Here is a 57,671-nt window from a genome sequence, read left to right on the forward strand (position 1 = left end):
GAAGATAATCTTCTACTGCTTCTACCTTTAATTCTTTGGAATACCTCGTCCAAGAAGTTGTTTCGGTAAGTCCCTCTACACCGTACGCTTCATATTTAATCTTCCAAATTTGAATAGTTTGCTTATTTACTAAGAATTTTTCACATAATTCTTTGATAGAATAATAGCCTTCATTTAATAATTGAAGAACGTTTAATTTCACTTCAATCGTATGCTTACTTCGAGCCATAAAAAAACTCCCCTTAGATAAACAGATTTTATTTTTTAATCTGTCTACCTAATGGGGAGCATATCAAAGTAGAAGTTGTCTTTTTTGCTTGATATAACGTGACCGAAAGCAAAGCGACAGCAACAATTACGTCAAGGTGAAATTGATCGGGATTGTTATGGTCACTTTTCCCCCACCAGCTGCTAAATCATTGTCAATTAGCAGTGTGCCACCATGACTCTGAGCAATTGATTGGGCAATATAAAGCCCCATCCCATGGTGATTTCCTGCATTTCTACTTGGATCTCCGCGATAAAACTGTTTGGTAGCCTCATGTAAATCCTTCGTAGAAAATCCACAGCCGCTATCGGTAACGGTAAATTGAATAACATCAGCAGCACCTTGCACAGTTAATGTTACCTTGCCATTTTCAGGTGTGTGCTCTACCGCATTGGCAATAACATTTAATATCGCTCGATAGAACTGCTCTCCATCGATAAATATAAGTGCGGGAAGCAACTCCTTTTGGACATCCACTTGAAGCTTTTTTTCCACCGAAAGAGCTCTCATTTGATGCTCTACGTCTGTCATAAATACATCCGTTTTAACATTCGTTTTTTCACGAGCGATATTTTTTTCCATTTTCGATAAATCAATCAGCTCATTCGTGAATTTTTCTATTTCGATTGTATTTTTCAAAATATAGGTATTATATTCTTTTTGAGTAGCATCTTGAACAGTATCCTGTAAAAGCTCTGCATTCCCTCGAATAATTGTAAGAGGAGTTTTCAGATCGTGAGCAAGGGCAGAAATTTGTTCTCTACGTGCTTGTTCTGATTCCCATTGTTGTTTTAAGGAGCTGTTTAAAGCCTCTCTCATATGTTCAAGAGAAATGGATATTTCATCTATTTCACGGATTCCAGAAGGGTTTATCGTAAAATCCAAATTTTGATTTTGTATTTTTTCAATCGCTTCCTGCAAGCCAAACATTTTTTTCTTAAGCTTTCTTCCAAAATGGATAGCAAGTACAGTTACTAGCGTTATTATTCCTATAATAAATAATAGAACATCTAACAGTTGTGGATTGGGTAAATATTTCCTCATAATAGTCGAACGATACTGTGGCAATATATAATACCGTAATATACAAATCTCATTTTCTCGCTCTATAAACGAGTAAAATTGGGCGATACCTTGAGTTTGCTCTTTTTTCATTGCATCCCAAGCTTTAGAGGCTTCCTTCTCTGAAAGATTTCCTTTAAGAAGTTTACCTTCTTTAGAAAAGACTGCGTAATCAACAAGGTCTGGGATCATATCAGCTGTAACTGTACTACTAGACGCAATCCGATCTCTTGATAATGAAATTTGAGTTTCTGCATAATTTGCTGGTAATACGATGTTGGTAGAAAGGGCAAATATCGTTAAACCGATCAGCAGTACTACTAACAGAATGGTGCCTAAACTTAGGAAAAGGAGGTATCGAAGAAAAAAAGTATGTAGTCGTGTTCCTTTAGTAGGCTTTATTGTCTCCATTTATATCCGATCCCCCAAACAGTGTCAATGGCGTCAACATTAAAGGCATGTAACTTTGAACGAATATTTTTAATATGCTCCGTAATAGCAGTACTGTCACTCTTCCCATCAAACCCAAAAATAGTTTCATAAATATTTTCTTTCGAAAACACCTGTCCACGGTTTCGAGCGAGAAATTCGCATATTTCATATTCGCTTTTTGTCAGCATTACCTTCTCCTCATTTACAAACAGCTCTTTGCCAGAAAGATTGAAGTGAATGTTATCTACAAAAAGGATACTACGTCTTTCTCTTTTTTCGCGTCTCAAATGCGCATTCACTCTTGCACGTAGCTCTCCAATGCCAAACGGCTTGATAATATAATCATCAGCACCAAGACCTAGACCATACATTAGATCCACCTCTAATGATTTAGCCGTTAAAAAAAGGATGGGACAATCTACAGCATGACGTATTTGGCCACATAGAGTAAATCCATCTATTTCAGGCATCATCACATCCAGTAAAATTAAATCGAAGGCACCAAGATCCATTTTACTTACTTCTGTTGCATCAGAGACTGCCGTTACTAAATGTTCATCTTTTAGTAATGCATTTTTTATCAATACTAAAATACCATTTTCATCATCTACCGCTAATATTTTCGCCATATTTCTACCCTCATCATTTCTTCATACCCTAATTATCAGACTTTCTTCCTTCCCATTTCCAAAACCATAAACAAGATAAAACTAACGCTAGCAATGTTCCGCAAACGGAAGCAATAATACCTTCCTGTAGTCCTATTTCCACTGTTGATAGGTCAAGCCCTGACGCCTTCATTGTCCATAACGAAACAAAGTGACCACCCCAACCATAAGGTGTAAATGACCAAATACCATCACCTAATCCAGTGAGTAGCAAGGCTACTATTAGTGATCCCACAATACCTAATCCTATTGAAGCGCCTTTCCCAAAATGAAGACTAACAAAAAAATGTAAAATATATAAAAATGCAAAGCTTACAAATAGAATACATCCAGCAATAAAATAAAATTGATAACCAAAAGTATCTTCATGCAAAAGTTCAATAAAACCAACACTAAAAATACCGATAGACAGTAATATTGCTCCAAAACTAAATAACAATAACAGTAGCAACTTGCTTAAATAGGCCACTATTTTTGTTTTAGTAGTTGTTAGCATCTCCTGAAAATGCCCTGCAGTTGCTTCTTGCTCCGCTGCCATTGCACAGACTAATCCAATAATAATTGGAAACCCGCATGCTACTGCTTGAAGATAAGCCGTCACCCTATCATTAAAACCCCATGGTGAATAAGTATAGTATGCTAATAATATCCCTGAAATAATAATAGGTACAATTAGATGTGCGAGCAAAAATGGTGTTCTTTTTACTTTAAGAAACTCCGCTCTCAGTAATCTTAACATTACCATACACTATTTCGCCTCCCTTTTCTGAAACCAACGTGCAGTGAGGAAACTGATAAATGCAAACCATGCTAAAGCAATTAGAATGCCCGGAACTATAACCGCCATGCTTAATAACGGGCTACCCTCAGGCACTGGCAGACCATTTGGTAAAATTTCTAGTGTTGGACAAATTAGTCTTGCTGTAATGGCATAAGGAACACTATACCAAAATTCCTCATTCGCAAATGCGATCATACCAGCAATATTGCCGACTAAATTTATGAAAATAGCCATATACGTTCCTAATTTTGCCGCAAGGAATAGACAAAGTGGAATTTGCCATAAAAACGTGACGAAAATTAATAAACTACCCGTCAGACTATTTATGAAAGAATAGCTATTGCCAAAAAGTATTCCACCAGCAGTAATACCTATAAAGAAAATAAGTGTAATTAATAACAGCCAGGCACTACATGCAAGTATTTTTCCAAACCAAATCTTCTTCAGATCAATCGGCATTGCGAGTATACTATGGTATTTCAATTTAGCATCTTTTTCGATCACCGATACACAACAAATCGTCAGTGCACCCGGCAGGAGCATTGTATACCACCAATTATAAGCGCCACTTTGAAAAAAACTTCCCCCCATTAATAATGCCGGTAGTAAGATCGCCACAATGGGCGCTAGCCAAACTAATTTAGGAATAAAAGTCTTTTTCCACTTTAATCTTTCAGCCTTCATAATTGATATCATGTTACATGCCTGCCTTTCTATTGGCAGACACAACTTGCATAAATAATGATTCTAATTCCTGACCTTTAGGGGCAACTCCCTGATAACCTAATTTCCCTCCCGCGATGATGCCAATTTCATCAACGACCTGCTCTACCTCTGACAGGATATGGCTAGATAAAATAACCGTAATGCCTTGCTCTGGAAAAGAGCGAATCAGCTTCCGAAGCTCTTGAATGCCAATTGGATCGAGACCATTTGTGGGCTCATCAAGAATTAAAAGCTTTGGATAGTTTAATAACGCAATAGCTATTCCTAGACGTTGTTTCATCCCTAATGAAAACTGTCCTGCTCGTTTCTTTCCTGTATTAGTCAAGTCAACAATTCTTAATACTTCGTCAATACGTGACTGTGGCAATCCGAGGGAAATCGTTCGAACCTTGAGATTTTCTCTTGCCGTTAAATTTTCATAAAGCGGTGGTGTTTCAATTAATACACCCATGTCTTTTAAATCATTACGATTCCATTCACGTCCATTAAAATGTATCTTTCCTGCATTCGGGCGCAACATCCCCGTAATCATTTTTAACGTTGTTGATTTCCCTGCACCATTTGGACCAAGTAAACCGTAAACAGTATTACGAGGTATCGTTAACGACAAGTCCTCTACAATTTTTTGCCCCTTAAAGCTTTTACTAAGATTTTCTGTTTGTAAAATAATATCTTCCATAATCATCTTCCTTTCGATGATTATAGTGTAGAAAACGATTATAAGGATTTTATAAGGATAGCAGAAATTTTTTGTAGATTGTCACTATGAAAATTTAGTTGGTAAAGGTTTGTGAATGTTGTGGTGCTTTAAATAAATTAAAATCCAACGATTTGGCAGACCTTTTATCAATTCCAAAAGGAACGCTATGGCTACTCTCCATAATCGAAACAGAATTAACTTATTACAGTGAAGTGATTTTCATTTGGCTGTTGCCGCTTCGCTTTCGCACAAAAACATCTTCCTGAAGGTTCACTTTATACTAAAGTGGCATTCCAAATACATGCTAAATGAAGTGGTTGATTGGAGTGGAGACTGGGCGACTCCTCGGGGATCAGCGATAGAGGAACGAAGGCTAAAACCATCACATCCTGTGATAACGCCTTCGTGACCAACATCGTGTTGGCCCGAGACCCTGGAGCGAGCAACGCGAGTGAAGCGGCTCATCGGACGCCCCCAGGAAAGCGCCCAGCCGGAACGGAAATCAACCTCTCGTTTTGCCGAAGAGCAATACTTTATTTAATTACATAGCCTTTCAAAAACACGAAAAGCATTTGGAAGTATTCCAAATGCTTTTTTCATGCAATATAAAATTTGATTTACATAAATTCTTTCACTAATTTATTAAAATCATTTTCGCTCATATTAATATCAATATCCGTTAATGGTAGCTCTGAGTAGCCTTGTACTTTTTCTTGATATGAAGCTGTTTCAGTATCTTGATAAATAATACCTGTTACTAAACCTTCATGCTCCATCACTGTACGCATTGCCATAGCACGGTCAGCATTGTCATAGCCCTCGATGTCAGCAAGCTTCGTTAAGTTTTCTTTAAACCAATCATACGTATTCACTTTGTTATACGTAACACAAGGTGAGAATACATTGATGAATGAGAAGCCTTTATGATTAATGCCCGCTTCAATTAAAGCTGTTAATTCTTTAATATCTGTTGAGAAGCCTTGTCCCACAAATGTAGCTCCACTAGTTAAAGCGACTTCTAACGGCTTTAGTGAAGGTTCAATCGCACCACCTGGCGTAGATTTTGTAATAAATCCTGCAGCAGAGCGTGGAGATGTTTGCCCTTTTGTTAACCCATAAATTTGGTTATCCATAACAACGTACGTGATGTCAATATTGCGACGGATGGAATGGATTGTATGACCCATACCAATCGCAAAGCCATCCCCGTCACCGCCAGAAGCAATAACGTTTAAATCACGGTTAGCCATTTTCAAACCTTGTGCAATTGGTAATGCACGGCCATGAATACCGTGGAAACCGTAAGAATTAATGTAGCCTGAAATACGACCAGAACAGCCGATCCCAGAGATGACAGCTAATTCGTTTGGTTCAATACCAACATTAGCCGCAGCGCGCTGAATTGCTGCTTGTACAGAGAAGTCACCACAGCCTGGGCACCAGTTTGGTTTCACTGTATTACGAAAATCCTTAAATGTTGCCATTAGCGAGTCAACTCCTTCACACGATTTTCTAATTCACCTGGCAAGAATGGTGTACCATTATATTTTGTGATCGTCTCGATTTTATCGTGACCACCGATATTCATCTTCATAATATTTGCTAATTGACCTGTGTAGTTATTTTCTACAACGATTACTTTTTTCGCTTTTGCTACAAGTGGTGCCACTTCAGCAGATGGGAATGGGTGAATTAAACGAATATGTGCATGATTCACCTTCATACCTTGAGCATTTAATCGTTCTTGTACTTCTTCAATAGCTCCACGTGTTGAGTTAAAGCCGACTAATAAAATATCCGCTTCTTCGTGTGGCGTATTTGAAAATACTGGATTATCAAATTTCAAAGCCGCTAGCTTACGGAAACGTTTATCCATTTGTACTTGACGGTTACCAGATGCTTCAGATGGCTTACCTGTTTCATCGTGCTCAACCCCTGTTACATGGTGAATACCGTTTAATGCACCCGGTAGCACACGCGGTGAAATACCGTCTTCAGTATTCTCATAACGTTTGAAGTATGCTTTATCAGCCGCTCCTTCAATGTCGTCAGTAACAATTTTACCGCGGCGAATTTCAATTTTATTGTAATCGAATGGCTCCACAGATTGTTTCCCTAGAGATAATTGCAAGTCAGTCATTAAAATAACTGGTAATTGTAATTCCTCCGCAATGTTAAACGCTTGTATTGTGTCAAAGAATGCTTCATCCATTGTAGAAGGTGCAATCACTACTTTAGGAATTTCACCATGCGTACCATATAACATCGCCATTAAATCTGATTGCTCTTGTTTTGTTGGTAACCCTGTTGACGGACCACCACGTTGTGTGTCAACAACTACTAGTGGCTGCTCTGTCATACCTGAAAGACCAATTGCTTCCATCATTAATGAAAGACCAGGACCAGCTGAAGCTGTAAAGGCACGAACCCCACCAAAGTTTGCCCCAATTGCCATTGTCGCTGCAGCAATTTCGTCTTCTGTTTGAATAACCGTACCACCGAAATTCGGTAATTTTTTAATAAGGTATTCCATAATCTCAGAAGCCGGTGTAATTGGGTAAGCTGCCATTAAGCGTGTCCCAGCTGCAAGTGCACCAAGTGCTATTGCATCGTTCCCAATCATGAACATACGGCGTTTACCATCGGCTGGTGCTAAAGCCCATTCACCTACACGATCGCCTAAAAGCTCATTCATTAATTCACGGCCGCGTGTAATGGCTTCCATGTTTTTCTGAACAACTTCTTCACCTTTTCTGCCAAAAATATCATCTACAACATTTTGGAACACTTCGTCCTCTAAATTTAGCAATGAAGCTGTTGCCCCGATTGCCACCATATTTTTCATCAATGAAGTGCCAAGCTCTGCAGCCACTTCTGTAAAAGGTACCGCAAATAATGGTGCTTTTGAATCTTCTGGCTTCACTGGATCAAATTTTGAATCCGCTAAAATAATGCCGTTTTCTGTTAACTCTTTATAATTGACATCGATTGTTTCTTGATCGAACGCTACTAAAATATCTAAATCATCCGCAATTGAACGTACTTCTGTTGGACGAACTGTAATTTTATTATTGGTATGGCCACCTTTAATTCGAGAAGAGAAATGACGATAACCGTATAGGAAGTAACCTAAACGATTCATTGCCGTTGAGAAGATTTCCCCTGTACTTTCAATCCCTTCACCCTGTTGCCCACCGACTTTCCATGAAAGCTGATGTAACATGTCAACAACTCCTTAGATCCAATGTATATACTATTATTTTTCCTTCATAAGTTTAACACGAAGAAACGGTCTGCACTATTGTTATTACGCGATTTCAGCGAAATTCAGACCTTTGACTGAAAACGTCGTTCATAAAGTTGTAATTATCAAATCAATTAAGTTTAAAAAATTAACTTGCTGATTTCAAGTGACATTTAACATGTTAGTATGTAGAGCATGAGGGATTCTCTTCCTGATATCCTTATTGTCTATATAAACGCAAAAATGCCTTGCAGCTTATTATGTGCAAGGCATTTTACTTCATAACTTTTTTATCGAGTACGCTTTTCTACAAGAAGCTTTAAGGCTGTACGTTCCTCACCAGCAATTAAAATATCGGCAAACGCCGGTGCGCAAATTAAATCTGTGCCACTTGGCGCTACAAATCCGCGTGCGATGGCCACTGCTTTCACGGCTTGGTTAAGTGCACCCGCCCCAACTGCCTGCATTTCTGCTTGCCCTTTTTCTCTGATTACCGCGACTAATGCACCTGCAACTGAATTTGGATTAGAGCGTGATGATACTTTTAATGAATCCACAATTATTCCTCCCCGTTTCGCGAATAGTGTTTACGCTCAATAACTCATGTCCCCCTTTTGGACCCTAAGTTATTGTCGATAGGTCATTTTATGCTCGGCAAGAAGGAAATAGACTATTTTCATTCCTTATATATTAAAATAATCTAAAAAGACTGAAAATTACTGTTAGAAAATTACTTTGTCAATGAAATAAAGGTGCCATTTAAAATAACTTGGGCTCCTTTGCAAAACGAGGGGATGATTTCCGTTACAGGCTACTCGTTTTGTTGCTGGCGCTTCGCTTTCGCACAGAAAACATCCGCTCCGTGCAGAGTCTCGGGCCAACACGATGTTGGTCACGAAGGCGTTATCACAGGATGTGATGGTTTTCGTTCCTCTATCGCTATCCCACGGGAGTCGAGTAGCCTTCCACTGCAATCAACAATAGTGTAGAACTTTTATAAAATTTAAGTATTTCAAAAGTGAACCTAAATGGTTACTCTCTTCAGAATAGAAACTTATAACAGTTAAGGTGATTGTATATATGTCGTTGATGCCGCTTCGCTTTCGCTCAAAAGCACATCTTGTTAAAGTTTTGTTTTATCACTATAAATTAGAGTAACATGCCAGAAATACAAGCTAAGTGAAGAGGTTGATTGGAGTGGAGACTGGGCGACTCCTCGGGGATTAGCGATAGAGGAACGAAGGCTAAAACCATCACATCCTGTGATAACGCCTTCGTGACCAACATCGTGTTGGCCCGAGACCCCGGAGCGAGCAAAGCGAGTGAAGCGGCTCATCGGACGCCCCCAGGAAAGCGCCCAGTCGGAACGGAAATCAATCCCTCGTTTTGCCGAAGAGTCATATTTTATTATGATGCTTTAATTTCATCGAATTAACAAATTTTCAAAACAAAAAACTATTGTGCATTTTTTCATACACAATAGTTTCTCTTCTTATGCTTGGAACGGGTAATCTTCGTTTATATACACTCGCTCACAATGTCGAGCTTTTCCTGTTTTATCATCAATGTCTACAAAGAAACCACTTAACACATCGCGTCCTTTTTTAGGCACTTCAAAACGAGATGGCATATTTGTTTGGAATTTATAAATGACACTTTCCTTTGTCATCCCTAAAATTTCATCGTATGGACCTGTCATTCCAACGTCCGTAATATAGGCTGTTCCATTTGGATAAATACGTGCATCAGCTGTTTGCACATGTGTATGTGTACCAACGACTGCCGAGGCCTTTCCATCTAAGTGCCATCCAAGGGCAATTTTTTCACTTGTCGCTTCTGCATGAAAATCCACGAATACAAGCGGTGACGTTTTATGTGCTTCTTCGATTAATTGCTCTGCCATCGCAAATGGATCCTCATGAGGAGGTAAAAACACGCGACCGTGTAAATTAATAACGGATAGCGTTACACCGTTTTTTGAAATTTGCACCATACCTTTACCTGGGGCATCACTTGAAAAGTTTGCAGGGCGTATTAAATAATCTGCATCATCTATAAAATCAAAAATATCTTTATTATCCCAAGTATGATTACCCATCGTAATAACATCTACACCCATTTGCAATAGGTCATTATAAATATTACGTGTAATTCCACGTCCTGCTGCTGCGTTTTCACCATTGGCAATAACAACATCTGTGTTATATTTTTTCTTTAAGCGTGGTAAATATTTTTCCACTGCATCTCGGCCGATTGAACCTACAATATCACCTATAAATAAAACTTTCATTTTTCAAGACCACACTTTCTTTAATTAGCATCTTTTAGTTTACCACCTAATCCTAGTAAATCGCAAAATAAAACGCAAATCCATCCAGGATTTGCGTTTTGTACAGGCTTATTTCATTGTGATTGTAACGATACAAGGACATAATATCTTTATAATTTACGAATATGATCAAAGCTAAGATTTTAATGAAAAGCCGTTTTTTATTTGATTAATCGTCTTCAAACCGATTACAACATTTTCTCATATACTATTTTGGGGTGATTTTAGATGAATAGGTTGAAGTCATCTCCTACATATTTTGATATTCCCCATTAATAATTTGCTCCCACCATTCTTTGTTTTCCATGTACCATTGAATCGTTTGAGCAATTCCAGTTTCAAAAGTATATATCGGTTGCCAACCTAATTGTTCTAATTTTGTTGCATCAATTGCATATCGCTTATCATGTCCTAAACGGTCTGCTACAAACTCTATTAATGCTTCTGATTTCCCTACTGTACGAATTATAGTTTTAACTACTTCTAAATTCGTACGTTCATTATGCCCACCAACATTATATACTTCTCCATTTACACCTTCATGTAAAACTAAATCAATGGCAGCACAATGATCAAACACGTGTAACCAATCACGAATGTTTTGACCATCACCATATATAGGAACCTTTTCTTCATTTAATACACGCGTAATCGTTAAAGGAATTAATTTTTCCGGGAAGTGATAAGGCCCATAATTGTTAGAACATCGTGTAATATTAATTGGCACTCCATAAGTATGGTGATACGCTTGTACTAAAAAATCAGAGGAAGCTTTACTTGCACTATATGGACTTTTTGGTTGTAACGGTGTTTCTTCAGTAAAAAAAGTTGTTGGATCAAAATCCAATTCACCGTATACTTCATCTGTAGAGACATGAACAAATTTGGTAATTCCTACTTGTCGTGCAGCATTCAATAACACCTGTGTTCCTTGTACATTCGTAGAGACAAATATCGCAGGATTTGTGATGGAACGATCTACATGACTTTCAGCTGCAAAATGCACAACATAATCAAACTTCTCTTTCTCAAATAAAGAAATAATCACATCATAATCTACAATATCTGCTTTAACAAAATGATAATTCCCCATTTTTTCTATATCACGGTGTTTCGTTAAATCGCCTGCATATGTTAATACATCTACATTATAAATTGCATACTCAGGGTACTTTTTAACCATGTATTTAACAAAGTTTCCACCAATAAACCCTGCTCCACCAGTAACCAGGATTTTTTTCTTTGTCATCTGTCTCACCTCTATTAAACGTATTCGACTGAAATAAAAAAACTCTACATTGTCACATGAGAGTTGTTTAATGAATGAGAAACTTCAACCAAATATTTACCATACTCTGTCTTCAGTAGAGGTTGCGCAAGATCTAATAACTGTTTCTTTGATATATATCCTCTTCTGAATGCTATTTCTTCAATGCAAGCAATATATAGCCCTTGCCTTTTTTGTATAGCCTCTACAAAGTTTGACGCCTCAAGTAATGACTCATGAGTACCTGTATCTAACCACGCCAAGCCTCTACCTGTAAGCTCTACTTTTAGTTCACCTCTTTGCAGATATACATCTATAATGGATGTAATTTCCACTTCACCTCGTGCTGAAGGCTTTACGTTTTTTGCGATATCTACTACTTGATTATCAAAAAAATACAACCCTGGGACTGCGTAGGAGGATTTAGGGAATTCCGGTTTTTCTTCTATTGATATAGCATTCATCTGCTCATCTACCTCTACTACACCATAGGCCCTTGGATCATTCACATAACATCCAAAAATAATGCCTCCGGTCGATAAAGACGCAGCAGCTTGTAAACGATTGCTCCAATTAGAACCATAGAAGATATTATCACCTAATACTAATGCGACTGGTGAATCACCGATAAACTCCTCTCCAATTATAAAGGCTTCTGCAAGGCCATTAGGATTTTCCTGAACTGCATATTCAAAGTTCATTCCTAACTTACAGCCATCCCCTAAAAGCTCGTTAAACCCTACAATATCCCGAGAAGTAGAGATGATTAGAATTTCTTTGATTCCTGCGAGCATCAATACAGAAAGCGGATAATAAATCATCGGTTTATCGTAAATGGGTAGCATTTGTTTAGAAACAGATTTCGTCAGAGGATAAAGTCGAGTTCCTGAACCCCCAGCTAAAATAATTCCTTTCATCCGATATTCACCTCTTGTCAATGTTAAAAAACTCAAATGAAAATCCTGGATTACTTTTTTTCAAATCTCATCATAATCAGTTAACATCGTGCGAATCTCTTCTTTGCTGTTGAACATCATAACATCTATCATGGATAATCCTGGTATAAAATTAAAATGAAATTGTTTATATTGCCTCAATTTGTTTTTAATAAATTTCAATTCAATATTACTATCTTTATATTTTTGTTTATTGAAAAAAGATACTCCTCCTGGGGGATTAATGTATTCCGTAGCGTTTAAAGCTTTTGAAATATTTAATGCCCATTCGTCAGCACTATTTACATCTTCCACTTTAATTTTCATTTCAGAAAATACTACAATTTCACAATCTAACCTAAGATAATTACTTATTTCAAGCAAAATATTTTTATTAATATCCACTAATTTATTTGTATCTTCATTTAAAACACTATTCACTGTGTTAATTGTTTCATTATAAAAGGGAGCCTTTTTATAGACCAATAATTGACTAAACAACGTCGTTTTCCAATCTATTTCATTGTTAATTACAATTTGATTGATTAAAGTATCTAAAGGAGCCTTTTTCACTGGTAATTCTATATACGTGCTACCACCTTTAAAAGTAATAATTTTATTTCTCTTCATCCAGCTTTTCCTTTGAAATTGCACGGTATCAAGAATAACAAACATATCTGCAGCCTGTAACAAAGAAAAATAACCGATATAAGGGAAAAAATATGGTTGCATAATAGCTACTCTCATTATTTTACCTTCCTCATTTGTTACTTTGATTTAAATTTCTTGATCACCTTCTTAATAGACAAAAATATTTTTCAACAAATCTAAACTTAAAAATAATGATTCTACTTCCATACTTATTTCCATGTAAATATAACCGAGTCCACATAATACAAAAAAAAGATTACCCCTTTTATATACTTTCCCTAATTTTAACCAGTATTTAACATCTTGTTTTACATAATTCAATATTCGCCATTTAGAAACATTCCCTTGAATCTCAGAAAAATCAAACACATTGAACCAATTTTGTGTCCCTCTTAACAAGTGCCAAATTCTCTCTATTTCCCATTCCTTCCAATTTATAATTTCTTTATATTCATCAGGCTGAATTTGCCTAGCTCGAACAGTCGGACTTTTGAAAGGTTGCTTTATATTCGGCGCACAATTATTCTCGATGTCAATAATTGACTTTATAAGTAATTTAACCCCAATGCCCGAGCTCAAAAATACCAGTTCTTCCTCTGTAGATCCAATTGGCAATTCATAACTTTCTTGATAGATAATACTCCCTGTATCCTCGCCCTCGTCAATAAAATGAACTGTTGCACCGGGATTTAAATCATAGTTATAAAAGGTCCAAAAAATCGGATGAGATCCTCTGTATTTAGGCAGTAATGATAAGTGTAAATTAATACATCCTTTTTTAGGGATATTCAAGATATTTCCTTTTAACAATTCAGACATTCCGTAGATCACTATCAAATCGGGCTCAAGCTCCTTAACCCAATTTTCTAAACAATCATTACAGCCTTCGTTCATAAAATAATAAGGTAACCCTTTTTCTAAACAAAAATTTTTTAATTCCTCGTTTTGCTTATTCACGTTTCTTTGTTTTGATTCAACTACACCGATAATATTAATCGCAGAGTCATGTAACGTATTAATTACGTTACAAACGCCCATAGTAATATAAATGACTTTCAAATTTGTAATAGACATTTAAGTTCAACTCCATTATTAAGCTAGTTTACATATATAAATCAAAACTATTGAAATAATACTTCCATTTCTAACATATCCTTAATTTTATTTATATCATTAAACATCATGACATCAATAATTGAGAGACCCGGAATAAATTGTTTACCAAATTGTTTGTATGGGGATAGGCTAGGCTTAATAAAGTATATGCTTATACCATTATCTCGATATTTTTCCTGATTATAAAAATCTTTACCACCAATAGCATTAATATAGGTGGTAGCATTTAATGCTTTAGACACTTTAATGCCCCATTCATCTGCCGAATTGGCCGATTCAATAGCAGGAAATTTTTTCGACAATATTGTTATATCTGTTTTTATGCATAATAGGGAGCAAGTTTTGCGAAGGAGTATTGTATTAAATTCACTTAAATTATTATGATTACTATTAGATAAACAGTCATTTAAGAAATCTAAAACATAGTTAAAATAAGGTGCTTGTTTATAATATATTAATTGGTCAAAAAGCTTTTCTTGCCAATTAATATTATTATTTATGAGAATATCTTTAATTTTTGTTTCTCTAGGAGATTTACTTATAGGAACATTGATAAAAACACTTTCTTTATGCTCGTTCAAAATTCTATTTCTAGATATCCAGCTTCTTCTAACATGTTGTGCATTATCAAAAATAACGAATTCATCTACAGAATTGATCAATTGAAAATATCCTAAATACGGAAAAAAATAGGGCTGCATTAAAGCTACTCTCACTCAAATCCCCCTATGACTTAATAATAGTTACAATTTTGTCAATATCATCTAGATATAAATCAGAGTACAATGGTAAAGTTAGGACTCTTTCTGCTATAAATTTTGCAACCGGTGTTTCTCCGGTATTAAATCTATTTTTATAGCATTCAAAACTATTTGTTAAGGGGTAAAAATACTTTCTAGTTAAAATATTATTTTTTTTTAATTTTTCATGAACTTCATCACGGGAAAGTTTGAACCCATCAAATAATACAGGAAAGTATGCAAAATTGCTTTTCACACACTCTGGATGAAGCGACAGTTGGATTCCTTTAACTCCACTAAGTTGTTCGACATATCTATTATAGACTTTTTTTCTCTTTTTAATTTCTTGATCTACACTTCGAAGGTTGCAAAGGCCCATAGCTGCCTGAAATTCATTCATTTTTGCATTACCACCAATATACTCTATTGTTTCTGGTCCAGTAATACCAAAGTTTTTATGTGCTTTTATTACATCTTTGAAACTAGGGTCCTTAAAAGTTAATGCTCCACCCTCAATCGTATTAAAGACTTTTGTAGCATGGAAACTGAACATGGATACATCACCATAGTTTGCGATCCCTTCATCATTGACTGTAATACCAAAAGCATGTGCAGCATCATAAATTACTTTAAGATTATACTTTTTTGCTATACTATTAATTTTAGCAATATCACAAATATTACCATAAACATGAACAGGAATTATCGCCGACGTTTTTTCTGTTATCAAACGCTCGATGTTGTCAGCTTGGATCGTATAGTTATCCGGATCAATATCACAGAAGACAGGTGTTAATCCATTTCTAACAATCGCATGCGTTGTGGATGCAAAGGTAAAAGGTGTTGTAATCACTTCACCTTTTAAATTTAAAGCTGCGATGGCATACTCTAACGCAAGATGCCCGTTCGAGAACAGCGAAACATTAGGCGTTTTTAAATACTGTTCCAATCCCGATTCTAATTGAAGATGTTTTACACCCATGTTAGTTAGACATCTACTATCCCATATACCTCTAATTTCTTCAGAAAACTCCTCAAAATCAGGCATTGATGATTGTGTTACTTGAATAGGTTTCATCGTTTCCCCCATTTTACTTCACTAATTTTTCACTACTGAATCTTCTACAATGATCTTTATCCAATTTTCCATATTGTCCATCTTCTCTAACATTTCATCAATTGAAGAAAATTTCAGTACCATTGTTCCAAGCTTAGTGTTGGACCCAGTATAAGCGGAAATAAAATCATTTATCTTTACTGTTAAATCATATTCAACTATATTATTTTTCTTAAATTCATCATCAATTTCAATACCTTTAAATATCCCGCTATTCTGACTATTTATCAAATAGGATGACCAATAGCCATTTGGTTCAACCATTGTTAGATCACGACAATCTTCACCCAATGCTGCTTTAATGGTATATTCAATCATATCAATACCTGTTGCATATTTTGTTACATGTGGAATCAAATGACCACCGTTTCTTGCACCCATGTCCAAAAAATAAACATTTTCTTGTTCATCAATTTGAATATCAAAATTATAGGCACCCGTTTTCATATTTAATAGTTTTAATAATCTTTGAATTTCAATATGAATTTTATTTTGTATATGCTCAGGCATATTGGATGGCCAACTCGGACCTGTTGGAACAAACGGATTTACAGGATTTAATGATTTTGATATGAAATGTCCATTAGCAAAACATCGAAATACAAGCTGACCATTAACAGAAAAACCATCCCCCTCGACCTGATAACCATAATTTTCAATATATTCTTCTATAATAAAACGTTTGACATGAGAAAATTTTAGGGCATTCTCCACTTTTTCTTGAAGAAGGTCCAAGGAGTTTATTTTTGAAACCCCTCTGCTCGCTGACGAATCTACTGGTTTAACCATAACCGGCATTTTATAGTTATAGAAATCTGCCTTTGCTTCTTCTAGTGAATGATACCCTTTAGCCTTAGGAACATTAAAATTATTTTCTTTTAGAAATGCCCTAAACCTATCCTTATTAGACACAATCTCAACTGACTTAAATGGATTTGATGCCAAACCTAACAACTCAGCTACATAGGCGACTGTTAGTGCTGCAGCATCAGTAGAAAAACAAACGATACCATCAATTTTTAATAACTTCGCCAAGTCTAAAATTGCTTCTTTATCGGTATAACTAATATTGTAGAATTCATTAGCATACCGATGGCCAGCATTTTCTTTTGTATAGTCACAAGTTATAACATAATGGCCCATTTCTCTTGCTTTTTTAATAGCTGGGATTTGATCAAATTCGCCACCCAGTATCAACAGTTTTTTCAATTCATCACACCTATCATTATTTGAAGTAAATTCAAAGTTTATGAATCAAATACGTTGAAATAGTTTAATCATATGTAGTTTATTCATCCGCGTATAAGATTATGAGAATTTTGTTAATAATAGTGGAGTAATCAATTAGATGTGCCAAATAACTTCCACCTATTTTTGTGGGCGTTTGTGTATGCTTTATTTAGTATTATGTGAAAATTAGAAGTCTGTTGGCATTGTCTCCAACGATGGTAGGAGTTGACAAGGGCTACCTCATCCGTTATTTCGATTAATGGTAATTGTTTCAATACATACGTTTTGTAATAAAGTGGGTTTTACTAATTTTCTTTGACTTTCCAGTAGACTGTAAATTATGGCACTCGCTCGTGCACCTCGCATGAGCTGCTCAATTTCTACAGATAACCACAATGGTGTTCTAGTGGTTATGGCCGTTATGAAATGCACTAAATTGTCATTAAGAGTACGCATAAATTCACGTATGCGACGTTTTACATGTAGTGAGCGATATGATAGGCTGGTTTGCCATTTTAGCTTGCTACTAGGGGTTCTTAGCCTAAATCATATTGCTAGGGGCCCAGTGTCAAGCGACTTCATATATGCATTAAAATGTGGATATTTGTATTTTCTTAATGACCATTCGCTATACAATTTGATGGCCAAATCCAGTTTTAGAGGGTGAATCAGGAAATCGTTCTTCTTTTTTAACCATTGATACATACTTCAAATGTTGTGTTACTTACACCATGCAGTAACATTTTTTTCGCCACTCGCTTGGAACGTAGCTATAGGTTTTGCCACATGTCTTGTCGCTAAGATTTTGTCATGAAAAAACCTCCTAACGAATGAATCTACTATGATTATCTCACAGCAGTAGATTCGTTAGAAGGTGTGTTGTTTTTTCGTTTACAATTCTAAAATTTGACTTATTACTCCTTACACTTCATCCAGTGATTTTTTTCTATCTCCGCTGAGATATGTTCGGATTCCATTGATTTTAACGTGAAGATATTGCAAAATTTCCTTGGAAATTCTTTCTTTAAAAGAATAAAGTAAACAAAAATATATGCACGAACCGCCTAAAATACCAATGACAATGTTATAGATGGAATTAAAACCTATCAATTTAAAACCTATTAGTATTAGACCCATTAAAATTGAAGCAACTACATATTTGGGGAATGATTTAGTTAAATATTTAAAGTTCACTTCTGTAATTTTTATTTTGGCATAATAAACACCATAAAAAGTCCCACTAACTTCAGCAACGACTAGTCCAATACTGGCACCAATGTATCCATATTTAGGAACTAGTAATATATTTAATATTAAACTTATTAATGCCATAATTATCTGCGTTCTTAAACCTATTTTTTCTCGCGCTAGAGGTAAAAATAATTGATCATATTGCCACGTTCCCAATGATACTATTAATACTAGAATGGAGATGATAACTAAAGATATAAATGCACCTTCAAATTCTTTTCCTCCAAAAAACAGCATTATATCTTTTGATAAAACAATTAAACCTATAACTGTTGGTATTGAAAACAGATAAATATAATCAATCGATTTTATTAACATATTTTTATATGCTTCAAAATCATTCTTCGCTAAATGGGTTAGTCTAGGTAATAGTACAATCGAAATTGACATTGTAATACTTAAAGCTATAAAATATATTTGTTTTGTAATAGTGTAAAAGGCTACATCCGTATTTGTTGAAAAAAAACCTAAAAAAACTTGATCAAAAATTGTATATATACTAACAATAATAGACGATGAGAAAAATACTACAAGAAGCTTTAAATGTCTTTTTAAGTTTAACTCCTTGAATGTTAATTTAACTAATTTTTTACTATAGATAAAGTTGAAAATGTTCGCAAAACCAAATGCCAAAACCGTTATTAATGCATATAATGTATAATCATTTTTTTCATTAATGAATATAAAAATACCAACTAAACACATTAATTTTATAATCAAACTTCTGATGGTAATCATTTTAAAATCTTCTATCCCCATATAAAACCAATCAATAGAAAATAAATTCAATAAGATCAATATTGCTGCAACTAAAAATAGTTCAATTTCTGTATTTGTTTTAGGGCTTAAAAATATAATAATTATAAAGACAGTTAATGAAATAGTAGTTGCAATAAAATTAATTAGAAATATTTCTGAAAAAGTTTTATCTAACTCCCTTTTATTTTCCCTAACTTTTGCAATTTCTCTTATCCCATAAGTTGCTGTACCAAAGGTCGCAAAAATCAAAAACCATTGCGAAAAGGACATTGAAAAATTATATTTACCAAGATTCTCTGCCCCTAATATCCTTAAAATATAAGGTATTGTTATAAGAGGAAATAATACATTAATTATATTTAAAGAAAAATTATAAAAAAAGTTTATTTTTATGGATTTATTTTTTCGCATGGAATCTCCCTTACCCAATAATTAACTATCGCAAAGAAGTTTTCATTTCAAAAATTTTAAACTTTTTTAATAACCACTTAAACGAATAGATAGGGAAATATCCACAAAATTGTATTCTCACATTTAAAGGAAGTTTATTGAAAGTTGTATAAAACTCTTTTAATTTATTAAATTTAATACAGTAAGGGAAAACAACGGATGTTCTTACTAGGTATTCTCTTGTAAAGTCATATTTATTTTCAAAATAATTATTTAAAGCATTTAGTATGTCTACATGATCGTTGTATTGTTCAATTACATTCCTTATTGAATTATAATTACTTTCCCCATCGACATTTCTATACCTGTACACTGACATAACCTGATCCAATATTTTTATCTTCCCTTTATTTAGTAACAACATGCAGAATGTCAGGTCTCCAACAAATTTATGCGCTTTGTAATAAATTGTATAATCCTGATTAAGGTCTAAAAAAATATTTCTAAAAACTGTTGCTACAGCAGAAAAATAATGACCTTCCAAAAACAAATTAACAGTAGCATCTTTGCCGATAATTTCAGGTGAATTTGGGTACCTGGATATATAATTCCCTTCTAGATCACGCGCTTCAATAATATGACTCACGCCTAAATAATCACTATTTTGTTCTAAAAAATCCACAGTCTTTTGCAATTTTTTGTTATCAATCCAATAGTCATCGCCTTCAAGAGATGCTATATATTTCCCTTTTGCTGCCATAAGCAAATCGTACTCATTTTTTGTTCCGCCTACATTTTGTTCTTGAAATTTTATTACAAATATATCTGGATAATTATTTTTATATTCAAGAATAATATCTCTTGAATTATCTGTTGAATGATCATCACCAACAAGTATTTCAAAGTCAAAGTCTACTTCCTGCATGAGGATACTATCTATAGCTTGACGTAAGTATTTCTCGTGATTGTAAACAAGTAACGTGACACTTACTATGATTTCACTATCCTGCAAGCAAACCCCTCCCTATAATCTCAACTCTACTTTCAGCAATGACTGCTAGAAATTTCATTATAAATCTTTAAAAGTGTATTAAGATTTTTTTCTTTATCGTGCATTTGTAGGGCATGTTTTCTTGCGTTTGCTGAAAATTTATTAGCCAAATCTTCACTTCCAAAAATTTCACACACATAATAGGCCAACATATATGGTGCATCAGCTGGATAAAAAAAACCATCATTCTTATTATCAATTCTGTCTATAACTCCCCCAACGAAAGATGTAACACATGGTACACCTAGTATCTTAGCTTCACTTAATGAATTTGATTCATTTTCAATTGAGGAAGGGGAAACAAATACGTTCGTTTTTAAAAACCTCTCACACATCTTTTTTTCATCAAGAAGTCCTGTAAAAAACACATAATTTGTTAATTGATATTTTTTTAACAACATAGTAATATATTTTGAATATGAAGTTTTTTTCAATCTTTCTTTTATGCTGTTTGATGCTGTGATATCCGGACCCGCAATATATAACTTTGTTTCTGGATACTTCATTATAATTAAAGGTAAAGCTTCAAGCATATAGTGTAGCCCTTTAATTGGATAAGCCGCTTGACTCATGAATATAGTGTGTCTTTCACAATTATTAAAAGTCCACTTATTTTTGTAAAACTCTTCCCTTAGTATTTCATTACAAAAATGATAGTTTACATTTGGATTTATTTGCATGGTACATGCGTAATCCCATGTAGTTCGTCCAATTATATGATTAGTATTTTGAATTGCTTCAATCTCGATTAATCCTCTTTTTTCAAACTCCTTTTTTTGTTGGATTATATTTTTTTGTTTAATGAAGTCTCTAAAAGTAAATTTTTTCTGAATGTTCAAAGGTAAATTCGCCGTATAATGCTTGGCAATAACAGAAGTAAGGCCTTGAATATTGATCACATTCCTAATCCCTAAATCATTACAAGCATTTACCATTGCTAATGAATGAGCAAATTCTGTTCCGAAAATATGTACTAAATCTGGCTGGACTTCTTTCAAAATGCTTTTAAGATATATATTTTCATAATTTAAAGCTTTATTTTTTTTTTGTACAATCGGGAATGCAAAATATTTAATTACCTTTCCATTAAGCTGCTCTATTTTTTTTGAATTCAATTTTGGAAAAGCTATTGAAAGTTCAATATTCTCTTGTTCTGTGAGGACCTTTGACATGTTTATTAACCAACCTCCAAAGGGGATTGGTGGCTGATCCATTAACTTGCTTGCTTCAGGCATCGCAATATTTGTTAGCCACAAAATTTTCATTTTTCCATCCCCTCTTTCAAACTTCGATTTAGTTCTACTTTATTATTATTAAATGCATACCCTATAAAAGGAATTGCAGGGACTATGCAAAATAAAACATAACCAATTTCATACACATAAAGAATTGGATTAATCAGACCAAATACTAAAATTAAGAAAAAAATCACTATAATAAAACCATAAAAATTGGTATTCTTATAAAATCTCATATGTTTTCTAAAGTTAAAAAAAATTGTTAAAAACAATGGAATTACTGTAAACAATCCGTAATAGCCTAGTAAATCTAACCACCCCGAGTGCCCTCCTATGGACCCAGCATTTAAATTACCAAATGGCCCGTATATACCAAATAAGGGATTCGAAAAAAATGTATGAAGGGAATTTTTATACAATATGATTCTATCTCCTGTTTGTCCATCCCCAGTATTAAATAAAAACGTGTTAGCTAAATCGCTGAATTTTTCATTTAATATAAAATTCCCACTAAAAAAATATGAAATTTCTAATAAAAATTGATTCACTATATTTTTTGGGACTATTAGGAATAAAGTGCCTGCAACTATTATAGAAATGATGAAACTACTTATATTTCTAACAAACAAAACTAACAAAAAGCCTAGAAAGATTATGATTAAGGATGTGGCATAAGAAGCCTGAAGTAACATTAGAAAAATTGAAATAACTGTTATTGAAGCTAGAATTCTCTCTTTTATCGTAATCAAAGCGCTTTTTCTTATTAATAGATATAAGGAAACTACTAGTAAAAAACTAGCACTGTAAATATGTCCAAATCCACCAATTCCCAGTTTATTATAGAGCATACCTAATACAGGATTATTAACAACTGCACCCGCAAGTTCTCTAGAAGCCATTGGATACTTTAATAATCCGATATATGTTTGTATAGACCCGATCGTGAAAAATACTAAAGAAAAAAAAGCTATTCTTCCTAATACTTTATAATCTTCTTTATAGTACATATAATAATGATTAATAAATATTCCCACAAAAAAAATAGGGAAATTCACTCTAATCATATTTGGTCCAGCTTCACCATACTGTAAACTCCCACTAACAATATAAGGAATAAAAGTAGCAAAAAAAACGACAACTAAGAATAAATCTAGCGTCAACTTCTTTGTCAGCCATTTTAAATCGGTTGTTATTATCCAAATTCCAAACATAATCAACAAAAAGGCTACTCCCACTCTGACCCTAAAATATGGGATGGCAATCCACATACACATCATCAAACATGCAATTTGATTCACTCGATACAGTAAAATACTACTATCGTTATTAATTAAAATCCTATTCATATTTATCATAAGTTCATCCTTAATATACAAAATATTTAGTTTGAATTTGCAATTTGCTAATAATAAATATCAACTGATTTACATGGTTTCCTAAAGTATTTCGGTTAAATTCAAGAAAATACATTCAATAATGCTCGATTAGCAGGATTATTAAAGATCTATTTCCTGAGTAAACATAAGAAAATTTAGGTTTATTGTTTAGCTCTATCAATACTACGAATCAAATTTAGTATTTTTTCTGCCTGCTTAGCGCTTGTTTTTTCACTATATACGAATTCTTTTGCTCTTAACCCCTTTTCTGCTAACTCATCATCAGGTTTGGATAATACTTCTTTTAGCGTTATAAAAAGACCATCCTCTTGTTTAGAAACTGGGTAGATATAGTCATAGTATTCGCTAGGTATTCCATCCAGTTCATACGAAATTACAGGTGTGCCCGAAGACATATATTCTAAAATCTTTGAAGGAAAGCTAAACTTAGTATATTCCTCATTATTAGGCCTAGGATTAACTAGAATAGTGGCTGATTTTTGAAGTTGTAATACTTCTTCTCTTTTCAATAATCCTTTGAATATAATTCTTTTATCGATCTGGCTTGCTTGAATTATTTCAGATTCTGCATTACCTGCTCCACATATAATCAGTCTATAATGATCTCCAGACAGTTTTTGGAAAGAACGAACTAAATTTATTACACCATATTTTTCTATCAAACCACCACTGTATAAAATGCTTTTAATCCCTTTTTCAATCGGTAATCTATCGATATTTTCAAATAAACTTGTAGATATACCTTCTATTACAACTGTTGGAACTTTTATTTTTAAGGCTTCTCGCATATGTTTTGTTAAAATTACATATCCATCAATATATTTCATATCATTCTTAATACTTTTTATTTCTATTTTTTTCATTACATTATAAAACTCATTATTTTTTTCTAAAGTCATATACTGTGGCAGATCCGGTACAATCATACAAGTTATTACAGTTGTATTGATTTTTTTCACTAATTTTAACAAATTGGCGAAAGTAGAGGTCATTGCATAAGCAATAATTACTTTTTTTTTGCCATTAGGTGATGCTGCCCATTTTTTTAAATATGGTTTTAACGAAAGATATCTACTAATGTGTTTTATTCCAGTTAAGTTAACAAATCCTACATTGATATCCTTTAAAGAATCAGAACCCGTATGTGAAAATTTAAACGTATCAATAGTTAAACTCTTATATCGTTTAGGGAAAGAGCCAATATACATTGAATTAATAATGGTTGTTGGCTCATGTAGATTCAAATCTAATCCATCAACAATTGCCCATTGAAGATTATTTGCAGCATTTTGGATATTTCCTATTGAATTTTTTAAAATCTCCATCTCTTTTTCTTTAGGAAATAATCCGCCCAAAAATATAACTTCTAAATCATTGTTCAATTCTACTTCCCCCAAACAATGCGATTAATATAATCTGTATAAGACAAAATTATTCGTAGTACCTTATCTGATACATTAGCCATTCTATAGTCCGCTACATTTCTTAAAGTATCCTTTTCCTGTGTCTCTAAAATTTCTAATCCTTGCAATATCCGTTCCCATCTAAGACCTACCATCATTACTGATGCCTCTTCCATCGCCTCTGGTCTTTCATGGGTCTGCCTAATATTAAGCGCTCTGAACCCCAGTATCGAAGATTCTTCGCTTATCGTTCCACTATCACTCAGCACTGCTTTAGATTTAATTTGAAGTTTTACATAATCATTAAACCCTAATGGTTTCAACGTTTTTACCAAAGGGTTTAGCTCTACTTCACTAGCTTCAATCATATTTCTAGTTCTAGGGTGTGTACTGACAATTACAGGCATATTGTAATTTTCCGCAACCGCATTTAAACTCTCACCTAAATCCAGGAAATTTTTTTTAGAATTAATATTCTCTTCTCTGTGGGCTGAAACTACAAAATATTTTCCCTCTTCAAGTTTCAATCTCTCCAGTACATTTGAATTCTCAATATCAGCTTTTCTTGAGTTGAGGACTTCAAACATCGGGCTTCCAGTTTTAATAATTCGATCTGCTGGTAACCCCTCTCTTAGCAAATATTCTCTTGCGATATCACTATATGTTAAATTAATGTCAGCTGTGTGATCGACAATTTTTCTATTTGTTTCTTCTGGTACACGTTGGTCAAAGCACCGATTTCCAGCCTCCATATGGAAAATAGGGATATGCCTTCTCTTAGCTGCTATCGCACATAAACAACTATTCGTATCCCCTAATACTAAAAATGCATCTGGTTTAACTTCTTCTAAAATAGGTTCAATTTTTATAAGAATATTTCCAACTGTTCCAATTGCAGTTCCGCTAGCGGCATTAAGAAAATAATCGGGTTTTTTTAAATTAAAATCATTAAAGAAAACTTCATTTAGTTCGTAATCATAATTTTGCCCTGTATGCACAAGTGTATGTTCAATTGCATTTGATTCTTCTAATTTATTTATGACTGCAGATAGGCGAATAATTTCTGGACGAGTCCCAACGACGGTCATTACTTTTAGTCTTTTTATAGTTACACCTCCAAATAGATTGTATCTGGCTTCTCTGGGTCGAATACTTCGTTCACCCACATTATAGTTACCAAATTTGTATCACCTAGATTTTCAATGTTATGTGTATATCCCACTGGAATATCAACTACTTCTAGTTTTTCTCCGCTAACATAATATTCAATTATATCTTTTGAATTGATATCTCTGAATCGTATAACGCCATGGCCATTAACTACTAAAAATTTTTCATTTTTTGTATGATGCCAATGGTTGCCTTTTGTTATTCCGGGTTTTGAAATATTAACAGAAACCTGACCTCGATCAGCTGTTTTTATAAACTCCGTAAAGGATCCTCTTTGGTCAATATTCATTTTAAGTTCGTAGCTAAATTGATCCTTTGGTAAATAGCTTAAATACGTACTATACAATTTCTTTGTAAAAACATCTGCCATATGAGGAATCGAACGTTCTTCTCGACTCTTTTTAAAAGAATAAATTAAGTCCGTAACCTCACCTAAAGAAATGTTATGAACAACCGAAATTTCACAAAATCCTGTTACTTGATTTTCACAAACATGCAATTCATTAATTAAATCTGCGACTAAATCATCTATATAGACTAAACTTAAGTTTATCGATCTATCATTCACCGTAATCGGTAAATCACGACTTATATTATGACAAAAAGTAGCTATTACACTATTGTAATTTGGTTTACACCACTTCCCGAAAACATTTGGCAAACGATAAACAAGAACTTTTGTTCCAGTTTCCATACTATGTTCAAATAATAGGTCTTCTCCTGCTTTTTTACTCATACCATAAGGATTATCTAATTGTGCTTGTGTGGATGAAGAAATCATAATCGGACAATTATTATTGTACTTTTTAAGTGTATTTAACAAATATAGGGTAAATTCAAAATTCCCTTTTATGAATTCTGCATTTTCTTTTGGACGATTAACACCCGCTAAATGATAAATAAAATCTGCTTCTTTACAATATTCATCAAGTAAATTTAAATTTGTTTCTCGTGAAAACTCGAAAATATCTGAATAACCTCTGCTTTTTAACTCTGAAATGAGGTTTTTAGCTATAAATCCGTTTGAACCCGTAACGAGTATCTTCATTGGCATTCCAACCTTTCAGTTCTTCTTTCACATAATCCAGTTTCAACAATTTCTCTTTTACTTCTTCAATAGTTAAACGATTTGTATTGTGGGAATTATATTCTTCTTCAGTAGACAATTTTTTATCTCCATCGAAAAAATATTTATCATAGTTCAAATCACGAGTGTCAGCAGGTACCCTATAGAAACCTTCAAAGTCATCTGCAACCACATACTCTTCACGTGTTAATAGTGTTTCGTAAAGTTTTTCCCCATGTCGTGTACCTATAACTTTTATCTCATTTTCCACTTTAAATAATTCTTTAATTGCTTGAGCCAAGTCACCAATAGTTGATGCAGGCGATTTCTGCACCATAATATCTCCTGCATCGGCATGCTCAAATGCAAATAATACTAATTCAACTGCTTCTTCAAGACTCATTAGAAATCTAGTCATTTGTGGATCTGTAATTGTTAGTGCTTGGCCATTTTTAATTTGGTCAATAAATAATGGGATAACAGAACCGCGTGAAGCCATTACATTTCCATAGCGAGTACCACATATTAATGTTCGTTTTGGATCAACTGTTTTTGCTTTTGCAACAATCACCTTTTCCATCATTGCTTTTGAAATGCCCATTGCATTAATCGGATAAGCGGCTTTATCTGTCGACAAACAAATTACCTTTCTTACACCACTTTCAATTGCCACAGTCAGAACATTATCTGTTCCAATTACATTAGTTTTCACTGCTTCTAATGGAAAGAACTCACAGGATGGAACTTGTTTTAGCGCAGCAGCGTGGAAAATGTAATCTACACCGTGCATAGCATTTTTCAAACTCGATACATCCCTTACATCGCCTATATAAAATTTCAATTTTTCATTTTTGTAAACTTTTCTCATATCATCTTGTTTTTTCTCATCTCTTGAAAAAATGCGAATTTCTTTTATATCGGTATTTAAAAATCTCTTCATAACTGCATTTCCAAATGAACCTGTACCGCCAGTTATTAATAATATTTTGTCTTTAAACATATTATTGTTCCCCCAGTAATTTATGCATAAGATTCACATATTTCCGAGTACATTTTTCCATCGTGTATTTCTCAAGATATAACTTCCTACAATTCTCCCCCATATATTCTCGCTTCTCCCTATCATCAAGGAGTTCTTTAATAAAAATTACTAGTTTGGCGCTATCCTTTGCTTGCATAGCGTATCCTGCATTATGATCTATTAAATCTCTAGCTATATCAGAATTCGCTCCTATAATAGCGATTACTGGTTTACTAGCCATCATATAACTGTAGGTTTTACTTGGTACAGCTAGACCAGTCAATCCATCCGATAAACTTACAATGAAACAATCGCTGATACTAAGAGCCTTTTGAAAATCATGTCCATGTAAAAAATCAAAAACACGTGCATGATTCAAGTTCTCTGTTTCTATAATCTCTTTTAATTTATCCATTTTATTTCCATGTCCTGCAAAAAGAAATTGGACGTTCTTTTCATCTTTTAATCGGCGGATTGTCTCCAAAATCGGATCCAAATCTTGACATATTCCCATATTACCAAAATAAGATACGACCAGATTTTCATCTGTTTTTATGGATTCTAATAGTTTATTTTCATATGCTTTAGTGCCATTAGAGAATGCTTTATCCTCGCACCAATTAGGGATTACTTCAATTTGGTGTTTTTTTAATGCTATTCTATGTTTTAGTAGATAGTCTTTCATTTCATTCGATAAAGCAACAACTGTATTTATATGTTTAAAAATAAATTTATTAACTCTTTTCATCATTTTGCTAATGACACTATCTTCGGAAATAGTGTTTGTAAAGTAAGCTATTTCTGGGTATACATCGTAGCTGACAAACACTACTTTTGTGTTAAAAAACTTATTAGCAAGAGCTGCTATTAACGGTAATATTGGTGGATTTGAGTAAACGATTATTGCCTCATACTTTCCCAATTGTCTAAAACGTAAGGCTACAGAAAATGTAAAAGAAAAATAATTAATTAATCGTCCGATGAAATTACTACGTTTAAGTTGGATATATTTTAGTCTACTTATCTCAATATTTTCATAGGTCTCTTGCAACGGGACATTATTTGTTAAGTTGTACTCTTTCGGATACCCAGACAATGCCCTGACAGTAAAACCAGCCTTACTAAGAGCCACTGCAGTGTTAAAAGGGAGTGTAGCCGACGAAATATATTCAGGATAAAAATACTGGCACAAAAACAATACATCTTTCTTATTCCTCAAAAAATCACCCCTACTTTTAACTCACATGACTCACTAATCCATATGTTTAAATAATTGTGTCAGCTTTACTCGCCCAACCTTACACTATTTATCAAGCACTTTATTTAATCCCGACTTTTGATAATTAATAAAATATTTGTTATATAGATTAGAATTAATCTTAATGCTACTTACTTAAAAAAATTAGTCATTTCATTTTATTCGATAACGCACATTGTTATAATTGAATATATATGCTTGTACAATATCTATATTCCTTTCTATCTGAAATCATTAACCTATAAACTAATGTGCAAATCTGTAAACAAACACTATCGGATATCAATATTGAATTTATTAACTTTTTAGAATACGTTTAAACAAGAATGTATTTTTTACAAAAATGCCCTAAAAGTCATAAAATACTTTTAGGGCATCTTCACAATGAGAAATATGGTGTATTTTAATATAAATCTAATACTCACTATATTTCGACGACACTTTATGTTCTTGTAAAAGTTCCATCATTTTAAGCTTATATGTTTCTACACCTGGCTGATCAAATGGGTTGACACCTAGTAAATAGGCGCTCATTGCACATGCCTTCATAAAAAAATAAATTAGATAGCCTATATGATAAGCATCTAGCTTTGGTAATTCCAACTGTATAACTGGGACATTTCCTTCTGAATGAGCACGTGCTGTGCCTTCTTTAGAAATGGCGTTTATTTCATTAAATGTTCGATTCGTTAAATAATTTAGTCCATCCTCATTGCGTGCATCATAGGGTACTGCCAAATCATCCCCAATTTCATGAAAGTGAAGTAATGTTTCAAACAAAATCGGGCTACCCTCCTGTATAAATTGGCCAATTGCATGCAAATCTGTTGGAAAATTTACTGTAGAGGGATAAAGACCTTTTCTGTCTTTACCTTCACTCTCACCAAACAGTTGCTTCCACCATTCATGAAACTTATTTAAGGCCGGTTCAAATGAAGCAAGCAATTCAATTTTGTATCCCTGTTCATATAATGCATGACGTAACACCGCATATCGGTACGCCTCATTATATTCAAGTCTTGATTCTTTAAACTCTAATGCCGCTACCTTCGCTCCAGACATTAAGTTATAAATATCAACCCCTGCAACTGCCATTGGCAAAAGACCAGCAGCAGTTAGTACCGAAAAACGACCACCTATGTTTGAAGGTATAACAAATTGTCGATAGCCCGAAGCATCAGCTATTTTCTTTAATAGTCCTCTTTTGGCGTCTGTCGTGACGATAATACGTTCAGCTGCTTTTTCCCCATAATGTAATTCCATATACTGACGTAAAACTCGAAACGCCAGTGCTGGTTCCATCGTTCCGCCAGATTTTGACACAACATTCACGTATACACTCTTATTCTCAATACTTTCCAGTAATTGCTTCATATAAGCTCCACTCATATTTTGCCCTACATATATTACTTCAATTCCATCATGATGTGCACCAAAATAAGGTGTCAAGGCATCTTGCACCGCACGGGCACCTAGAAAAGAACCACCCACTCCGATGACAATAAGTACATCTGCAAAACTACGAATTTCATGCGCTGTCTTTTCAATATGAACAAATAATGCATCATAAGCTTCAAGCGGTGCATGAAGCCAACCAGTCGGAATATCCTCTGCCAGTTCTAAATATCTGTGGATTTCTTCTACATTATTTGTATAACGTGACCAATTAATCGTAGTTAGGTCATAATTTAGAATGTTTGTATGCAAAAATTGCTTCCTCACCGTATGACCTCATTTCGTATGTTTGAATAAATTGTTAATGCATAAAAGTCCTCTATTTCAGCATCAACGCCTTTTTTCTATGAACGATATGATCAATAATAATAATGGTTCTTAGGTGTTTTAACATTATTCAGTACAATCCCCAAAATTTGAGCTTTTGAAGAAACAAGCGTAGCCTTTGCTTTTAAAACATCTACTTTTTGTACTAAATCCATATTCACAACTAATATAGTACCATCACATTTATTAGATAAAATTTGCGCATCTGATACTGATAATAATGGAGGTGCATCTAAAATAATGATGTCATAATCCTTCCTTAAATCCTGCATAAGTATTTCCATTGCCTTCGATGATAGTAGGTCAACCGGATTTGGTGGAAGTGGTCCGCTTGGGATAATACTTATCTCTTCCACTGGTGTTTTTTGAATAACATTAAAGTAAATCTCCTGCCTTGTTAACACATCTGACAATCCACTGGTATTTAAAGTATTAAACGTATGGTGTAAAGTTGGTTTACGCATATCGGCATCTATGATGATAACTCTTTTACCTTCTTGAGCAAAAACAACACCGAGATTTGCAGCATTTGTGGATTTACCTTCACCCGGTATAGATGAAGTAACAAGTAGTGATTTAATTTCTTGATCTGGCAAAGAAAATCGAATATTTGTGCGCATCGTTCGGAATTGTTCAGATATGATTGATTTTGAATCTGTTACTAGTTTACGTGCCATGGAAGTTTTCATTTTTTTACTTTTTTTCAAACCAAATATGGTTAGTTCCTCCTCACTCTACGCGATTTCATGGATTTATTTTCTTTTTCCAGATCTATCACTCCGACAAAACCAATAATCGGTAAATTTGATATTTCTTCTATTTCTTGCGCCGATTTAAACCTTTTATCCAAAAACTCTAGTAAAAAAGCTAAAATGATTCCCAGCATTAAACCACCAACAGTTGCACTAATAATATTTAGTAGCTTATTTGGTTTTACTGGTTTAGGATTATCTATTTGATTAGCTACTGATAAAATTTCTATATTATCAACATTCATTAATATAGGGATTTCCTTTTTAAAGACATCTGCTAACGTATTCGAAATTTTCACGGCCTTAGATGCTTGTTTGTCCATAACTATAATATTTACAACTTGTGAGTTATTTGCACTCGATACTGTAATTTGTTCCGCTAAACTATCTGGGGTTTTATCTAATTCAAGTTTTTCTATGACTTTCGATAATATTACAGGGCTTTTAATGATGACATTATACGTATTTATTAATCGTAAATCTGTTTCGTTATTTTGCGCCCATTGATATTGTTCGATATTAGAACTTTTTTGATTTACTAATATTTGCGTTTCTGCTTGATAGATTGGTGTTAATACATAGTAGCTAATGATTGCAGCTGCTGCACTTGCAATAACTGTACAGCTTAGAACAAGGAACCAACGTTTTCGAATTGTTGTCAATAAGTCTTGTAAAGTAATTGTTGTCTCCAATGACCTTCACCCCTTATCCGAGTACCCTGTTAGTATATTTTCAAAAAATATGTCGCTACTGTGCCTTTCCATTTTAAAAAGCTAACAATCAATTATGCCTCGGCATAATTGCGTCCTGAATCAGCTTTGTGCTTAGGCCTGACAAAAGACATTTGTAACTGCCGGTTCACTTTCGCTACAGAAAACATTGCTGAAGGAAGTTAAATTACGTTATATAAAATCGTACCGAGAGATTTTTTATCCTTCTCTTCACTTTTGATTATATTATTGCGCTCCTTAATTTATTCTAAGACCTTTTCCTCATAATAATTTTGAGCCTATCATTATTTCATTAGTGAATTTTCTTCAACCAACTTATAATAAAAATAACTTGCAACATATTTAGGACTATTTTCAAAAAAAAAACGATCCTTCCGATTTGTATGGAAGAACCACTTTCATTAAATAATATCTATAAAAATACCTCTATTTGTTGGTTAATTGCCTGTTGAAGCTGTAGTAGTTTGTCGGCTGCTACATCACGATTTTTCCCTACTACCCCAAAGTAAAATTTGCATTTAGGTTCTGTACCAGAAGGACGAATAGCTACCCAGGAACCGTCCGCTAACATATACTTCAGCACATTTTCTTTTGGCAACTTTAATACTTCAATAGAGCCGTCTGCAAGTTTTGCTTCCCCACTTAAATAATCTTCCACACTTACAACTTCAACACCGGCTAGTGTAAGCGGTACATTTGCTCGGAAGCTTTCTAAAATTCCCTTCATCTGCTTTCGCCCAGCTTGCCCCTCAAACACATGTGACTCAAGTGCTTCCTTGTAATAACCGAACTGCTCGTATAAATCATCCAGCGCATGCAACAATGTCTTGCCTTGCTTGGCATAATAACCAGCCATTTCTGCTGTGGCAAGTGCCACTTGCACCGCATCCTTATCCCGTACAAATTTTTGGATTAAATAACCGTAGCTCTCCTCATATCCAAAAACAAATGAATGCTCTCCTGTTTGTTCAAATTGCTCAATTTTCTCAGCGATATATTTAAAGCCAGTTAACGTATTTACTGTTGCTACACCAAATGCCTTCGCCACAGCAGCGCCAAGCTCCGACGTAACAATTGTTTTCAACATTACGCTATTAGGCGTAAGCGTCCCTTTTTCAGATTTCGCCTGCAAAATATACTGTAGCAACAACGCACCAAGCTGATTCCCTGTTAATAATTTGTAGCCATCCCCATCACGGACAGCCACACCTAGTCGATCTGCATCTGGATCTGTCGCTAATAGTAATTCAGCTTCTTTCTCTTTCCCTAGCATCATCGCTAGTTTAAATGCCGCCACGTCCTCAGGATTCGGATAGCACACTGTCGGAAACGCTCCGTCTTGCGCTGCCTGCTCAGTTACTACAGTTACCTCACTAAAGCCCAAAGCTGACAGTCCTTGCATTATCGGTACTAAGCCCGCCCCATGTAGAGGTGTGTACACAATACTCAAATCTTTCGCCACTTCCACATCACTTCGCTCCTGCAAATAAGACAAGCACGCACTATAAGCTTCATCGATTTCATCTAACATAAACGTACTTATTCCATCCAATTGTAGCTGTTCAAAATTTGTCAATTCAACAGCAAACAAATCTTCAATTTCATGCATATAAGACACAATCGCATTTGCACCGACCGATGTTAGCTGCGCCCCGTCTTCTCCGTATACTTTAAAGCCATTATAAGTCTTTGGATTATGACTCGCTGTAATGACAACCCCTGCCACTGTCCCTAAATGGCGTACCGCAAACGACAGTTCTGGCGTTGGACGAGATTCACTAAAAACAAAACTTCGTACACCTACCGCACCTAATACACATGCTGTTTCAAGTGCAAACTCATATGAAAAATGACGTGTATCATAGGCAATTGCCACACCCCGCTGCTTCGCTTCCTCACCAAACGACGTAACATAACGAGCAAGACCATACGCTACACGACGAATTGTATACACATTCATACGATTTGTTCCAGCGCCCAGTAACCCACGCACCCCACCAGTACCAAACTGCATATATTGATAAAAGCGTTCCTCTATTTCTTTACTATCTCCCTCAATACTTTGCAGATCCTTTCGTAAATAATCGGGGATATCTGCCGCTTGCCAAGCTTTAAAACGTTCCAGAACGATTATTTTTTCCATTACACTCACTAACACCTTCTTTACTTTCGTTTATACATATTACATATATCATCATAAAAGCATACAGAACCTTACTAGCATAGAAAGAAAAAAATGATTTTGGTTGATATTTCAAACACGTAATATTTCTAATGTCCGTTTTCTATTAGTTAACATGTCAATATCCACTTTTATCAACCTTCATTAATATATTTTCCACCATTTACTGCTCTTGATTTCCTCTAGTTCTAACATATTAATTGGTTGATTGTTAATAATCCTATAATTATTCTCTAGTAAAATATCAATTGCATCTAATTCCTTTTTCTTTTCCAAATAATAAAGTCCCTCTTGAAAATGATATGATCTTGTCGTTAAATTATGTACATCCGAGCCATATGTGTGGACATAATTAGCCCGTACAAGATTATATGATAATTTTTGAATTGCCTTTCCAAAATGGCCTGCAAGACTTCCTGCTGTGATTTGAGTAAAAGCTCCTTCGCGGATAAGTGGCTCAAGCCTACTAGGATTTTCAGCAATTGCAAGATTTCGTTCAGGGTGCGCAATGATCGGTGTATAACCAGATGCCTTTAGTGCGATAATCATATCCTTCGTATAGGTTGGAACTATATTTGAAGGTAACTCTATAAGTACATAATTTGAATTTGCCAAAACATGTAGTTGTTTATGATTTAATAAATTCACCATTTGATCGTTTAATCGAATCTCATGTCCGCTGTGTAGCGTAAGCGGTATATCATTTTGTTCAATTAATTCACGTAAATGTTTTAATTTTGTTTGTACGGTTGAATAATCAGCATCAAAATGAGGATTGAGGGCATGAGAAGTTGATATTATCTCCGATATTCCCTCCTTTACGGCTTGTTTCAACATCAGTAGTGACTCTTCTTCTGTTCTTGGTCCATCATCTATATCGAATAAAATATGTGTGTGTATATCAATCAGACGTATCACAACTTTCTATTTTTTATTCAATTACTCAGCAATATTTATTTGAATCGCAACTGTTATAAGACTTATTGAATAATAAAGCTTTCCCATATCTATTTTTATGAAATGATTTTAAAAAAGATGATATGCTCAGTGAAATTCCCAATGATTCTTTCCATTTATTTTTTGACACAAAAAAAGCTCTGCAAGATCTAAGTCTCACAGAGCTCCTATTATTATCTGTTATTTCGCATACTCTACGGCACGTGTTTCACGAATAACCGTTACTTTTATATGGCCTGGATAATCAAGTTCTTCTTCAATTCGCTTACGGATATCTCGTGCTAAGCGATGTGAAGCTAAGTCATCAATTTTTTCAGGTTGTACAATTATACGAATTTCACGACCAGCCTGAATCGCAAAGGATTTTTCTACACCATCATAGCTTTCAGAAATTTCCTCTAACTTTTCAAGTCTACGGATATAGTTTTCAAGCGTCTCACTTCGAGCACCTGGACGAGCCGCTGACAACGCATCAGCTGCAGCCACTAATACCGCGATGACAGATGTTGCTTCTGTATCACCATGGTGAGAAGCAATACTGTTTATAACGACCGGATGTTCTTTGTATTTTGTTGCTAATTCCACACCGATTTCGACATGGCTACCTTCAACTTCATGGTCTATTGCCTTACCAATATCGTGTAATAAGCCTGCACGGCGAGCTAACGCCACATCTTCACCAAGTTCAGCAGCAAGTAAACCTGCTAAATATGCGACCTCAATGGAATGTTTCAGGACGTTTTGTCCATAGCTTGTACGGTATTTCATGCGGCCTAAAATCTTCATTAAATCTGGATGTAAGTTATGAATACCAATTTCAAATGTTGTTTGCTCACCTGTTTCGCGGATTTGTTCATCCACCTCACGACGAGCTTTTTCCACCATTTCCTCAATTCGAGCAGGGTGAATGCGGCCATCCTGTACAAGTTTTTCAAGTGCAAGTCGAGCCGTTTCACGACGAATTGGATCAAAGCCTGATAAAATAACCGCCTCTGGAGTATCATCAATAATTAAATCTATACCTGTTAACGTTTCCAAAGTTCGGATGTTACGACCTTCACGACCAATAATACGACCTTTCATTTCATCATTTGGCAAGTTCACGACAGATACTGTTGTCTCAGCAACATGATCTGCTGCAAAACGTTGCAGCGCCAATGATAAAATTTCACGTGCTTTTTTATCTGATTCTTCCTTCGCACGTGTCTCAGCTTCCTTCGTCATCACAGCAATATCAGTTGTTAGCTCTTTTTCTACTTCTCCTAAGATTATAGCTTTTGCTTCATCTCTAGTTAAAGCAGAAATTCGTTCTAGCTCTGATTTTTGCAAGGCAACGAGCTCGTCCACTTTGCTTTCCATCTGTTCAATATGCTGTTGTCTTTCGCTTAGGGCTTGTTCTTTACGCTCTAAGCTTGCTTCTCTCTTATTTAGAGCATCATCTTTGCGATCAAGATTCTCTTCTCTTTGCAATAAACGGTTCTCTTGTTTCTGAAGTTCTGAACGACGTTCACGAATGTCATTTTCTGCTTCAGTACGAAATTTGTGAGTTTCATCTTTGGCCTCAAGTAGTGCTTCTTTCTTCAATGCCTCCGCTTCTCGTTTTCCTTCTTCAACGATAGTTTCAGCGACATGTTTAGCACCAGTGATTTTTGAGTCATTCACTTTTTTCATATAGATATAGCTAACAGCGGCACCAACGATGAGTCCAAGCAAAGCGGAGATGATAGTAATTCCATCCATATGAACACCTCCTCTTGCTATTTGGGTATTACAGTTTCAGTCGGCGCATACATCAATTTCGCCTTGGCATAATAATTGCATCTCGGATTTTAAATCATGTTTAATTCTGCACAAGGTGCAGACACGATGTCTGACATTCGGTAAAATCACAGGAAGTGGCGTTTTTACCGAAGCAGATACATTAGCCGTTTTTGCAGGATGCGAAGATCTATGGCTAACATCTTATTATTCATTTCTTTCAAAATCCTTGGCATCTGCCAGAGGCTTCATCTTCATTTAATAGGTCTTCAAAAGCCTTTATAAATGAAGTCAGAATGTACTGCCTATTTAAAGTCATAATTCAGAAATTATACATATTTAATTGTATAGCTAGCCTCAAACTCTGTCAAGGATAGTCAGGCATCTGTTCGCCCTCTCAAGAAAAAAAGTCAGTCATATCCATTAAGAGAATTAATTACCTATTACTTTTTACACTTACGCTTATTTTAACTTTTAACATTATTTCGCAGAAGCAGTACTTAGGAATTATTTTCACAAAACTATGAAAGCTTTAAACTCCCGATTCTACTTCAAATGTTTCGGGAAGAAAAATAGATAGCTCATCACATTATATGTGGTTGATTTTTCGTTCCGTCCAGGCGCTTTCCTGGGGTTATCGGGGCAACCATGATGTTGGTCACGAAGGCGTTATCACAGGACGTAATGTTTTTAGCCGTCGCTTAGCATGCGCTGCAGGATCTCGGGCCAACAGATGTTTTTTGCGCGAAAGCGAAGCAACAGCACCGATGTTGGTAACGAAGGCGTTATCACAGGATGTGATGGTTTTAGCCTTCGTACTTCTATTACTGATCCCCAAGGAGTCGCCCCGTCGGAAAAAGATCAACTTATATCAATTTGATGAGCTACATAAATGGATATCCTAATAAATATTATAAAACCACATTCCCCAGTATGTGTAAATAAAAAAATGCATTGCTCTCACTATAAAGAGTGGGAACAATGCATTTATATTATTTTTCATCTTCAAGAAGAAGCTTTAATTCCTCATCCATTTCTTCTTCATCACTATGCGCAGCAATTGTGTAAGATGATGATGCAATACCGTAAGAAGCACGGATTTTATCTGCGATGTCGTCAAGCACTGCTGGATTTTCTTTTAAATACTGTTTAGCATTTTCACGACCTTGACCTAGACGCTCATCACCATAAGCATACCAAGAACCGCTTTTTTGAACGATGTCTAGTTCAACACCTAAATCGACTGTTTCGCCCTCTTTTGAAATTCCTTCACCGTACATAATATCAACTTCAGCTGTACGGAATGGTGGCGCTACTTTGTTTTTCACAATTTTAATTTTTGTACGGTTACCCATAATGTCATTACCTTGTTTAATAGCTTCTGCACGACGTACTTCTAAGCGAACGGAGCTATAGAATTTAAGTGCACGACCACCAGGTGTTGTTTCTGGGTTTCCGAACATGACACCGATTTTTTCACGAATTTGGTTAATGAAAATAGCAATCGTTTTCGATTTATTGATCGCACCTGAAAGCTTACGTAAAGCCTGAGACATTAAACGCGCTTGTAAACCAACATGCGAATCACCCATATCTCCTTCGATTTCCGCTTTCGGAACTAATGCTGCTACTGAGTCTATAACGATAATATCGATAGCGCCACTACGTACTAATGCCTCAGCGATTTCAAGCGCTTGTTCTCCTGTATCTGGTTGAGATAATAGAAGCTCATCAATATTGACACCTAATTTTTGTGCATATATTGGATCTAACGCATGCTCAGCATCGATAAACGCTGCTTGTCCGCCATTTGCCTGCACCTCTGCAATGGCATGAAGAGCAACCGTTGTTTTACCTGATGATTCAGGACCGTATACTTCAATAATACGTCCACGTGGATAACCACCTATACCTAATGCAGCATCAAGTGCTAGCGAACCACTTGAAGATGTAGCAATTTCTAAATCAGTCTTTTCGCCAAGTTTCATGATGGAACCTTTGCCAAAATTCTTTTCAATTTGTTTTAACGCCTGTTCTAAGGCTGCTTTACGATCACTCATTCATTTTCCTCCTTCGAAAACTGTTCACTGTTTTTCTCTATCTCTACTATACTTGTTTTTGAGAGAAGACGCAAGAAAAAAGCGAACGTTTATTCGTTTTTCTTCAAAATAAAAATTTGGGTAACTTTCCATTACCCAAATTTCTATTTTAACGATATTTAATCAAGCATGTTCATTAACCATTTTTATCCACTTCAATTAATTAGAAGGCTCTGATTTCCGCTACGGGCTACTCGCTTTCCTGCGGGCGAGCGTCGAGCCGCTTCCTTCGCTACGCTTCGTGCAGGGTCTCGCCTGTCTCGCTTTCCCGCGGGAGTCGAGTAGCCCTACGCTACAATCAGTTAAAATGGTTATACATTAGCAAAATATCAACAAAAAATCCTTTTATCAGCCAATAATAGACCTATATTTACCTATCAACACGTCTAATATTTAATAACGTTTTTTAAAGCCTCTTTCTTCCAAAAGCTGCATTAAATAATGACAAGTAAATTTCGCCGCACGAAGTCGATTTGTATTACGCATGCCCGATAAATGAAGTAAATACGTGATCGGTTTCTCATCACCAATTGCGATACCAATCCAAACCGTTCCCACTGGTTGATGATCATGGGCTGTAGGACCTGCTGCACCTGTTAATCCAATACCAATATCTGTATCAAATTTTTTACGTACAGCGCTAGCCATAGCCGCTGCACATTCACTGCTTACAATCCCATGTGTAGTTAATAATTCTTTAGAAATACCGAGCTGTTTTATCTTAGCCTCTTCTGTGTACGTAACAACGCCACCAACAAGGGCATCCCCTACACCTGGTATTTCCGCAAGCTCTGACTGAAATAATCCCGCTGTTAAACTTTCAGCCGCAGAAATTGATAGCTTATTATCTAGTAACATTTCTACTGTTTTAGAGGCTAGAGAATCATCATCTATACCGTATTGATAGTCCCCTACAAGCGCTTGGATCTCTGTTACCTTTGCGGCAATAAGCTGTTGCGCTTCTTGTTCCGTTTCTGCCTTGGCAGTCACACGCAGTGTAACTTCGCCGTCAGAAGCAAGTGGCGCAACAGTTGGGTTTGTTTGCGAATCTAAAATATCTTGGACTCGTACTTCAAGCTCTGCCTCTCCAATGCCATAAAAACGCATAACATGCGATAGTATAACCCCTCCAGCATTTAACATCGCACCGAGTTTGGGCTTTGCTTCAAACTGGAACATTGGCTCAAGCTCTTTAGGTGGCCCTGGAAGCAACATATACGTACGACCATCTTTTGTTACTATCATACCTGGTGCCATACCGTGATGATTTGCAAGCACCTCACTACCTGCTACTATTAAAGCCTGTTTACGATTATTGTCTGTCATTAGACGTCCTCGTTTTGCAAAAAACTGCTCAATATTAGCCAGTGCGCTATCATCAAATTCGAGAGCAATGTCAAGATGACGAGCAATCGTTTCCTTTGTTAAATCATCCTTTGTAGGCCCAAGCCCCCCAGAAAAAATGATTAAATCAGCACGAGTCTCTGCAATGGAAATAGCTTCTTCTAAACGTTGTGCATTATCTCCAACAACCGTGTGATAATACACATTTATCCCCAATTCAGACAACTGACTAGAAATAAATCTTGCATTTGTGTTCGAAATCTGACCAAGCAATAACTCTGAGCCAACCGCAAGAATTTCAGCATTCATGATCCTCAAGACCTCTCTTATTTAGAGTCAAGTAAGGCACGTCGATTTAGATAGAAGTAATCCCATCCAGACCATAGTGTAAAGAACAATGCAATATATAGCATAATTGTATCAAATGGAATACCAATAAGTGTAAAGATTGTATTGTGTAAAAGTGCCGCTCCGATGGCCACAATTTGGGCCCACGTTTTAATTTTACCAAGTTGGTTTGCCGCAACAACTTCTCCTTCACCTGCCAATATTAAACGAAGGCCAGTTACTGCAAACTCACGGCTAATAATGATAATAATTATCCAAGCACTCGCCATATCTAGCTCTACCATTAAAATAAAAGCTGCAGAAACGAGCAATTTGTCAGCAAGTGGGTCTAAAAACTTACCAAATGTTGTCACAAGATTATACTTACGTGCGTAATAACCATCCACCCAATCAGTCGCTGAAGCAAAAATAAAAATGAGTGCACCTACAAAGTGATGAACAGGCATATCCGCACCGAATAGTGACATTGTTCCCCAGCCAAAATCAAACATCATAACAATGACAAAGAACGGAATAAGTAATATTCGAGAGATGGTAATTTTATTTGGAATGTTCATTTTTCTAACACCTTTCATGATGAAAGAAAGTAGTCATCATTAGATGACTACTATTCTTTATTGAAATTGATGACGATGTTTTGCGTTACTGCTTGCTGTGCATACGTTAAAGGCTCGTCATTAATGTATACCTTGGCTTGCGTTGAATTACCTAAGCGAATACGTGCGTAATTTTGAGATGTTGCGTCGAATTCTACCACTTCTCCTGCATTATATACACGAGTATCAGTTAGTATTTCTTGTTGCTGTTGGTTTCGAATACCGATAAATGTAGGACCTGATACTTCGATACGTATTTTAACTGTATCTGCACCTGTTAACGTATAAGAAGTTGTAGCACCATCCGCTTCAACAGTCCCCGCTGAAATCGATTGCTTACCGTCTTCAGTTTGTTTTTCGTCAGGTGTTTCCTTTGCTGAATCTTTTGAATCTGTTGACTCTTGCTTGTCTTTTGTTTGAGCCTTTTTATTATCTTTTTCTTTTTCTGTATCTATTGGTTTTACTTTTGAATCGTATTCCATTTCTGGAGTCTTCTCTTCAACATTCGGTACTGCACTATTTTTAGACTGCGCGAGCACCCAAATTACTACAATAATGACAATGATAAATAAACCAACGATTATTTTCGGCATTGCCTCCATCATTTTAGTTGAAGGGCCTTTTGAAACTTTTCTTCTACTTGGGCTATTCGTCATCGCTTGACTTACTTGATTGTTTGAAGTACCTGGTAGCTCACTTTTATACGTTTCTAAAATTTCCTCTGCGTTCAAACCAACAGCGTCGGCATATTGCTTAATAAAAGCTCGTACATAAAACGAACCAGGCATAATCGAATAATTGCCCTCTTCAATACCTATTAAATAACGCTTTTGTATTTTCGTTATTTCTTGTAAATCGTCTAAACTGTAGCCTTTAGACAGTCTCGCCTCTTTCAGTCGAGTCCCTAATTCTGCCACTAAAAACACCTACTTTAACATCAATTTAAAAATTAAATCCTAAACTAAAATCCTCCAAATGAATTGGATTCAGACAACATATGGTTTTTTTCTATTATCTCATACGTAATTTCTTCATCTGGGTGATGACGTAATTCAATGATATAATCAAAATCCTCTATCCTATATTCTGAATGCTGAACAAACATGTCTGGATGCTCGACGACCTTTATGGAAGGCATATTCATCATTTCACGTACTAGTTGCAAATGCCTCTCATCTGATGAACGACGTGTTACAATGCCATCTAATATGAAAATATTATTGTCACTGAATTCATCACCAGCGAGTTTATTGCGAACAGTTTGCTTAATCATTGTAGATGATAAAAAAATCCATTTTTTATTGGCACATACACTAGCCGCTACAATCGATTCAGTTTTTCCAACACGAGGCATTCCACGTATTCCTATGAGCTTATGCCCTTCTTTCTTAAAGAGCTCAGCCATAAAGTCAACTAAAATACCAAGTTCATCTCGTACGAAGCGGAAGGTATTTTTTTCATCTGCATCTCGTGGAATATAATGACCGTGCCTTATGGCTAAACGATCACGGAGTTTAGGTTGTCGAAATTTGGTCACGTTAATATGTTCCATTGTCGAAACAATTGTACGAAAACGCTCAATTGTCTCATCGTTGTCTGTATGCACTAACATACCACGTCGATCCTCATCGACACCATTTATTGAAATAATATTGACACGAAGCATCCCTAAAAGTGAAGCAATATCTCCTAATAATCCAGGGCGATTCACCTGAATTTCATATTCAAAGTACCAATCGCTCAAACACACTCGTTCCCTTCCTATTAGTTAACGTACAAAATCTCTTATAAGTTCCATCATAGCTGATTTTTTATGTAATGGAAAGTTAGAATACATGGAATTATGGCGTTATTTTTAAAAACTTACTATTTTTTTTTTGAACGTACTAAATAGGCTTACATACGTTCCCTTTTCTATGTAAAAATTGCTTTTTTATCATGAAAAAAAGAGGAGATAGCTCTCCTCTTTTTTTACTGTACAGGTTTATTTTGTACAAGTTTAACGACACAATTCGCCAATGCGTGTTTTTCCTCTTCAGAGGCAACGCCCCATAAATCCGACAACACTCGCTCTTGTTCATTTTTAGGATCGACATTTGTCGCCAAATATTCTCCAATTTGTACAGCAGCTTGTTGAATCATTTGCGATGGCATACCGCTTGATTCTGCTCGCATAACGTTTTGACCTAAAAACGATGTCCATTTATGCCAGTTCTCTAAGATAGTCATATTGTTCCTCCTCCTTTACACATGTAGTATGTGCAAAAAAGAACATTATATGTACCAGCCACCATTTAATCGAATTACTTGTCCCGTTACATAATCTGCATTTCCAGAAAGGTAGAAGCGCACCATTTTAGCAACATCCGTTGTTTGTCCAACTATACCTAGCGGAATGTCCTCTAAAATATAGTCAAGCTCCTCTTCACTTAAATGACTGTTCATCGAAGTATTAATAAAGCCAGGTGCAATGGCATTAACACGAATACGTGACAGTGCCGCTTCTTTCGCATATGACTTCACAAAAGCATGTTGGGCACCCTTCACTGCGGCGTAAAGAGTTTCACCAGCTGATCCCGCCTCTCCCCAAATCGAACCGATAAAAAGTACATAGCTAACATCGTGAGCACGAAGCTTTGATGACAGCAAGGCCGTCAGACGCATTGGATTTTGCACATGGACACGCCATAATGCATCCATGTCCTCCACCGTAGTATCTTCAAGTAGAGAATAATGCGCCTGACCACTTGCAAAGACAATCGCTTGCACATTAAATATTTGTGATGCAAGCAATTGTGCCCCGGATGCTTGTGAAAAATCTCCCTGTACAAGCATAAATTCCTGTGCAGGGAAGTTTTCTGAAAGAGAGTGGTATAAAGCCTGTGCTGCTTTTTCATTGTTTGAAAAGTGTATGTAGATGGACCAGCCGTCTTCTGCCAGACTCTGACAAATAGCACGACCAATCTCACCCGATGCACCTAACACGAGGACAAACTTTTTCACTGTTCGCCCTTCACTGTAGGTAAAATTTTAAAGACAGTTTGTTGAGATTCACCTTGAACTGAAGAAAATGCCTTTTTCAAATCCTCAATCGTTAGTTCTTCTAGAACAGGCACAACATCGAATAAATTCATCTCATTAAACGAATAACGTGTAAATTGGTTGGCGATAAATTCAATAGAGTTCAGCGCACGTAGGAAGAAACCTATTTTTTTACGTTTCACTCGTTCTAAATCGGCACTTTCAAATTGTGCATCTCCATCATACTTCGCTAATTCTTCCTTAATAGCTTTCTCTAATGCAGCCGGATCTGTAGAATCCGAGCCAATCATAGCAAAACCAAAGCCATTTTCTAACGTGAAATCAAATGCATACGTTTCATCAATTAAGCCATCTTCATAGATGCGCTCATAAAATTCAGATGTGCGTCCAAAAATAAGTTCAAGCGCAATTTGAACAGACAGCTCATGTTTTAACATGTCACGGCCAGAAAGATTTGTTTCTTTTGCTTTTAAGCCGATATAAACCTTTGGCTTTTGTACATCCATATGCAACTCGCGCTCTTTGATAGCAACCTCAGTCGGCTCTTTATCAAAGAAGCGTTGTATTGGTGTTTGTTCAGGGAATTCTTTTTTACCTTGATTGTCACGAATAAACGTCATCATTTCATTAGGATCTACTGCACCAATAACAAACAATAACATATTGGACGGATGATAAAACGTATTGTAGCACGTATATAAGTGGTCCGCAGTAATGCCATCAATTGTCTCGATTGTACCAGCGATATCAATTTTTACCGGGTGATTATGATACATATTTTCGATCGTTCCAAAATATAGGCGCCAATCTGGCTGATCATCGTACATCGTAATTTCTTGACCAATAATGCCCTTCTCCTTATTCACAGTTGCTTCTGTAAAGTAAGGCTCTTGCACAAAATTTAATAATGTTTCTGTGCTTTTATAAATATTGTCCGTCGAAGAAAATAAATATGCCGTACGTGTAAATGAAGTAAAGGCATTGGCTGAAGCGCCGAATTCACTAAACTTTTGGAATACATCCCCATCTTCTTTTTCAAACATTTTATGCTCTAAAAAGTGAGCAATGCCATCTGGAACTGTAATACTTTCCTTGTTTCCAAGTGGCACAAATGTACGATCAACAGAACCGTACTTAGTAGTGAACGTCACATATGTTTTAGAAAAGCCTTTTTTCGGTAAAATATAGACATCTAAGCCATTCTCTAATTTTTCATAATACAATGTTTCATCTAATTGTTTGAATTCAATTGTTTTCATTGTGTGGCTTGCTCCTTTCCACATAAGAAATAGACCGCTTCTAACTGGATTTGCTTCGCCATTTCAACAATATCTTCTTTCGTTACAGCTTTCCATTTAGTTGCCCAAGCTTCAACTGAGAATTCCTCGGGTAAATCTTTATATTGGTCAAAAATTTCTATTTGTCCTCGAGCAGAATCCAATGACTCTTTAAGCTGATTCGTCAGCATTGCCTTTGTTTGCTCTAATTCTAAATCTGTAATGTCGCCTGCTTGCATGACAGCAATTTGTTCCTTAATTAGGGATAGTGCTTTCTCTTCATTCTTTGGTTCAATCCCAGATACAACAAAGACTAAGCCATAATGTGATGCATAGGAGCTAGACGCATAGTAAGCTAAACTTTCCTTTTCACGAACATTCATAAATAATTTTGCATGAGGATAGCCGCCGAATACGCCGTTAAAAATTTGCATTTTGGCGAAATCAGGGTCACCAAATCGTACTGGTGTACTAAAGCCAATATGCAGCTTTCCTTGCTTCATTTCTTGTTGTTCACGTACATAATCATTTTGTGGATGCTGTTGCGGAAGCACAGCAGGGATTTCTTCAGGTGTACGATCATTAAATGGTAGCGCTTTTTTCAGTTGCGTCACGATTTCGTCTTCATTTATATCACCTGCGACATAAATGTCTATTTTATCGTTAGCAAGCATGGATTGATATGCTTCAAACAATGAGGCAGGGGTAATTTTTTGAATGTCCTCAATAGTTCCGTTAGCAGAAATAGAGGCCGGTTCATTTGGACGTAAAATCTGTTGAATTCGTTGTTGTGCAAATCGAGATTTATCGTCAAAAATGGACTCGATACGCTGAATGACTGTTTTCTTTTCACGCTCCACAATCGATTCCTTAAATACACCGTTTTCTAAATTCGGTTCAAAGATTGCTGTGTGCAATAAACCAAGTGCCTCATTTAAAACATTTGTATTTGCCAAATAATGATCGTTAACGGCTTCTACATTCATCAGTACTGTATGCTCATTACCACGTTTGGATGTATCAAAATATAGCACTGTGCCATACAAATCATCCAAGAAACCTCGGAATGCAGCTGTTGTCTTATATTTAGCATTGCTGTGTTGCAATACATTTGTTAACACTGTGCGTTCAGACGCACTTGTAGCCGTTAATACTCTTCTCCATTTAATTGAAAAATTTACAGTTTTAAATTGGGTCGTTTGTCGGATATGCAAATTGACACCTTTTGCTAAAGGGATTGTTTTAAACATATATAGAACCCTCCTTATCTTTCTTAATATAACAAAGTACTACACATACTATACATGGCTATTGTCTATAATTGCAAAAAGAATCCAAAGTATGTATATGAAAAGTGTGAAATTGCATTTGGCTAATGGATGAACCTGTTCATACTAGCAAATAAAGATCAACCTCCAACCATTATTTTCCCAAACACTTGAGATATGTACAAGGAAAAAGACTGAGCATTTTCGCCCAGTCTTTTGTGTAAACAATTATCTGTTTGTTTTTTAGCGTTTCCCCTTAATATAAGGTTGACCACTAGCTTTTGGTGCATTTGCTTTACCGATAAATCCTGCTAATGCAAGGATTGTTAATACATACGGTAAAATTTGTAAGTATACAGCAGGAATGTCTTGAACGTAAGGAATTGTGCTTCCTGCAACACTTAACGTTTGTGCTACCCCAAAGAATAAAGCTGCACCTAATGCACCGATCGGATGCCATTTCCCAAAAATCATTGCAGCAATGGCCATAAAGCCTTGACCCGCAATTGTTGCATGTGAGAAATCGCTTGTAATTGATTGCGCGTACACTGCACCACCAAGACCACCTAATGCCCCAGAGATGACAACAGCAATATAACGCATTCTATTAACATTTACACCCATCGTATCTGCAGCCATTGGATGTTCACCGACAGCGCGCAAACGTAAACCGAATGGCGTTTTATAAATGATAAACCATGCCCCAATAGCTACTGCAAAAGCTAAAATTGACGTACTATAAACATCACGGAATAATAATGGACCAAAGAACGGAATATCCTGTAAATAAGGGATTTCGAAACGAGTTATTGGTTGGGTAATCATATCTGTTTGACCTTTACCATAAATCATTTTTACTAAGAATACTGTTACCGCTAAACCTAATAAATTAATTGCAACCCCTGATACCGTTTGATCGGCACGGAAAGAAATTGAAGCAACAGCGTGGAGAAGTGAGAAGATTCCTCCAGCAATGACAGCTGCCAGCATAGCCACCCAAATTGTTGCTGCACCAAATGTTGAAGCAAATTCTAAATTGACATAAATACCAACAAATGCACCAACAATCATTAAACCTTCTAGTCCGATATTAACAACACCAGATCGCTCAGAGAACACACCACCGATTGCCGTAAAAATTAAAGGTGTTGCGAAGAAAATTGCAGAAGGGATGATGAAATATAACATTTCTAAAAAGCTCATGTTATTGTCCCTCCTTTTTCTTGCTCAACTTTTGCAATGCTACTCGAATAATGTAGCCTGATGCTACGAAGAAAATAATTAACGCAATAATAATAGATACGATTTCCTCGGGAATACCCGCAGCATTTGGCATATTTAATGCTCCGTATTTAAGTGAGCCGAATAAAGAAGCCCCGAATACAACCCCTAATGGCGTATTTGCACCAAGCAAGGCAACGGCGATACCATCGAAACCAATACCTGTAAAGCCTGGTTTAATAGAAGCGTTTTGGAAAGTACCTAATGCCTCCATAGCACCACCAAGGCCCGCGAACATACCTGAAATCGTCATAGCTAAAATAATGTTTTTATTGACGCTCATACCAGCATAATCTGCAGCATGCTTATTAAAGCCTACCGCTTTAAGCTCATATCCACGTGTTGTTTTTTCTAAAATGAACCACATAACTATAACCATTAACAGTGCAACAATGATGCCATAGTGAAGACTTGAATTGTCTGTAAGCTCTCTTAAAAACGGAGAACGTAAAGTAGCTGATTCATGAACGCGTTCTGTTTTAAAGCCACCGTCAGACAATTTTTTAATCACTGCATTGGCAATATAAAGCGCAGTATAGTTTAACATAATTGTCGCTATAACTTCGTGAACTTTAAATTTCGCTTTTAAGAAACCTGCAATAAAGGCCCAAAATGCACCTGCAGCTGCTGCCGCAAGTAATGCTAATGGTAAGTGAATAATTTTAGGTAGTTCAAACGCATAACCTACCCACGCGGCTGCTAGCCAACCTAAAATTAACTGACCTTCAACACCAATGTTAAATAAACCTGTGCGGAAGGCAAATGCTACCGCAAGACCCGCCAATAAGTACGGTGTTATTTGACGGATTGTGTTCCCAATAGAATATGAATCTCCAAAAATACCTGTCCAAAGTGCGATATAACCTTGTACTGGGTCATAGCCGCTAACTACCATTACGATAGCTCCTACAATTAAACCGATAATGATAGAGATGATAGGAACGAGAATATTAATGACACGATTTGACATTAGTCGTTCCCCTCCTTCGCACCATTCGTTTTATTTTTACTATCTTGTCCTGCCATTAATAAGCCTAGCTCTTGTTCTGTCGTTTCTTTTGGATTTAACTCATCCACAATTTCACCGTCATAAATAACGGCAATACGATCCGAAACATTCATGACTTCATCTAATTCAAATGAAATTAACAGTACTGCTTTTCCTTTATCACGTTGCTCAATAAGGCGAGAGTGGATAAACTCAATTGCCCCTACATCAAGACCACGTGTTGGTAGTGCAGCAATCAATAAGTCTGGATTACGATCAACTTCACGACCGATAATCGCTTTTTGCTGGTTACCACCTGAAAGGGCACGTGCTGGTGTCATTTCACCATTACCAGTACGCACATCATATTCTTCAATGATTTGGCGTGCTTTTTCAGACACTTTCTTGTAGTCCATAACAAAGCCCTTAGCAATTGGTGATTGGTAATATGTTTGTAGTGCGATATTATGACCAATCGGGAAATCTAATACTAGCCCATGCTTATGGCGATCTTGCGGAATATGTCCAACGCCTTCCTCAGTAATTTTCCGAGGCTTCATATTTGTAATATCTTTGCCATTTAATGTAACAGTACCACTCTTTATTTTGCGTAAACCAGTGATGGCTTCGATTAACTCAGATTGTCCGTTACCATCGATACCTGCAATACCAACAATTTCACCTTTACGTACTTTTAAGTTCAGGCCTTTTACCTTATCGATATTACGGTAGTCTGTAACAACTAAATTATCGATTGCAAGTACTTCATCAGTTGGTTTTGCTGCTGTTTTTTCGGTTTTAAATTCGACTTGGCGACCAACCATCATTTCAGCTAATTGGTTAGGATTTGTTTCAGCAGTGTTAACTGTTCCAATCCCTTCACCTTTGCGAATAATTGTCACACGGTCAGAGACTTCCATAATTTCTTTTAGTTTATGGGTAATTAAAATAATAGATTTGCCCTCTTCAATTAAGCGGCGCATTATTTGAATAAGCTCTGTAATTTCCTGTGGTGTTAAAGATGCAGTTGGTTCATCAAAGATTAAAATTTCTGCACCGCGGTATAGTGTTTTTAAAATTTCAACACGCTGTTGCATCCCCACAGTAATATCCTCGATTTTGGCATATGGATCAACATCTAAACCATATTTTTCAGAAAGTGCTTGTACTTTCTTAGCCGCATCTTTAATGTTAACAATCCCCATTTTTGTTGGTTCAGTACCTAAAATAATGTTCTCTGTCACTGTGAAATTTTCCACTAACATAAAATGTTGATGGACCATACCAATTCCTAAATCATTGGCCACATTCGGGTTTGTAATTTTAACAGCCTTCCCACGAACTCGAATTTCGCCACCCTCTGGTTGATACAAACCAAAAAGGACGTTCATTAAAGTCGATTTACCTGCACCATTTTCGCCTAGTAGTGCATGGATTTCGCCTTTTTTCAGTTGGAGGGTGATGTTATTATTCGCCACGAAATTACCGAACTCTTTTCGGATTCCGAGCATTTCAATCACGTATTCCAATTTTGTCACTCCCTTAATAGGCACTTTTATCAATTTCGCCTTAACGTAATTGTGGCTGTCGCTTCGCTTTCGCCACAGAACACATTTTGTAGCTGTCGCTACGTTGCACTGCGCTTTCGCTCAAAAAAACATTTATTGCTGACGCTTCGTTAACACTCCGCTTTCGCACAGATAAACAATACGTCCAGTTTTTGAAACCGTTATTTAGATTTGTTTTTAGACAAAAATAAACGAATCTAAATACTTGCCATAATCCCTGTTGCTCATTTATCACATCGCACAACAACGACTTCAGCCAGAGATTCTATCTTCGTTCATTGGGCATTAAGTACCCTACTAACAAAAAATTTACGCCTATCTTGTCCCACGAATAGAGGTAGATATTTTTCTAAATGAAGATAAATTAATACAGGAAAGGTCATCGTTAGAAACCTTTCTTCTATTAACTTGTTACCATCATTACTATTCTTACGATAAACTCATAGAAAAATTACTACCTCTATAGTAATTAAATATAGTCGAATAGAGTATTGCAAATAATCAAAATATAACGATAGATTGAAAAATCATCATAAGGGTCTTCAAAAAAAGTCCCTTATGATGATCAAAAGACGAATTATTTCCCTACTTTTTCTGGGACTTTAATTTCACCTTTAGCAATTTTTTCTTTATATTCTTCAATAACCTTTAGTACATCTTCTGGGATTGCACCACGAGAATCCGCAAGCTTCACGCCGTCTTCAGCTAAACCATAAGTAAGCGTTTTGCCACCTGGGAATTCACCTTTTTTCGCTTTATTAGAAATATCTACAACTGCTGTGTTAACACCTTTTAACATAGAAGTTAAAGTGACATTTGTTTTATCGTCTACTTTACCTTCTTCATATTGGTCAGCGTCTACTCCGATTACCCAAATGTTTGCATTAGGATCTTTTTTCTTACGTTCTTTTGCCTCAGAGAATACACCGTTTCCAGTTGCACCAGCAGCGTGGAAGATTACATCTACACCTGAAGAGTACATGCTGTTTGCAGTAACTTTACCAAGGTCCGCTTTATCGAATGCAGCAGTATATTTTGATGTAATTTCGATTTTTGGATTTACAGCTTTTGCACCTTCAACAAATCCAGCCTCGAAGCGGTTGATAACTGGAATATCTACGCCACCTACGAAACCGATTTTACCTGATTTAGACATTTTCGCAGCCGCTACACCAGCTAAGTAAGCACCTTCTTGCTCTTTGAACAGTACAGATACTACGTTGTCCGCTTTTACTTCAGCGTCAATGATTGCGAATTTGTTATCTGGATTTTCTTCAGCTACTGCAGCAACTGAATCTTCCATCATGAAACCAATACCATAGATTAAGTTAAAGTCACGACGTAATAACGCGTTTAAATTTGAATCATAGTCTGCATCTGATTTTGATTGTAAGTAGTCGAAACCACCATCACCTTTTTTTAGGTTATGTTCTTTACCGTAAGCTTGAACACCTTCCCAAGCAGATTGGTTGAATGATTTATCATCTACGCCACCTACGTCAGTTACCATTGCTACTGAAAACACATCACCTTTGTTACTTTCGTCCGTTGAAGCGTTTTCATTTTCTTTTTTAGATTTATCTTCCTCTTTCGTACCACATGCACCTAAGATTGCACTTGCAGCTAAAACTGATGATAATACTAAGCCAAATTTACGTTTTTTCATTTGATTAACCCCCCAAAGGTATTGTAATTAGCAGGAAAAATATTAGAAATGTTCTACACCCTTTTACGAACTACATGGAAGCTGAATTTATCAGCTCGGAAATAATTTTTTGAATACAGCACTACTTGATCATGATCATCGTAATGTAACTGCTTTAATACTAAAAGAGCTGTTTCACGTCCGCAATTTAAAATCGGTGAAGCTTGCTCATGATACCCGATTGGATCAATATAAGTAACAGCGTAGGCAACATGAATTTTACCGGATTGTTCAAGTGCAGAGAAAAGTGAAACTTCTTTTTTTTCTACAAAGTCAGTTGGCAGGAAGCTTGCTGGTAATCTGTCTATGCAGTAAACTACCGGCTCACCATCCGCTGTTCTGACACGTTCAATTGTGAGTATTTTATCTTCGCCATCACATTGGAAGCGTTTAAAATCTTCCTCAGCAGGTATGCTTTCCGTCGCCTTTAAAAAGCGAGAACCGGGCTCCATGCCTGCTGCCTCGATCATGGAAGAAATGCTCGATAAATGCTCGATGCCTGATGTAAACAACGGCTTAGGGTTTACAAATGTGCCCACCCCATGTCGACGCACAATCACATTTTCCTCTTCCAACAGTCGTAGCGCTTCTCTAAGCGTTGCTCGACTGACTCCTAGTGATTTTGATAATTCAAACTCTGAAGGCAGTTTTTCATTTTCTTTAAAAACGCCCTTTTCAATGTCAGACTTTAAACGATCAATTACTTGAAGATAGAGATGACGATGATCTGCTTTTATAGTCACATATATCACCACCAAAATCAGAGATCAGACATCTGATGTACAACATTCCTACTAATCGTTCATAAATATAACATTTTTGTAGACTTAAATCAATTATACCTTAGTGTAATTTTCCGATTTTTGAAATGAATTTAGGCCTACTCAATGTAGACAATATTGTTCAATTTTTTGACGTTATTTTAGCACTAATTATCGTATTGATGAATGAGCACTTGTCGAGGCTTACTACCCTCTGGAGGCCCGACAATACCGCGTTGTTCCATTTGATCGACAATACGAGCAGCTCTCGAATAACCGATGCGGAAGCGGCGTTGCAACATCGAAACAGAGGCCGTCTGCATACTAACAACTAACTGTACAGCCTCATCAAATAATTCATCCGTTTCCTCTAAAATTGTGTCTTCTTCGGTCGGAATCATTTCCTCCTGATATTGTGCCTTTTGCTGTTCTATAACAAAGTTAACAACTGACTCAACTTCTTGATCTGATAAAAAGGCACCTTGCACACGTTTTGGTTTAGATGCACCCGCAGGTAAAAACAGCATATCTCCTCGACCGAGTAAACGCTCTGCTCCACCCATATCTAATATCGTTCTAGAGTCGATTGCTGACGACACTGCAAAGGCAATGCGCGAAGGAATATTTGCTTTAATAACACCTGTCAACACATCTACACTTGGTCGTTGAGTTGCAATTATTAAATGAATCCCTGCTGCACGTGCCATTTGAGCTAAACGTGTAATAGAATCCTCTACATCACTTGAAGCAACCATCATTAAGTCCGCTAACTCGTCTACAATTACTACAATATAAGGTAATTTCGGATGTTTTTCATCTGTTTGCTCATTGACCTTTTGCACATGACCATTGTAGCCTTCGATATTACGAGTACCAGTATGAGAAAATAGATCGTAGCGACGTTCCATTTCTGACACAACTTTTTTCAGCGCCTGAGACGCTTTACGTGCATCCGTAACAACTGGTGCCAGTAGATGAGGAATACCGTTATAAACATTTAACTCCACCATTTTCGGGTCAATCATCATCAGCTTAACCTCATGTGGTTTTGTACGCATTAGGATTGATACGACTATACCGTTTATACACACACTTTTCCCACTACCCGTCGAACCCGCAACAAGTAAATGTGGCATTCTATTGAGCTCAGCAAGTACTGCTTGTCCAGTAATATCACGACCAAATGCAACTTGCAATAATGCTTCTGGCTTTGCACCATCCTTAGACTCTAACACTTCCCGAAGTGTAACAATAGCTACCTCACTATTTGGTACTTCAATGCCAATCGCTGACTTCCCAGGAATAGGTGCTTCCATACGAATATCCTTCGCAGCAAGTGCTAAGGCAAGATCATCCTGTAAGTTAACAATTTTACTTACTTTCACACCTACATCTGGTAATATTTCATATTTTGTTACAGCTGGGCCTAAATGAACTTGCGTTACTTTTGCCTTTACACCAAAGCTTTGCAAAGTTTGCTCTAGCTTTTTCGCATTTGCTTGTATAACAGAATATTCACCACTTTGGTCATGCTGTGGTGGTAATTGTAATAGATTATAAGACGGCAGTTGGTAATCTGCATTTTCCACAGCATCTGCGCCTTCAATATGGACATCATCAACAATCTCTCCATGTTCAATGTCTTCATTTTCGGCTGTTGCAAATGCTTCTCGTTCATGAGACACATTTTGAGTAAAGGCAGAGATGATTGGTTCATGAGAAATCTCTTCTTCCTCTTGTACCTCAGGCTCCTGATCGACAGCCGCAATTTCATCCTTGCTTTCTACTTTTGAACGGCGATTAGTAGGTTTTTTCGGCATACTCTTTTTCTTATCACGATGTTTCTTTCGCCATTTACCGAAAAGGTCGGGCATTTTTTTCGCTAAATATGGAACAAGTGCCTTTCCTGTTACTAAAATTAATCCGATAAAGAAAATAACCCATGCAACGACCTTCGCACCTGCTGCCTCAAATAAAACATGTAGAGCACTAAATAACAGTGCACCAACCATTCCGCCGCCAAGTGCATTACTTCGATGGATGACACCCTCAGAATTAATTAAAATTCGCCAAGATTCTCGCAAAACAGAGTCAGATAATAATCCACCCGATTTTGATAATTGTTCAAACAAAATGCCATGACTAAAAATTGTTAAACTCATAACAATTAGGAGCATACCTAATATGAGACGATCATAAATGCTTATTTTTTTCCGCCCAATCATTAGTAACGACGCAACAAATATAAGCATAAACGGCACAGCAAAATGTAAATTTCCTAAAAGAAACATTGTGATTGTTTGTAGAAAACGGCCAATCATGCCATATTCAAAAATCATAATAACCGCAAATGCAATTAAGATAAGACCTAAAATTTCATACATAAGCGGATGCATTTCTTTTTTTTCTGTCGTCGTTTTTGCTTTCGTGACTTTTCTTTTTTTACTAGTCGCCATCTATTTCACCTTCTTTTGTAATCCATTCTTTATATGTAGCGAATAATAACATGTAGAACTTGATTCTTTCAAAAATAAGACTCATCACCATAACGTGTGGTTGATCTCCGTTCCGGCTGGGCGCTTTGTTGCTGACGCTTCGCTTTCGCGCAGAGCAGAGCTTCCTGGGGGCGTCGGGCCAACACGATGTTGGTCACGAAGGCGTTATCACAGGATGTGATGCTTTTAGCCTTCGTTCCGCTAGTGCTGATCCCCAAGGAGTCGACCAACCTCCACTTCAATCAACTTTATATACATAACATATATCATTCCCAACTTTTGAGATTGAGTGAAAAAAAGGATTTTCCACCGTTCACATTCGGCTAGAAAATCCTTTTTCATTTAACGATGATCTTTCATTTTTAATATTCCATAATGATTGGGATAATCATTGGGCGGCGCTTCGTTTTTTGGAATAAATACGTATTCAGTGTATCTCGAATTTCTTGTTTAATATTTGTCCATTCAAATGTATCTTTACCAACGTATTTTTCAATAACATTTTTAGCAATATCAGAAGCTTCCACCATTAATGCTTCTGATTCGCGTACATAGACGAAACCACGTGATAAAATTTCTGGACCAGATGCAATTTTCTTTTGAGCACGGTTTAATGTTACGACAACAATGAAAATACCATCCTGCGATAATAACTTACGATCGCGAAGTACTATGTTCCCTACATCACCAACACCGATACCGTCTATTAAAACATTACCAGCTTGTACACGGCCACTCATTCGCATTTTACCATTTTTATATTCTACAATATCCCCTTTATCGGCGATAAAAATTTGTGATTTTTGCATACCTAGCTGTTGAGCAAGCTTAGAGTGAGCAATAAGCATACGGTACTCACCTTGCACTGGGATAAAGTACTTTGGTTGCATTAAGTTTAGCATTAGCTTTAAATCTTCTTGGCTACCATGACCCGATACATGTACATTTTTGCTAGATGTGAGAATTTCAGCACCTGCTTTTGCGATAGAATTCATTGTATTAGCCATCTGTACTTCCATACCAGGAGACGGTGTAAACGTAATTAATACTGTATCGTCTTTTTTAATTTTAATGTCTCGGTGATGTTTGCGAACAATTTTCTCTAATGCATCAAGTGGCTCCCCTTTATTACCTGTAGCAATAATAATAATCTCATCATCTTGATACTTTTGCATTTCTGAGATAGGGATGATTGTATCTTCTTCTACCGTTAAGTAACCTAGCTGTGCACCTAAATCTACAGCTTTTTCTAAAGGTTTTCCTACAATGACTACTTTACGGAACGACTTTTGAGCTTGTGTCAACACTTGCTGTATACGAATAAAATTCGATGCATAAACAGCAACTAAAATACGACCTGGTGCTGAATGGAATGTTTTTGATAATTGCTCTTCAATCACAATCTCAGATGTCGTATAACCTGGTCGCTCAGCTTCACTCGACTCAGATAGCAGCATAAATACGCCG

General features: G+C 36.0%; 48 protein-coding genes (1 of these 48 running past the window's edge). All 48 read right to left on the bottom strand.

Annotated features, from left to right (window positions below; translation table 11 throughout):
• The coding region (locus ACQKN2_RS10140) for a helix-turn-helix domain-containing protein (RefSeq protein ID WP_427414871.1) at positions 1-229 on the bottom strand (229 nt) is incomplete at its 3' end.
• A 126-nt stretch (positions 230-355) separates the two neighbouring features.
• Positions 356-1,741 carry a sensor histidine kinase gene (locus tag ACQKN2_RS10145; RefSeq protein WP_427414872.1) on the bottom strand — a complete coding sequence of 462 codons (1,386 nt, stop codon included), beginning with the start codon at positions 1,739-1,741 and terminating at the stop codon, positions 356-358.
• A complete protein-coding gene (locus ACQKN2_RS10150) occupies positions 1,729-2,391 on the bottom strand; it encodes a response regulator transcription factor (protein WP_427414873.1) in 663 nt (220 codons plus the stop codon). The genes ACQKN2_RS10145 and ACQKN2_RS10150 overlap by 13 nt, the downstream gene beginning before the upstream one ends.
• 28 nt (positions 2,392-2,419) lie before the next feature.
• Positions 2,420-3,175 carry a lantibiotic immunity ABC transporter MutG family permease subunit gene (locus tag ACQKN2_RS10155; protein WP_427414874.1) on the bottom strand — a complete coding sequence of 252 codons (756 nt, stop codon included), beginning with the start codon at positions 3,173-3,175 and terminating at the stop codon, positions 2,420-2,422.
• 3 nt (positions 3,176-3,178) lie between these two features.
• Positions 3,179-3,907: a lantibiotic immunity ABC transporter MutE/EpiE family permease subunit gene (locus ACQKN2_RS10160; RefSeq protein WP_427414875.1), complete on the bottom strand. Its 729-nt coding sequence runs from the start codon at positions 3,905-3,907 to the stop codon at positions 3,179-3,181.
• 1 nt (position 3,908) lies between these two features.
• A complete protein-coding gene (locus ACQKN2_RS10165; protein WP_427414876.1) occupies positions 3,909-4,616 on the bottom strand; it encodes a lantibiotic protection ABC transporter ATP-binding protein in 708 nt (235 codons plus the stop codon).
• 638 nt (positions 4,617-5,254) lie between these two features.
• Positions 5,255-6,121: a 2-oxoacid:ferredoxin oxidoreductase subunit beta gene (locus ACQKN2_RS10170; RefSeq protein ID WP_427414877.1), complete on the bottom strand. Its 867-nt coding sequence runs from the start codon at positions 6,119-6,121 to the stop codon at positions 5,255-5,257.
• Complete coding sequence (locus ACQKN2_RS10175; protein WP_427414878.1) at positions 6,121-7,860, bottom strand: 2-oxoacid:acceptor oxidoreductase subunit alpha; 1,740 nt, start codon at positions 7,858-7,860, stop codon at positions 6,121-6,123. The genes ACQKN2_RS10170 and ACQKN2_RS10175 overlap by 1 nt, the downstream gene beginning before the upstream one ends.
• A 311-nt stretch (positions 7,861-8,171) precedes the next feature.
• Entirely contained in the window at positions 8,172-8,438 is a 267-nt protein-coding gene (locus ACQKN2_RS10180; protein ID WP_053594284.1) for a stage V sporulation protein S, read from the bottom strand.
• A gap of 935 nt (positions 8,439-9,373) precedes the next feature.
• On the bottom strand, positions 9,374-10,171 hold the full coding sequence (locus ACQKN2_RS10185; RefSeq protein ID WP_427414879.1) for a TIGR00282 family metallophosphoesterase: 798 nt from the start codon (positions 10,169-10,171) through the stop codon (positions 9,374-9,376).
• Positions 10,172-10,460: 289 nt separating this feature from the next.
• Entirely contained in the window at positions 10,461-11,459 is a 999-nt protein-coding gene (gene rfbB, locus ACQKN2_RS10190) for a dTDP-glucose 4,6-dehydratase (RefSeq protein WP_427414880.1), read from the bottom strand.
• Between the two features lie 44 nt (positions 11,460-11,503).
• Positions 11,504-12,394 carry a glucose-1-phosphate thymidylyltransferase RfbA gene (gene rfbA, locus ACQKN2_RS10195; protein ID WP_427414881.1) on the bottom strand — a complete coding sequence of 297 codons (891 nt, stop codon included), beginning with the start codon at positions 12,392-12,394 and terminating at the stop codon, positions 11,504-11,506.
• A 60-nt stretch (positions 12,395-12,454) separates the two neighbouring features.
• On the bottom strand, positions 12,455-13,159 hold the full coding sequence (locus ACQKN2_RS10200; protein WP_427414882.1) for a WbqC family protein: 705 nt from the start codon (positions 13,157-13,159) through the stop codon (positions 12,455-12,457).
• A 51-nt stretch (positions 13,160-13,210) separates the two neighbouring features.
• Positions 13,211-14,137: a methionyl-tRNA formyltransferase gene (locus ACQKN2_RS10205; RefSeq protein ID WP_427414883.1), complete on the bottom strand. Its 927-nt coding sequence runs from the start codon at positions 14,135-14,137 to the stop codon at positions 13,211-13,213.
• 47 nt (positions 14,138-14,184) lie between these two features.
• Positions 14,185-14,895 carry a WbqC family protein gene (locus ACQKN2_RS10210; RefSeq protein ID WP_427414884.1) on the bottom strand — a complete coding sequence of 237 codons (711 nt, stop codon included), beginning with the start codon at positions 14,893-14,895 and terminating at the stop codon, positions 14,185-14,187.
• Between the two features lie 10 nt (positions 14,896-14,905).
• The gene (locus ACQKN2_RS10215) at positions 14,906-15,997 is read right to left on the bottom strand and encodes a DegT/DnrJ/EryC1/StrS family aminotransferase (protein WP_427414885.1); all 1,092 of its coding nucleotides are present in this window, start codon (positions 15,995-15,997) and stop codon (positions 14,906-14,908) included.
• A 21-nt stretch (positions 15,998-16,018) separates the two neighbouring features.
• The gene (locus tag ACQKN2_RS10220; protein WP_427414886.1) at positions 16,019-17,245 is read right to left on the bottom strand and encodes an ATP-grasp domain-containing protein; all 1,227 of its coding nucleotides are present in this window, start codon (positions 17,243-17,245) and stop codon (positions 16,019-16,021) included.
• A 942-nt stretch (positions 17,246-18,187) separates the two neighbouring features.
• Positions 18,188-19,687: a flippase gene (locus ACQKN2_RS10225; RefSeq protein WP_427414887.1), complete on the bottom strand. Its 1,500-nt coding sequence runs from the start codon at positions 19,685-19,687 to the stop codon at positions 18,188-18,190.
• 25 nt (positions 19,688-19,712) lie between these two features.
• Positions 19,713-20,678, bottom strand: coding sequence for a glycosyltransferase family 2 protein (locus ACQKN2_RS10230; protein ID WP_427414888.1), 966 nt, complete (start codon positions 20,676-20,678; stop codon positions 19,713-19,715).
• 32 nt (positions 20,679-20,710) lie between these two features.
• Complete coding sequence (locus ACQKN2_RS10235) at positions 20,711-21,982, bottom strand: glycosyltransferase family 4 protein (RefSeq protein WP_427414889.1); 1,272 nt, start codon at positions 21,980-21,982, stop codon at positions 20,711-20,713.
• On the bottom strand, positions 21,979-23,310 hold the full coding sequence (locus ACQKN2_RS10240) for an O-antigen ligase family protein (RefSeq protein WP_427414890.1): 1,332 nt from the start codon (positions 23,308-23,310) through the stop codon (positions 21,979-21,981). Before ACQKN2_RS10240 ends, ACQKN2_RS10235 begins: the two co-directional genes overlap by 4 nt.
• 182 nt (positions 23,311-23,492) lie before the next feature.
• A complete protein-coding gene (locus tag ACQKN2_RS10245) occupies positions 23,493-24,734 on the bottom strand; it encodes a glycosyltransferase (RefSeq protein WP_427414891.1) in 1,242 nt (413 codons plus the stop codon).
• A 2-nt stretch (positions 24,735-24,736) separates the two neighbouring features.
• Entirely contained in the window at positions 24,737-25,861 is a 1,125-nt protein-coding gene (gene wecB / locus ACQKN2_RS10250; RefSeq protein ID WP_427414962.1) for a non-hydrolyzing UDP-N-acetylglucosamine 2-epimerase, read from the bottom strand.
• Between the two features lie 2 nt (positions 25,862-25,863).
• A complete protein-coding gene (locus tag ACQKN2_RS10255; RefSeq protein WP_427414892.1) occupies positions 25,864-26,973 on the bottom strand; it encodes a capsular polysaccharide biosynthesis protein CapF in 1,110 nt (369 codons plus the stop codon).
• Positions 26,933-27,991 (bottom strand): polysaccharide biosynthesis protein, encoded by a 1,059-nt coding sequence (locus ACQKN2_RS10260; RefSeq protein WP_427414893.1) that lies wholly within the window; start codon positions 27,989-27,991, stop codon positions 26,933-26,935. Before ACQKN2_RS10260 ends, ACQKN2_RS10255 begins: the two co-directional genes overlap by 41 nt.
• A gap of 1 nt (position 27,992) precedes the next feature.
• On the bottom strand, positions 27,993-29,231 hold the full coding sequence (locus ACQKN2_RS10265) for a glycosyltransferase family 4 protein (RefSeq protein WP_427414894.1): 1,239 nt from the start codon (positions 29,229-29,231) through the stop codon (positions 27,993-27,995).
• A gap of 453 nt (positions 29,232-29,684) precedes the next feature.
• Positions 29,685-30,992: a glucose-6-phosphate isomerase gene (locus tag ACQKN2_RS10270; protein WP_427414895.1), complete on the bottom strand. Its 1,308-nt coding sequence runs from the start codon at positions 30,990-30,992 to the stop codon at positions 29,685-29,687.
• Positions 30,993-31,084: 92 nt separating this feature from the next.
• Positions 31,085-31,741 carry a CpsD/CapB family tyrosine-protein kinase gene (locus ACQKN2_RS10275; protein WP_427414896.1) on the bottom strand — a complete coding sequence of 219 codons (657 nt, stop codon included), beginning with the start codon at positions 31,739-31,741 and terminating at the stop codon, positions 31,085-31,087.
• 29 nt (positions 31,742-31,770) lie between these two features.
• Positions 31,771-32,496: a YveK family protein gene (locus tag ACQKN2_RS10280; RefSeq protein WP_427414897.1), complete on the bottom strand. Its 726-nt coding sequence runs from the start codon at positions 32,494-32,496 to the stop codon at positions 31,771-31,773.
• Positions 32,497-32,947: 451 nt separating this feature from the next.
• On the bottom strand, positions 32,948-34,678 hold the full coding sequence (locus tag ACQKN2_RS10285; RefSeq protein ID WP_427414898.1) for a phospho-sugar mutase: 1,731 nt from the start codon (positions 34,676-34,678) through the stop codon (positions 32,948-32,950).
• Positions 34,679-34,861: 183 nt separating this feature from the next.
• Positions 34,862-35,635, bottom strand: coding sequence for a tyrosine-protein phosphatase (locus tag ACQKN2_RS10290; protein WP_427414899.1), 774 nt, complete (start codon positions 35,633-35,635; stop codon positions 34,862-34,864).
• Between the two features lie 219 nt (positions 35,636-35,854).
• On the bottom strand, positions 35,855-37,414 hold the full coding sequence (gene rny, locus ACQKN2_RS10295; protein ID WP_427414900.1) for a ribonuclease Y: 1,560 nt from the start codon (positions 37,412-37,414) through the stop codon (positions 35,855-35,857).
• Positions 37,415-38,424: 1,010 nt separating this feature from the next.
• Complete coding sequence (recA, locus tag ACQKN2_RS10300; RefSeq protein WP_427414901.1) at positions 38,425-39,492, bottom strand: recombinase RecA; 1,068 nt, start codon at positions 39,490-39,492, stop codon at positions 38,425-38,427.
• Between the two features lie 432 nt (positions 39,493-39,924).
• Positions 39,925-41,184 (bottom strand): competence/damage-inducible protein A, encoded by a 1,260-nt coding sequence (locus tag ACQKN2_RS10305; RefSeq protein WP_427414902.1) that lies wholly within the window; start codon positions 41,182-41,184, stop codon positions 39,925-39,927.
• 17 nt (positions 41,185-41,201) lie between these two features.
• Positions 41,202-41,780 carry a CDP-diacylglycerol--glycerol-3-phosphate 3-phosphatidyltransferase gene (gene pgsA / locus ACQKN2_RS10310; protein ID WP_323645074.1) on the bottom strand — a complete coding sequence of 193 codons (579 nt, stop codon included), beginning with the start codon at positions 41,778-41,780 and terminating at the stop codon, positions 41,202-41,204.
• Between the two features lie 50 nt (positions 41,781-41,830).
• The gene (locus tag ACQKN2_RS10315) at positions 41,831-42,745 is read right to left on the bottom strand and encodes a helix-turn-helix domain-containing protein (protein ID WP_427414903.1); all 915 of its coding nucleotides are present in this window, start codon (positions 42,743-42,745) and stop codon (positions 41,831-41,833) included.
• 35 nt (positions 42,746-42,780) lie between these two features.
• Positions 42,781-43,563 (bottom strand): DUF3388 domain-containing protein, encoded by a 783-nt coding sequence (locus tag ACQKN2_RS10320; RefSeq protein ID WP_427414904.1) that lies wholly within the window; start codon positions 43,561-43,563, stop codon positions 42,781-42,783.
• Positions 43,564-43,790: 227 nt separating this feature from the next.
• Complete coding sequence (locus tag ACQKN2_RS10325; RefSeq protein WP_427414905.1) at positions 43,791-44,048, bottom strand: DUF3243 domain-containing protein; 258 nt, start codon at positions 44,046-44,048, stop codon at positions 43,791-43,793.
• A gap of 45 nt (positions 44,049-44,093) precedes the next feature.
• A complete protein-coding gene (ymfI, locus tag ACQKN2_RS10330) occupies positions 44,094-44,822 on the bottom strand; it encodes an elongation factor P 5-aminopentanone reductase (RefSeq protein WP_427414906.1) in 729 nt (242 codons plus the stop codon).
• Entirely contained in the window at positions 44,819-46,120 is a 1,302-nt protein-coding gene (gene yfmH / locus ACQKN2_RS10335; protein ID WP_427414907.1) for an EF-P 5-aminopentanol modification-associated protein YfmH, read from the bottom strand. The genes ymfI and yfmH overlap by 4 nt, the downstream gene beginning before the upstream one ends.
• Positions 46,117-47,388 carry an EF-P 5-aminopentanol modification-associated protein YfmF gene (gene yfmF, locus ACQKN2_RS10340; RefSeq protein ID WP_427414908.1) on the bottom strand — a complete coding sequence of 424 codons (1,272 nt, stop codon included), beginning with the start codon at positions 47,386-47,388 and terminating at the stop codon, positions 46,117-46,119. The genes yfmH and yfmF overlap by 4 nt, the downstream gene beginning before the upstream one ends.
• Positions 47,389-47,649: 261 nt before the next feature.
• Positions 47,650-48,609, bottom strand: a complete 960-nt coding sequence (locus tag ACQKN2_RS10345) for an ABC transporter permease (RefSeq protein ID WP_427414909.1) — start codon at positions 48,607-48,609, stop codon at positions 47,650-47,652.
• 1 nt (position 48,610) lies between these two features.
• Positions 48,611-49,657: an ABC transporter permease gene (locus ACQKN2_RS10350; protein ID WP_323645080.1), complete on the bottom strand. Its 1,047-nt coding sequence runs from the start codon at positions 49,655-49,657 to the stop codon at positions 48,611-48,613.
• On the bottom strand, positions 49,657-51,204 hold the full coding sequence (locus ACQKN2_RS10355; protein ID WP_427414910.1) for an ABC transporter ATP-binding protein: 1,548 nt from the start codon (positions 51,202-51,204) through the stop codon (positions 49,657-49,659). Before ACQKN2_RS10355 ends, ACQKN2_RS10350 begins: the two co-directional genes overlap by 1 nt.
• A 616-nt stretch (positions 51,205-51,820) precedes the next feature.
• Entirely contained in the window at positions 51,821-52,909 is a 1,089-nt protein-coding gene (locus ACQKN2_RS10360; protein ID WP_427414911.1) for a BMP family lipoprotein, read from the bottom strand.
• A 53-nt stretch (positions 52,910-52,962) separates the two neighbouring features.
• A complete protein-coding gene (locus ACQKN2_RS10365) occupies positions 52,963-53,691 on the bottom strand; it encodes a GntR family transcriptional regulator (RefSeq protein WP_323645083.1) in 729 nt (242 codons plus the stop codon).
• 185 nt (positions 53,692-53,876) lie between these two features.
• Positions 53,877-56,165 (bottom strand): DNA translocase FtsK, encoded by a 2,289-nt coding sequence (locus ACQKN2_RS10370; protein ID WP_427414912.1) that lies wholly within the window; start codon positions 56,163-56,165, stop codon positions 53,877-53,879.
• A 401-nt stretch (positions 56,166-56,566) separates the two neighbouring features.
• Positions 56,567-57,671: the 3' portion of a ribonuclease J gene (locus ACQKN2_RS10375; protein ID WP_427414913.1), read on the bottom strand. Its footprint extends 563 nt past the window's final position; the window shows 1,105 of its 1,668 coding nt (coding positions 564-1,668); the start codon falls outside the window, past its right edge; its stop codon occupies positions 56,567-56,569.

The organism is Lysinibacillus sp. NPDC093688, assembly GCF_050280145.1.
Lineage (GTDB): Bacteria > Bacillota > Bacilli > Bacillales_A > Planococcaceae > Lysinibacillus > Lysinibacillus xylanilyticus_B.

Bases quoted from the DNA above. Each gene is read 5' to 3' on its own strand.
- ACQKN2_RS10145 (WP_427414872.1), bottom strand. From the start codon at position 1,741: ATGGAGACAATAAAGCCTACTAAAGGAACACGACTACATACTTTTTTT.
- ACQKN2_RS10150 (WP_427414873.1), bottom strand. From the start codon at position 2,391: ATGGCGAAAATATTAGCGGTAGATGATGAAAATGGTATTTTAGTATTG.
- ACQKN2_RS10155 (WP_427414874.1), bottom strand. From the start codon at position 3,175: ATGGTAATGTTAAGATTACTGAGAGCGGAGTTTCTTAAAGTAAAAAGA.
- ACQKN2_RS10160 (WP_427414875.1), bottom strand. From the start codon at position 3,907: ATGATATCAATTATGAAGGCTGAAAGATTAAAGTGGAAAAAGACTTTT.
- ACQKN2_RS10165 (WP_427414876.1), bottom strand. From the start codon at position 4,616: ATGGAAGATATTATTTTACAAACAGAAAATCTTAGTAAAAGCTTTAAG.
- ACQKN2_RS10170 (WP_427414877.1), bottom strand. From the start codon at position 6,121: ATGGCAACATTTAAGGATTTTCGTAATACAGTGAAACCAAACTGGTGC.
- ACQKN2_RS10175 (WP_427414878.1), bottom strand. From the start codon at position 7,860: ATGTTACATCAGCTTTCATGGAAAGTCGGTGGGCAACAGGGTGAAGGG.
- ACQKN2_RS10185 (WP_427414879.1), bottom strand. From the start codon at position 10,171: ATGAAAGTTTTATTTATAGGTGATATTGTAGGTTCAATCGGCCGAGAT.
- rfbB (WP_427414880.1), bottom strand. From the start codon at position 11,459: ATGACAAAGAAAAAAATCCTGGTTACTGGTGGAGCAGGGTTTATTGGT.
- rfbA (WP_427414881.1), bottom strand. From the start codon at position 12,394: ATGAAAGGAATTATTTTAGCTGGGGGTTCAGGAACTCGACTTTATCCT.
- ACQKN2_RS10200 (WP_427414882.1), bottom strand. From the start codon at position 13,159: ATGAGAGTAGCTATTATGCAACCATATTTTTTCCCTTATATCGGTTAT.
- ACQKN2_RS10205 (WP_427414883.1), bottom strand. From the start codon at position 14,137: ATGTCTATTACAAATTTGAAAGTCATTTATATTACTATGGGCGTTTGT.
- ACQKN2_RS10215 (WP_427414885.1), bottom strand. From the start codon at position 15,997: ATGAAACCTATTCAAGTAACACAATCATCAATGCCTGATTTTGAGGAG.
- ACQKN2_RS10225 (WP_427414887.1), bottom strand. From the start codon at position 19,687: ATGCGAAAAAATAAATCCATAAAAATAAACTTTTTTTATAATTTTTCT.
- ACQKN2_RS10235 (WP_427414889.1), bottom strand. From the start codon at position 21,982: ATGAAAATTTTGTGGCTAACAAATATTGCGATGCCTGAAGCAAGCAAG.
- ACQKN2_RS10240 (WP_427414890.1), bottom strand. From the start codon at position 23,310: ATGATAAATATGAATAGGATTTTAATTAATAACGATAGTAGTATTTTA.
- ACQKN2_RS10255 (WP_427414892.1), bottom strand. From the start codon at position 26,973: ATGAAGATACTCGTTACGGGTTCAAACGGATTTATAGCTAAAAACCTC.
- ACQKN2_RS10260 (WP_427414893.1), bottom strand. From the start codon at position 27,991: ATGTTTAAAGACAAAATATTATTAATAACTGGCGGTACAGGTTCATTT.
- ACQKN2_RS10275 (WP_427414896.1), bottom strand. From the start codon at position 31,741: ATGAAAACTTCCATGGCACGTAAACTAGTAACAGATTCAAAATCAATC.
- ACQKN2_RS10285 (WP_427414898.1), bottom strand. From the start codon at position 34,678: ATGGAAAAAATAATCGTTCTGGAACGTTTTAAAGCTTGGCAAGCGGCA.
- rny (WP_427414900.1), bottom strand. From the start codon at position 37,414: ATGGATGGAATTACTATCATCTCCGCTTTGCTTGGACTCATCGTTGGT.
- recA (WP_427414901.1), bottom strand. From the start codon at position 39,492: ATGAGTGATCGTAAAGCAGCCTTAGAACAGGCGTTAAAACAAATTGAA.
- ACQKN2_RS10305 (WP_427414902.1), bottom strand. From the start codon at position 41,184: ATGAATGCTGAAATTCTTGCGGTTGGCTCAGAGTTATTGCTTGGTCAG.
- pgsA (WP_323645074.1), bottom strand. From the start codon at position 41,780: ATGAACATTCCAAATAAAATTACCATCTCTCGAATATTACTTATTCCG.
- ACQKN2_RS10325 (WP_427414905.1), bottom strand. From the start codon at position 44,048: ATGACTATCTTAGAGAACTGGCATAAATGGACATCGTTTTTAGGTCAA.
- yfmH (WP_427414907.1), bottom strand. From the start codon at position 46,120: ATGAAAACAATTGAATTCAAACAATTAGATGAAACATTGTATTATGAA.
- yfmF (WP_427414908.1), bottom strand. From the start codon at position 47,388: ATGTTTAAAACAATCCCTTTAGCAAAAGGTGTCAATTTGCATATCCGA.
- ACQKN2_RS10345 (WP_427414909.1), bottom strand. From the start codon at position 48,609: ATGAGCTTTTTAGAAATGTTATATTTCATCATCCCTTCTGCAATTTTC.
- ACQKN2_RS10350 (WP_323645080.1), bottom strand. From the start codon at position 49,657: ATGTCAAATCGTGTCATTAATATTCTCGTTCCTATCATCTCTATCATT.
- ACQKN2_RS10360 (WP_427414911.1), bottom strand. From the start codon at position 52,909: ATGAAAAAACGTAAATTTGGCTTAGTATTATCATCAGTTTTAGCTGCA.
- ACQKN2_RS10370 (WP_427414912.1), bottom strand. From the start codon at position 56,165: ATGGCGACTAGTAAAAAAAGAAAAGTCACGAAAGCAAAAACGACGACA.